Below are 52149 nucleotides of genomic sequence, written 5' to 3' on the forward strand. Positions count from 1 at the left end.
GGCCGTGTCCTCGCGGAGCCGCAGGAGCTCGATGCCGATGGCGGCCACCACGGAGACGACCAGGGCCGACCAGATCGGCTCGGTGCCCAGGAGGACGCCGATCGCCACCCCGGCCAGGGCCACGTGGCCGATCGCGTCACCGATGAGGCTCAGCCCGCGCTGGACGACGAAGATGCCGACCATCGGGGCGATGGTCCCGACCAGGAGGGCAGCGAGCAGCGCCCGGCGCATGAAGTCGTAGTCGAGCATCTGCTGGAGCTCAGCCATGTCGGAGCCCTTCCTCGTCGTGGGCGATCCGCCCGGCCTCCAGGGTGACGACCCGGTCGAGGGCGGGACGCAGGGGGCCGAGCTCGTGCGTGATGGTGACCAGCGTGTAGCCCCGGTCCACCAGTCCGCGCAGGACGTCGGCCAGCAGGGCCTGGTTGGAGACGTCCACCCCGGCGGTCGGTTCGTCGAGGATCACCAGGTCGGGCTCGTTGACGAAGGCGCGGGCGATGAGTGCGCGGCGTCGCTGCCCGCCGGAGAGCTGGGCGATGTTGTGGCCGATGCGGTCGCCCAGGCCCACGGCCTCCACCGCCTCGCGCACCCGCTCCCGGTCGGCCCGCCCGGGGTGCCGCCACCAGGGCAGGGCGGCGACCCGGCCGGCCAGCACGACCTCGCCGACGGTGGCGTGGATCCGGTCGGCCACGGTGTGGTGCTGCGGGACGTAGCCGATGCGGCTGCGATCGGTGAGCTCGTGCAGGGGGCGACCACGGAAGAGCAGCTGGCCGCCGAGGTGGTCGCTCAGGCCGAGGAGCCCCGTGACCAGGGTGGTCTTGCCGGAGCCGTTGGGTCCGGTGATGGCCAGGCTCTGGCCGCGGGGGACGACGAGGTCGACCGGGCCGACCACGCGGTGGCCGCCGTGGCCGAAGCTGGCGCCCACGAGCTCCAGGGTCGGGCTCTCCGGGAGGGTGCTCACGAGCACTCCTGGCCGGCCACGAGGACCTCCCGGTTGTGCTCCATGATCCCGAGGTAGTCCTGGGCGGGGGAGTCCTCGGTGATCCCCGCGGCGGGGTCGAGCACCTCCACCCCGGTGCCGGTCTCGGCGGCGAGGGTCTGGGCGTTGTCCTGTGGGGTGAGCGGCTCGGCGTAGATCGTGCTCACGCCGGCGTCCTCGATGAGGCGGGTCAGCTCGGCCAGGCGCTGCGGGGAGACCTCGGCCTCGTTGTTCAGCCCACTCGCGGCCAGCTGGTCCAGGCCGTAGCGGGCGGTGAACCAGCCGTAGGCCTCGTGGGCCACCACCAGGGTGTCCTGCCGGCAGGAGGAGAGGCTCTTCTCGAGCTCTTCGTCGAGTGCGGTGAGCTCCTGCACGTAGGCCCGGGCGTTCTCCCGGTAGTCCGCGGCGTGGTCGGGGTCCAGCTCGGCGAGCTCCTCGGCCAGGGCCGTCGCCGACTCGCCGTAGGTGACCGGGTCCAGCCAGTAGTGGGGGTCGACGGGCCCGTGGTCGTGCCCCTCGCCCTCGTGCCCCTCGCCCTCGTGCCCCTCGCCCTCGTGCCCCTCGCCTTCGTGCCCCTCGCCGACGCCGAGCTCGTGGGCCTTCGCCTCGAGCTCGGTGGCCTCGGCGGCGTCCCACGCGCTGTCTTGGGCCACCGCCTTGACGGCGGCGTCCACGGCGGGCTGCATCGAGCCGAGGTGGACGACCAGGTCGGCCTCCTGGACGGCCCCCGTCTGCTTCGGGCTCAGCTCGAAGTGGTGGGGGTCGGCGCCGTCCGGGGTGAGCTGCGAGACCTGGACGTGGTCCCCGCCGACCTCGCGGGCCAGGTTGGTCATCGGGTAGAAGCTCGTGGTGACCTGCAGGGCGTCCTCGCCGCCGCGGCCACCCTGCTGCGACGGGCCCCCGGCGGCCCCGCCCTCACCGTCGGTGGCCCCGCCGCAGGCGCTGAGGGTCAGGAGGAGGGCGCCGGCCAGGGCCGTGCCGCGCGGGAGGAGGGGGGCGGATGGCATGAGAGCGATTCTCACTCGCTTGCGGTCCCGCTGTCAACGTGGGCACCTGTGGGCTGCCCCACGTGGCTGCGTACCCTGTGCCCATGGCCAAGAAGACCTCCACCGTCGACACCGTCGTCTCCCTCTGCAAGCGCCGGGGCTTCGTCTTTCCCACCGGCGAGATCTACGGCGGTACCCGCTCGGCGTGGGACTACGGTCCCCTCGGCGTGGCGCTCAAGGAGAACATCAAGCGCCAGTGGTGGCGCACGATGGTCCAGAAGCGTGACGACGTCGTCGGCCTCGACTCGGCGATCATCCTGCCGCCGGCCGTGTGGGAGGCCTCTGGCCACGTGAAGACCTTCACCGACCCGCTCACCGAGTGCCTCTCCTGCCACAAGCGCTTCCGGGCCGACCACCTCCAGGAGGGCGTGGCCGAGAAGGCGCAGGCGAAGGGCAAGGAGCTGGAGCCCGACGACGTCTCCTTCGCGGACATCGGGTGCCCCGACTGCGGCACCAAGGGGGCCTGGACCGAGCCGCGTCAGTTCTCCGGCCTGCTGAAGACCTACCTGGGTGTCACCGAGGACGAGTCCGGCAAGCACTACCTGCGTCCGGAGACGGCCCAGGGCATCTTCACGCAGTTCACGAACGTCATGCAGACCAGCCGCAAGAAGCCGCCCTTCGGCATCGCCCAGATCGGCAAGTCCTTCCGCAACGAGATCACGCCGGGCAACTTCATCTTCCGCACCCGTGAGTTCGAGCAGATGGAGCTGGAGTACTTCGTGGCCCCCGAGGAGGCCCCGCAGCACTTCGATCAGTGGATCGAGACCTGCGAGCAGTGGTTCCTCGACCTGGGGATCGACCCGGAGAACATCCGCCGCTACGAGCACCCGGAGGAGAAGCTCTCCCACTACTCCGAGCGGACGATCGACCTGGAGTACCGCTTCGGCTTCTCCGGCTCGGAGTTCGGCGAGCTCATGGGTGTGGCCAATCGCACCGACTACGACCTCTCGGTGCACGCCGAGCACTCCGGCCAGGACCTCTCCTACTTCGACCAGGCCTCCGGGGAGCGCTACGTCCCCTATGTCATCGAGCCGGCCTTCGGCCTGACCCGCGCGCTCATGGCCTTCCTCATCGACGCCTACACCGAGGACGAGGCCCCCAACGCCAAGGGCGGCATGGACAAGCGTGTGGTGCTCAAGCTCGACCCGCGCCTCGCCCCGGTGAAGGTCGCCGTGCTGCCGCTGAGTCGCAACGAGCAGCTCACTCCGAAGGCCAAGGAGCTGGCCGCCGCCCTGCGCGAGCACTGGGACGTCGACTTCGACGACTCGCAGGCCATCGGCAAGCGCTACCGTCGCCAGGACGAGATCGGGACCCCCTTCTGCGTGACCGTCGACTTCGACACCCTCGAGGACCAGGCGGTGACCATCCGCGAGCGCGACACCATGCAGCAGGAGCGGGTGCCGCTGGCCGAGGTGGAGGGGTGGCTGGCGCAGCGCCTCGTCGGCTGCTGACGGATCGCCACCCAGCGACGCGAGAGGGGCCGGTCGACCACGTGGTCGACCGGCCCCTCTCGCGTGGGCACCCCCGGGGTCAGTGCAGGACGAGGCCCGCGCCCAGGCCGAGCATGATCACGCCGACGACGGTGTCCAGCACCTGCCAGGCGCGGGGGTTGGTGAAGAAGCCCGACATCTTGGCCGAGCCGAAGCCGACCGCGGAGAACCACACGATCGAGGCGCCGCAGAGCCCGACGTAGTACCACCACTTGCCCTCGGGGCCGTGGGCGTTCGCCAGGGTGCCCAGGAGGATCGTGTCGAGCCACAGGTGGGGGTTCAGCCAGGTGAGGGCCGCCATCGTGGTGAGCGCGCGGGTGAGGCCGATGCCGGACTCCCCGGCGATGCTCGTGGTCTGCGGGCGCAGGGCGCGCCGGAAGGAGCCGATGCCGAAGGTCACGAGGAAGGCCGCGCCCACCCAGCGCACCACCTCCAGCGCCGCGGGGAACTGCTCGATGACCGCGCCGATGCCCAGCACCGCCCCGCCGATGATGAGGATGTCGGAGATCGTGCAGAAGGCCACGAGGGCCGGGACGTGCTCCCGGTTCAGCCCGCGGCGCAGCAGATAGGCACCCTGCGCCCCCACGGCGGCGATGAGGCCGATGCCCGTGATGAGACCTGAGGCGATGAGGGTGAGCTGCTCCATGCCTCACACCGTAGGAACGCACCGCGCGCGAGGTCGCATCAGAATGATGAGGATTCAGCAAGCAAATGAAGCTGTGCTTCATGTCATGATCGGGCCATGGACGTCCTGGACCCGATCGGCCTGACCACCCTGCGCGCGGCCGTCCGGGAGGGGACCTTCGAGCGGGCGGCCAAGGCCCTGTCCATCACCCCGTCGGCGGTCTCGCAGCGCATGCGCGCGCTGGAGCGTGCGGTCGGATCGGTGCTCGTCACCCGCACCAAGCCGGTCCAGGCCACCCCGGACGGGGAGGTCCTCCTGGCCCTGGCCGTGCAGTGGTCCCTGCTGCGGGACGAGGCGGTGGCCCGGCTCACGGCCAGTCAGTCCGAGGAGTCCGAGGAGCACCCCCGGGTGCGCGTCTCGGTGCCGGTGGCCTGCGGGGCGGACACCCTCGGCCTGCTGCTCCTGCCGGCGATGGCGTCGGTGGAGGAACAGGTGCCGGTGAGCTTCGAGATCTTCCGCGAGGACGAGGCGCACTCGGTCGACCTGCTCCGGCAGGGACGCGTGGTCTGCGCGCTGAGCTCGGACCCCACGCCGATCCACGGTCACACCGCCGAGCCCCTGGGGACCCTCCGCTACCTGCCCCTGGCCACGCCCCGCTATCTCGAGCGTCACCTGCCCGAGGGCCCCACGCCCGAGGCGCTGGCCACCGCCCCCGTCATCGCCTTCGACCGCAAGGACGACCACCAGTACGCCTATCTCGACCGGGTGCTCCGGCACGACCTGCGGCCACCCACCACCTACGTCCCGGGCAACCGCGAGTTCGAGGAGGCCGTGCTGCTCGGGCTGGGCTGGGGGCTGGTTCCCGAGGGGCGCATGCACGCCGAGCTGGAGTCGGGCGAGCTGACCCGGATCGGGCCGGGCTACCGGGAGGTGCCGGTGGTCTGGCACCGACCGCGGCTGGCCTCCACCGTGCTGGACCTCATCGGGGAGGAGCTGGGGGAGCGCGCCCGGGAGGTGCTCCGCCCGCCCGCGGCATGGGGCGATCTGCCCCGCCGCTGAGCGGGCTGGGCCGCATCAGGCGACCAGGGCCACCCCCAGCGCGATCATGACCAGCCCGATGAGCAGGTCGAAGACCTGCCAGGCGCGCGGGCGGGCGAAGAGCGGTGCGAGTCGGGCCGAGCCGAAGCCCAGGGCGCTGAACCAGGTGACGCTGGCCGCCAGCAGGCCGGCGTAGTACCACCACCGGTCGGTCGGGCCGTGGGCGTTCGCCAGCCCGCCGAGGATGGTGATGTCGAGGTAGAGGTGCGGGTTGAGCCAGGTGAAGCCCGCCATCGTGAGCAGCGCCCGCCGCAGGCTGACCGGCTTCTCGCCCTGCCCTGCGGTCAGGGACTGGCTGGAGCGGGCCGACCGCCAGAGGCAGCTCGCCCCGTACCCGACGAGGAAGAGCGCCCCACCCCAGCGCACGAGGTCCAGCAGCGGGGGCCACCGGTGGAGCACCGCCCCGACGCCCAGGACCCCGGCCCCGATGAGCAGGATGTCGCTGAGGGAGCACAGGAGCACGAGGGGCAGGACGTGCTCGCGGCGCAACCCGCGCCGCAGGAGGTACGCGTTCTGTGCGCCGACGGCGGCGATGAGGCCGATGCCGGTGAGCCATCCGGCCAGGACGATGGGCAGGACCATCGGCGCAGCCTACGGCTCGACCCCCGTGGGAGAATCGGCGGATCATGAGTGTCACCGCCCCCGTCCTCCCGCCGCTCCGGATCGGCAACCTGACGATCGACTCACCCGTGGTCCTGGCCCCGATGGCCGGGATCACCAACCGTGCCTTCCGCCGGCTCTGCCGCGAGTACGGCTCCGAAGGGCTGGCTGCCGGGGGAGCCAGCGGGGCGAGCAGCCTGTACGTCTCGGAGATGATCACCACCCGGGCGCTGGTGGAGCGCACCCCGGTGACCATGAAGCTCGTGGAGTTCGACGCCGCGGAGAACCCCCGCTCCATCCAGCTCTACGGCGTCGACCCGGCCACCGTGCGGGCCGCCGCCCGCGACATCGTGGAGCACGACCGGGCCGACCACATCGACATGAACTTCGGGTGCCCAGTGCCCAAGGTGACCCGCAAGGGCGGGGGAGCGGCCATCCCGTGGAAGTCCACCCTCTTCCGGGACATCGTGCGCTCGGCCGTCGAGGAGGCCAGCAAGGGTGACATCCCGGTGACGGTGAAGATGCGCATCGGTATCGACGAGGAGCACCACACCCACCTGGAGGCCGGGCGCATCGCCGAGGACATGGGGGCCGCCGCGGTGGCGCTCCACGCCCGCACGGCCTCCCAAGCCTACTCCGGGCAGGCGCGCTGGGAGGAGATCGCTCGGCTCAAGGAGACGGTCACGAGCATCCCCGTGCTCGGCAACGGGGACATCTGGTCGGCCGAGGACGCGCTGCGGATGGTCGAGCAGACCGGGTGCGACGGGGTGGTCGTGGGGCGCGGCTGCCTGGGGCGGCCGTGGCTCTTCACCGACCTGGCCGCGGCCTTCGCCGGGTCCGACGAGCGGGTCACCCCGAACCTGCGGGAGGTGGCCGCGACCCTCCGCCGGCACGCGGAGTACCTCACGGAGTTCCACGAGGACGAGAACCACGCCTGCCGGGACATCCGGAAGCACATCACCTGGTACCTCAAGGGCTTCCGGGTCGGGGGCGAGATGCGTTCCCAGCTGGGGCTGGTGAACTCGCTGGCCGACCTGGACCGGCTCATCGGCACCCTCGACCTGGACCAGGAGTGGCCCGCCGAGGCCGCCGACGGCCCGCGGGGGCGCAAGGGCTCCGAGCGCCAGGTCGCCCTGCCGGAGAACTGGCTGGCCAGCCGGGAGCTCGACGAGACCTGGGCCGCCCGGATGCGGGCCGCCGAGCTCTCCGTCGACGGCGGCTGAGCGGACTCAGCGCCCCGGGGCTGAGCGGACTCAGCGCCCCGGCATCTCACCCGGCTCGGGGCCCTGCGCCCGCGGCCGCGCGGGGTCGCTGATCCAGTCGCTGAAGGACCCGGCGTAGAGGGTCGGCTCCGGGGCCTCCGGGAAGGCCTGCTGATGGGCCAGGACGAGTTGGGTGGCCGTGATGCCCGAGCCGCAGGAGGCCACCACCGGGGTGGCGGGCCCCACGCCCGCGTCGGCGAAGCGCTGCCGGAGCTCCTCGAGCGCTCGCAGGCGCCCCCGCTCGTAGAGGCTTCCGGCGGGGAGGTTGACCGCGCCGGGGACGTGCCCACCCACCGGGTCGGGGCCGAGCTCCTCGCCGCGGTAGCGCGGTGCGGGGCGGGCGTCGAGCAGCACCACACCCGGCGGGAGGCCGGCCAGGAGGTCCTCGGCGTCGACGAGGGGCAGGGTGTGCCCACCGTCCGGGTCCGTCCCGCTGTCGTCCGGGCCGGGCGGCTCCGGGGGAGGGGTGCTCGCCGCGCTCCCTGGCTCGACCGGGAGGCCCGCCTCCTGCCAGGCGTCCAGGCCACCCTCGAGCACGGAGACGTCCTGCTGGCCGGCGTCGCGCAGGACCCACCACGCGCGGGCGGCCCCGGCGCCGTGCCCGGCGTCCAGCACCACCACCGGCTGCTCACCGGGGATGCCCCGGGCGTCCAGCCAGGTGCGCACGCTGGAGGCCGCGGGGAGCGGGTGCCGCCCACCGGCTCCGTCCGGGCCCACCGGGCCGGTGAGCACCTCCTCGAGGTCCAGGAAGAGGGCCCCCGGCACGTGACCGGTCGCGAAGGCCCCGGGGTCGGCACCGCCGCCCAGGCTCCACCGGACGTCGAGCACGACCGGGCGTCCGCCGGAGTGCTGCGCGGGGGTCTCCAGCCGGGCGGCGAGCTCCTGCGGGGTGATGAACGGCGTGCTGTCCACGGGGTCCTCCACGGTCAGCCGAACTCGGCGATGCGCTGCGGGGAGCGGGTGAGCGAGGGGTCGCGCTTGACGGAGTCGCCGAGCACCTCGTCCACGCGGGCCAGGAGGTCCTCGTCCAGCTCCACCTCCAGCGCCCGCACGTTGTCGGTCACCTGCTCGGGGCGGGAGGCGCCGACGATGGCCGAGGTGATCGTCGGTTGCTGGACCACCCACTGCAGGGCGAGGTGGTGCAGGGGCATCCCGGCCTCCTCGGCCAGCTCGCGCAGGCGGGCCACCTTCTCCAGCAGCTCGTCCTTGAGCAGGTGCTGCATCATCGACTGCCCGCCGTGGGTGTCCGTCGCGCGGCTGCCCTCCGGGGCAGGACGGCCGGGGCGGTACTTGCCGGTGAGCACGCCCTGGGCCAGCGGCGACCAGACGATCTGCCCCAGCCCGAGCTCCGCGCAGGCCGGGACCACCTCCGGCTCGATGACGCGCCACAGCAGGTTGTACTGCGGTTGGTTGGAGACGAAGGGGATGCGCAGCTCGCGGGCCAGGGCGTGGCCGCGGCGGAGCTGGTCGGCCGTCCACTCGCTGACGCCCACGTAGTGGACCTTGCCGGCGTGGACGAGGTCGGCCAGCGCCTCCATCGTCTCCTCCAGCGGGGTGTCGTGGTCGTACCGGTGGAGCTGGAAGAGGTCCACGTAGTCGGTGCCCAGCCGGCGCAGGGAGCCGTGGAGGGCCTCGGTGACGTGCTTCCGGGAGAGCCCGTGGTCGTTCGGCCCGGCCTGGTCCTGCGGCGCCCCGTCGGGGCGGATCGGCCAGTAGCACTTGGTGGCGATGACCAGCCCCTCGCGCCGCTCCCCGGCCAGGGCGCGCCCGAGGACCTTCTCGGCCTCGGTGTTGGCGTAGGTGTCCGCGGTGTCGAAGGTCGTGATGCCGGCCTCGAGGGCGGCGCGCACGCACGCCTCGGCGGCGTCGGCCTCCACCTGCGAGGCATGGGTCAGCCAGTTCCCGTAGATGAGGCGCGAGACGCGCAGGCCGCTTCGTCCGAGTCGGGGGTACTCCATGCCCCCACGCTACTGCGCCCCCGAGCCGGGGCCCGAGGGCGATGACGGCGATGGCCAGCACGTAGACGAGGCTGATGACCTTCGGGGTGACGTACTTGGTGAATCCCCAGTCCGTCATCGACTCGACGAAGCCGGGGTCGACGGCGCCGCGCAGGCCGCCCCCGAAGGTCGGGCCGGCGCCCTGCGGACCGTGGTCCTGCGGGCCGGTGGGGTGGTACGGGTCGGGCTGGGGGTGCGACATGTGGGCCCCTGCGGGTCCCGCGTCGGATGCGGTCCTGGGCGGGGGTGGGTCCCCCGCCTGCATGGTGGCAGACCGGTGGAGAGCCCGGCCGGCCTCCGGGGCGGTGCGGGGTACCGTTCGTCGGGTGGACGAGAACCAGTGGCAGGAGCGCGGAACCGGGCCGGTCAGGTCGCTGGCGGGCGGAGTCGACTGGGTGCCGCCGAGCACCGACGCGCCCACCGGCGGGGCCGGGGTGGACTCCTACGCGGTGGCCGACCGTGAGCGCTGGGAGCCCGAGGACCCGGCCCAGAAGCGGGCCGACCGTGACGACTTCGCCCGCGACCGTGGCCGCGTGATCCACTCCGCCGCCCTGCGTCGGCTCTCGGCCAAGACGCAGGTGATGCAGTCCGGCATGAACGACGTGGTGCGCAACCGGCTCACCCACAGCCTCGAGGTGGCCCAGATCGGCCGGGAGATGGCCGTCTCGCTGGGGTGCAGCCCGGACGTCGTCGACACGGCCTGCCTCTCCCACGACCTGGGGCACCCGCCCTTCGGGCACAACGGTGAGGACGCCCTGGCCGATCTCGCCCACGACATCGGCGGCTTCGAGGGCAACGCCCAGTCCCTGCGGCTGCTCACCCGGCTGGAGGCCAAGCGCTTCCGGGCCGACGGGCGCAGCGTGGGTCTCAACCTGACGCGCGCCACCCTGGACGCGGTCATCAAGTACCCGTGGGTCGCCGACGACGGGCCGGAGGGCACGGCCAAGTACAACGCCTACGCCGACGATGCCGAGGTCTTCGCCTGGGTGCGCCGGGACGCCCCCGAGGCCCGCCGCCGCTGCCTGGAGGCGCAGGTGATGGACCTCGCCGACGACGTCGCCTACTCGGTGCACGACGTGGAGGACTCCATCACCTCCGGGCACCTCGACGTGCGGGCTCTCCACGACCCGGCCGAGGTCGCGGGCATCGCCGCCAACGCGGCCCGCACCTACGCCCCGGACCTGCCGGCCTCGGTCCTCGTGGGGGCCATGGAGGGACTCACCGCGCACGGGGTGATCCCGGCCCGCTACGACGGCACCCGGCGGGACCAGGCTGCCCTGAAGGACATGACCAGCCGACTCATCGGTCATCTCGTGCAGACGGCCACCGACGCCACCCGGGCGCAGCACGAGGCCGGGCACCTCACCCGCTTCGACGCCGACCTGGTGATCCCGCTGCAGGTGCAGGCCGAGATCGCCATGCTCAAGGCGGTGGCCTACACCTACATGATGAACACCGAGCACCGGCTGGAGCTCATGGCCCGCCAGCGGGAGGCGCTGCAGGAGCTGGTGGCCATGTGGACCGCCCACCCCGACCGGCTTGACCCGCAGTACCGGGAGGACCACGACGCCGCGGCCGCCGCCGGGGACACGGCCCGGGCCCGGCGTGCCGTCATCGACCAGGTGGCCTCCCTCTCCGACGGTCGGGCCTGGATGGAGCACCACCGCTGGTGCCGGCACGGTGCGGGGCACTGATGGCCGGGCTCATCCGCAGCGAGGACATCCAGCTCGTCAAGGAGAAGGCCTCCCTGGAGGAGGTGGTGCGGGAGCACGTCACCCTGCGCACCGCCGGCGTGGGCTCCCTCAAGGGGCTGTGCCCCTTCCACGACGAGAAGACCCCCAGCTTCCACGTGCGCCCTGCCGTGGGGCACTGGCACTGCTTCGGCTGCGGCGAGGGCGGGGACGTCATCGAGTTCGTCCAGCGCGTCGACCACCTGAGCTTCACCGAGGCGGTGGAGCGGCTGGCCGCCTCGGTGGGGCACGAGCTGCGCTACGAGGAGGGATCCGGGCCGCGCCGTGAGGGTGGCCTGGGCAAGCGGGCCCGCCTCGTGGAGGCCCACCGTGCGGCCGAGGAGTTCTACCACCAGGCCCTCCTCCGGGACCGGGACGCCCGTCCCGGGCGGGACTTCCTGCGCTCGAAGGGCTTCACCGGCAAGGACTCGGCCCACTTCATGGTGGGTTTCGCGCCCCGCACCGGCACCGCCCTCTACGAGCACCTGCGGGCCGGGGGGTTCACCGACGAGGAGCTCCTCACCGCCGGTCTGGCCGGGCGCAGCGGGCGCGGCATGTACGACCGCTTCCGGGGCCGCGTCATGTGGCCGATCCGGGACATCACGGGGGACACGATCGGCTTCGGGGCCCGGCGGATCTTCGAGGACGACCGGATCGCCGCCAAGTACCTCAACACCTCCGAGACCCCGATCTACACGAAGAACCAGGTGCTCTACGGCCTGGACCTGGCCAAGCGGTCGATGGCACGGGGCCGCCGGGCCGTCGTCGTGGAGGGGTACACCGACGTCATGGCGGCGCACCTCGCCGGCGTGGACGTCGCGGTGGCCACCTGCGGCACGGCCTTCGGTGCCGAGCACATCAAGGTGCTGCGGCGCATCCTGCGGGACGAGGCCGACCGTGCCCCGGCCCGGGTGGTCTTCACCTTCGACGGGGACGCCGCCGGCCAGAAGGCGGCCATGAAGGCCTTCGCCGCCGACCAGGCCTGGGCCAGCCAGTCCTACGTGGCCGTCGCCCCGGAGGGCATGGACCCCAACGACCTGCGGCTGCGCCACGGGGACCTGGCGGTCCGGCAGCTCGTCGAGGACGCCATCCCGATGTTCGAGTTCGCCGTGCGCACGTCGATCGAGCGCTACGAGCTCGGCACGCCGGAGGGGCGGGTCGGGGCGATGCGGGCGGCGGCGCCCATCATCGCCGGCATCCGGGACCGGTCACTGCAGCCGGAGTACCAGCGCACCGTGGCCGGCTGGATCGGGGTGGACGTCGACGCCCTGGCCCGGGAGGTGCGCAACGCGCCCCGGGGCGGCACGGCCGCGCAGGTCGAGCACGAGCGGGAGGCCCAGCGGCGCCGCGCCGGGGAGTCGCCGGCCGCGGAGCCCGCAGCGTCCCAGGGCCCCCCGCCGCTCCCGCCGGTGAACCCGCGGAACCCGGACCACACGGCCGAGCGGCAGCTGCTGCAGGTGGCCCTCCAGTACCCGCGGGCCGTGGTGGAGGCCGACTTCGGCAATCTCACCGCCTCGGCCTACTCGGCGCCGGCGCTCGCGCTGGTGCACGAGGCGATCCTGGCCGCGGGGGGGATCGAGCGGGCGGTGACCCTCTCCCACGGTGCCTGGGTCCAGCAGGTCCGGGACCACGCGGATCCCCGCGTGGGGGAGCTCGTCGGCGAGCTGGCCGTGGCTGACCTCCCGGTGCGGATGGTCAACGGTCTGCCGGTCGAGGGGTACGTGCGCGGCCTGGTGGCCCGGCTGCGGATCGTGGAGCTCAACAGCCGCATCGCCGGGGCGATGGGGGAGCTCACCCGCCTGGGCGACGAGGACCCCGCGCAGGCGCGTGAGCTGGCCCTGCGCCTGCAGGGCTGGCAGCGGGAGCTGCAGCTGCTCCGGGCGGCCCGCTGACCGCCAGCAGCCGCCGAGTTGGACCGATCGTCCATCGCAGTGCTATGGTTCACGCCGCTGTTCAAGCGATCCCCTGTAGCTCAATTGGCAGAGCATTCGGCTGTTAACCGGAGGGTTGTTGGTTCGAGTCCAACCGGGGGAGCCAGCAGGAAGAACGCAGAAGGCCGGTCCATGTGGACCGGCCTTCTGCGTTCCGTGGGGCGGACCCTGCCGGGAGCGGCCCCTCCCGCCGCGGGGCGTCCCTCAGTCGATCGGGCCGAGCTCCGCGTGGATGGCGAGCATCTGGGCCGTGGAGTCCTCCCAGTTGAAGCGTTCGGCCTGCTCGCGGGCCACCTCCGTGAGATCGCCGCGGGCCAGGACCTCCAGGACGGCGTCGGCGAACTGGGGCCCGGTGGAGGGCGCCACGGCACCGGCCGCTCCCACGACCTCGGCCAGGGCACCCTCGTCGGGGCAGACCACGGGCACGCCGCAGGCGAGGGCCTCCAGCGCCGCCAGCCCGAAGGTCTCCACCGGCCCGGGGGAGATGGCCAGGTCCGCCCGGCCCAGGACCTCGGCGAGCTCCTTCCGGCCGGAGATGTACTCGTGGAAGAGGGCCGGCAGGTCGGCCGCCTCGGCGCGCAGGTCGTCGCGCATCGGGCCGTGGCCGAGCACGGTGAGGTGCACGTCGTGCCCGCGCGCGATGAGCTCCCGGACGGCTGCGATGGACAGGCCGGGGTTCTTCTCCGGGGAGAGCCGACCGCAGTGCACGAGCTGGACCTGCCCCGCGGGCCGGGGACGGCCGTCCGGGGTGAGCTCGCTCGGGCCGGTGGGGGGCTGGAAGGACTCGAGGTCCACACCGAGGGTCACCACCCGGGCGTCGGCCCCGAAGCGCCGCCACTCGGCCGCGGCGTAGTGGCTGGGGCAGGCGATCCGGTCGAAGTCGGCGGCCGACTTGCCGTTGATGAAGTCCGCGGTGATCTCCGCCAGCCGCTCCGGGGTGTGCAGGCGGCGGATGAGGATGCCGGTCATGTTCTCGTGGCTCAGCATCATCGTCGGGATGCCGTGACGGCGCGCCCACGGGCCCACCCAGCGCAGCGTGGAGCGGTCGTGCACCTCGAGCCGGTCGGGCTGGAGGCCGCGCAGCAGCCGAGCCACGGGGGTGCGGGCCCACATGAGGCGGTACCCGGCGCCGGCGGGCGTGGCGGGCACGTGGTGCACCCAGCCCTGCGGCTCCAGCACCGGGGGAGTGCGCTCGGAGGTGCCCTCCTCCGGGTCCGGGATGACCAGGTGCACCTCGTGGCCCAGCTCGCGATAGCGCTCCCCCCAGTGGCGCAGGGCGGTGCGGATCCCGCCGGAGGACGGGCTCACGAAGTTGGCGACACGAACGATGCGCACGACAGGCAGTCCTCAGGTCGGGGGCGAGGCCCGCACAGACTATCCTCGCGCCCACGCCCTCGCCGAGGGTGCGGGGCCAGTAGCTCAGCCGGTCAGAGCAGCGGACTCATAATCCGTCGGTCGTGGGTTCAAGCCCCACCTGGCCCACGCGTGGCGCCCCCTCCGGCGCCGCCCGTTATCCGGGGCTCAGTGCTCGTCCCGCCCGAGCATGCCGTAGGCGACCCAGGCCACGGTGACGACGCCGGCTCCGACCGAGGCGTAGGCGCTCCAGTCGATCGCGGTGAAGCCGACCCCGTACATGATCGTGACGGCGATGGCGAGGAAGAGCAGCACACGGTTGTCCATGCCCTCATCATCGCCGGAGCGGGGCGCGGGTGCCCATGACCGGAGTCATGTCCGGCGGACCGGCCCCGGGGCGCCTTCGGCTTGGCAACCCTTGACCGATGGTGCAGACTGAGCCCACAACCGCACAGCAGCACCGGGAACAGACCGCGGATCGACGCGTAGGGGAAGACGTCGCCGATCACAGGAGGATCTGATGTCCGGGACGACTGCGCGTTCGCAGACCCGCGGCGTGGTGTTCGTGCACTCCACGCCCACTGCCCTGTGCCCCCACATCGAGTGGGCGCTGCAGGGGGTGTTCGGGCCCCATGCCCGTCCGCCGGCCACCGCCTCGCGACTGCAGTGGATCCCGCAGCCGGCCCAGCCCGGGACCGTGCGGGGGGAGCTGAGCTGGCACGGCCTGGCCGGGACGGGTGCAGCCGTGGCGACGCGGCTGCGCACCTTCGATGGCATCCGCTACGAGGTCACCGAGGACGCCACCCCGGGCCACGACGGCTCCCGCTGGTCGCACACCCCGGCCCTGGGCATCCACCACACCGCCACGAACGCGGTGGGGGACGCGATGATCCACGAGAACCGCCTCCGCGCGCTCGTCGAGGCCAGTCGCGGTGACGCCCGCGCGCTGGCCGACGGGATCGACCGGCTGCTGGGCACCGCGTGGGACGCCGAGCTCGACGTGTACCGCCACGCCGGCGAGGACGCCCCCGTCCGCCATCTCCACGCGGCGGGCTGAGCAGCCCGTCCCTCCCGGCACGGGCTGCGGCGTCCGCGCGTCAGTCGGCAGTCCGGTGCGCGTCAGAGCGGGATGTTCCCGTGCCGTCCCCGCCGCTGCGGTGCTTCCGCCAGGGCGGTGGCGATCGCGGAGCGGGTGACCGACGGCTCGACGACCTCGTCCACCACGCCGATCTCCTTGCCGCGCTCCAGGCCGCCGGAGAGCACGGCGTGCTCGGCGGCCAGCTCCTCCTCGACCTGTGCCCGCTCGGCCTCGTCGACCTCGGCGAGCTTGCGGCGGTGGAGGATCCGGATGGCGGCCACGTGGCCCATCACGGCCATCTCGGCCGCCGGCCAGGCGAACACCTTGGTGGCGCCCAGGGCGCGGGAGTTCATGGCGATGTACGCCCCGCCGTAGGTCTTCCGGGTCACGAGCGTCACCCGGGGGACGACCGCCTCGGCGAAGGCGTGCAGCAGCTTGGCGCCGCGGCGCACCACGCCGTCCCACTCCTGGCCCACGCCCGGCAGGTAGCCGGGCACGTCCACGAGGACCACCAGCGGCACGCCGAAGGCGTCGCAGAGCCGCACGAAGCGCGCGGCCTTCTCCGCGGAGGAGGAGTCCAGGCAGCCCCCCAGGCGCATCGGGTTGTTCGCGATGACGCCGACGGTGCGGCCGCCCACGCGACCCAGCACGGTGAGGATGTTCGGTGCCCACTTCGGGTGGAGCTCCACGGAGTCCTCCGGCAGGACCACGGCCATCGGGTTGACCTCGTCCCCGGCGCCCGGGCCGTCGAGCAGGTCGGCCACGAGCGGGTGCACGTCGTAGGCGCGCTTGGGGGAGCTCGGGAAGGTGGCTACCAGGTCGCGGTCGGTGACCGCTTCCAGGTCGAGCTCGCCCTGGGCGCCGAGGAGGGTGCACAGGGTGCGGGTGCGCTCGAAGGCCTCGTCCTCGGTCTCGGTCACCACGTGGACGACGCCGGAGCGGCGGCCGTGCGGCTCCGGGCCGCCCAGCCGCAGGGCGTCGACCTGCTCACCGGTGACGCTGCGGACCACGTCCGGCCCGGTGACGAAGACCCGCCCCTCGGGGCCGAGGACGACCAGGTCGGTCAGCGCGGGGCCGTAGGCGGCGCCACCGGCCGCGGGGCCGAGCACGAGGGAGATCTGCGGGATGCGCCCGGAGGCGCGGGTCATGATGGCGAAGACCTCGCCCACCGCGTGGAGGGAGACGACGCCCTCGGCGAGCCGGGCGCCCCCGGAGTGCCACAGACCGACGATCGGGCACTCCAGCTCCAGTGCCAGCTCGTAGGCCTCCACGACGATCCGGCAGCCCTCGACGCCCATGGCGCCGCCCTGGACGGTGGGGTCGGCCGCGAAGACGACGACCTCGGTGCCGTCCACCCGTCCGCGGGCGGAGGCCATGCCCTCGTCGCCCCAGGGCTGGAGCAGGGTGCAGGCCCCCTCGTCGAGGAAGCGCTCGAGGCGCTTCACGGGGTTGCGCGGGTCCTGGTCCCGCGGCGGCCGGGCGGCGCTCACTGCACGGTCCCGAAGGCGACGGCGACGTTGTGGCCACCGAAGCCGAAGGAGTTGTTGAGGACGACCAGGTCGCCCTCGGCAGGCAGCTGACGGTGCTCGTCGCGGACCACGTCGAGGTCGATCGCCGGGTCGAGCTCCTCGATGTTGCGGGTCGCCGGCGCCAGCCGGTGGTGGGCCGCCAGCACCGAGAGGACGGACTCCAGCGCACCGGCACCACCGAGGAGGTGACCGGTCTGAGACTTGGTGCCGGAGACGGCCACCTCGTCGGCGGCGGCCCCGAGCGCGCGGCGGATCGCCTTCGCCTCGGCCACGTCGCCGACCGGGGTGCTCGTGGCGTGGGCGTTGACGTGGGCCACGTCGGAGGCCTCGATCCCGGCGTCCTGCAGGGCCAGCGTCATCGCCCCGGCCGCCCCGGTGCCCTCGGGCTCGGGGGCGGCGATGTGGTGGGAGTCGGAGGTCATGCCGGCACCCAGCACGCGGGCGTAGACCCGGGTGCCTCGGGCCGCGGCGTGCTCCGCGCTCTCCAGGACCAGCGAGGCGCCACCCTCGCCGAGGACGAAGCCGTCGCGGCCGAGGTCGTACGGCCGGGAGGCCGTCTTCGGTGAGTCGTTGCGGGTGGAGAGGGCCTGCATCTGCGAGAAGCCGGCCATCGGCATCGGGTGGATGCAGCTCTCCGAGCCGCCCACGACGACGACGTCGGCCTCACCGCGACGGAGGATCTCCAGCCCGGTGGCCACCGCCTCCGCACCGGAGGCGCAGGCGCTCACCGGGGTGCGGGAGGCTCCCCGGGCGCCCAGCGCCAGGGAGATCGCGGCGGCCCCGGCGTTCGGCATGAGCATCGGGACGGTGAGCGGGGAGACCCGGCGGACGCCCTTCTCCTTGAGCACGTCCCACTGGTCCATCACCGTCACCACGCCACCGATGCCGGTGCCCATGACGACGGCGAGGCGGGTCGGGTCGACCTCGGGCTCACCCGCGTCGGCCCACGCCTCCTGGGCGGGGATGAGGCCCATCTGGGCGGTGCGGTCCATCCGCTTGACCTGCACGCGGGAGAGGACCGACTCGACATCGGTCCGCACCTGTGCGGCGAAGGTCACGGGCAGCCCGTACTGGTCAGCCCACTCGGGGGGCAGCGGGGCGGCGCCGGACTCCCCGGCGAGCAGTGCTTCCCAGGTCTGCGGAGCGGTCGCACCCAACGGGGTGATCGCGCCGAGACCGGTGACGACGACGTCGGTCATGGTTCCTCCGGAAGTCAGGGGAGGGGCCGGGCGTTCTGCAGAGGCCGCCCGGCCCCAGGGGGGTGGCCTCAGGCCTGGTGGTTCTTGATGTAGCTGACGGCGTCGGCCACGGTGTTCAGGTTGCCCATCTCCTCGTCGGGGATGGCCACACCGGTCTTCTCCTCGACGTTGACCAGGATGGTCATCATCGAGAGCGAGTCGATGTCGAGGTCGCCGGCGAAGGACTTCTCCGCGGTCACCTCGGCCGGCTCGATGCCGGTCTCCTCGCTGACGACCTCGGCGAGGACCTGCAGGATCTGCTCATCGGTCTGCTGAGCCATGTGTTTCCTCCTGTTCGGGGCCCTGATCGGCCCACTGGTGGTGACGACACGGACGTGTCGCCGCTTCTCCCCGGGAACGACCCGCCGGGGACCGGGTGGTCAGGGGAGGCGCACGACCTGGGCGGCGTACGCCAGACCGGCACCGAAGCCGATCTGCAGGGCCAGCCCGCCGGAGGGGGCGGAGCCCTCGGTGAGCATTCGCTCGGTGGCCAGCGGCACCGAGGCCGCCGAGGTGTTGCCGGAGAAGCGGATGTCGTCCGCCACCGGCAGGTCGGCCGCCAGACCCAGCTGCTTCACCATCTCGGAGGTGATGCGGGCGTTGGCCTGGTGGGGGATGAAGGCGTCGAGCTCGTCGGCCGTGATGCCCGCGAGCTCCAGCGCCCGGCGGGCCACGGGTGCCATGTCCCAGGCCGCCCAGCGGAAGACCTGGCGGCCCTCCATGGCGACCGTCTGGTCCTCGCCGAACCGGATGAGCTCCCACTTGTCACCCCGGGACCCCCAGGCGACCGGAGCGATCCCGGAGATCTCGGAGAGGCTCACCACGGCAGCACCGGCGCCGTCCCCGAAGATGAAGGCGGTGCCGCGGTCGGTGGGGTCCAGGAACTGCGAGAGGTGCTCGGCGCCGACCACCAGCACGTGGTCGGCGGTACCGGCGGTCACCAGGTCGTTGGCCAGCGCGATCCCGTAGCAGTACCCGGCGCAGGCGGCCGAGATGTCGAACGCGGCGCAGGTGGCGCCGAGCGCCTCGGCCACCCGCGGGGCGATCGCCGGCATCCGGTCGGGCGCCGAGACGGTCGCCACGAGGACGGCGCCGATCTGGTCGGCGGTGACCTCGGCCCGGTCCATCGCCCGGCCGGCGGCGGAGACCGACATCGAGAGCAGGGTCTCGTCCGGTCCGACCCAGCGGCGCTCCTCGATCCCGGTCCGCTGGCGGATCCACTCGTCGCTGGAGTCGATCGCGGCGACGAGCTCGTCGTTGGGGACGACCCGGCTGCCCCGGTGGGTGCCGAGGCCGGCGATGCGGGCGGCGCGGCCGGTGCTCGCCGGGCGCAGGTCGGTCGGCATCAGGCGTCCTCGGTGGGGTGGAGCCGGACCAGCGGCTGACCGGGGGCGACCGGGTCGCCGTCCTCCACCAGCCACTCCACCACCTGACCGGCGTGGACGGCCGTGACCGCCAGGTTCTCCCGGAGGGTGCTCACGGCAGCCAGCCGGTCCCCGGTGGCGACGGTGCGACCGGCCCGCGGCGAGTCGGCCAGGGAGACGGTGCCCTTGCCGGGGGAGACGAGCATGCGCCAGGTCGGGTGGTCGGTGCCCTGGGTGGCCGTCTCGCCGTGCTCACGGATGAGGCGACGGGCCTCGGCGAGGTCGTCGGGGGTCTTCAGGGCCAGGGCCTCGACCCCCTTGAGGTGCTTCTTGACCAGGCCGGTCAGGGTGCCGGCCGGCGGGATCTCGATGACGGCGGTGACGCCCATGTCGGCCAGCGTGTCCATGCACGCGTCCCAGCGGACGGGGTTGGACACCTGCGAGACGAGGCGGTCGAGCACCTCCTGGCCGGAGCGGATGACGTCCCCCTCCCGGTTGGACACGAGGTCCAGGCGGGCGTCGCGGGTGGTCATGGCCCGGGAGTACCCGGCCAGGGTGTCCACGGCGGGAGCCATGTGGTGGGTGTGGAAGGCGCCGGCGACCTGGAGCGGGATGACCCGGGCCCGTGCCGGCGGGTTCTCGCCGAGGGCGGCCAGCTGCTCGCTGGTGCCGGCGGCGACGATCTGCTTGGCCCCGTTGCGATTGGCCGGGGTGCAGCCGGCGGCGGCGATGGCAGCGAGGACCTCGCCCTCGTCACCCCCCACGACGGCGCTCATGCCGGTGGGGGTGACGGCGCTGGCGCCTGCCATCAGGCGGCCCCTCTCGCGGACGAAGACCATGGCCTGCTCGGCGCTCAGCACCCCGGCACCCACGGCGGCGGTGATCTCCCCGACGCTGTGGCCGGCCCCGGCACGGATCAGCCCGAAGGCCTCCGCGGGGTGCTCGAAGAGCGCCAGGAAGCTCACGAGCCCGGAGGCCACGATGAGCGGCTGGGCGACCGCGGTGTCGCGGATGGTGTCGGCGTCCGAGGTGGTCCCGTGCGCGACGAGATCCATCCCGGCGCACGCTCCGAGCCACTCCATGCGGTCGGCGAAACCGGGCAGCTCGAGCCACGGGGCGAGGAAACCGGGAACCTGGGAGCCCTGTCCAGGGCAGACGATGGCAAGCACGGACCCACTCTGCGGGCAGAAGGCGTCGGGTGCCGTGGTGGCGCACGACGGAGGACTCGACGGAACTCTGGAGGATTCCTCCAAAGAGGGGGCGGCGCCGGGTCAGTGCGCCCCGTGGACCGCGCTGCGCCAGCCGCTGTCGCGGGGTGTGTCGATGCGGTGGACGGCCAGGGCGGTGCGCAGCACCCACCGGTCCCGGGAGTCCGCGAGGCGCAGTGCCACGAGCTCCTCGATCCGGCCCAGGCGGTAGCGGACGGTGTTGACGTGGACGAAGAGCTCGCGGGCGCTGGCCTCCAGGGCACCGCCGTGGGCGAGGACCGTCTCGGCGGTGGCCAGCAGGTCACGGCCGGCCTCCTGCAGCGGGCGCACGACGAGCCGAACCAGCTCCCGGCGGGCCGCCTCGTCCCCGGCCAGCACCCGTTCGGGCAGCAGCTCGGAGGCCAGCAGCACGGTGGGCGCCCCCGGCCAGGCACGGCTGGCCGCCCAGCCCGACAGGGCAGCCCGCGCGGAACGCCCTCCGGCGAAGAGGTGGGGGACCACGGGGCCGACCACGACCGGACCGGCGTCGAGGACGGTGGCCAGCACCTCACCGGCTGCCCGGGGGTCCTCCACCTCCGCCAGGACGACCACGTAGCGCCCGGAGTTCAGGGTGACCAGGGCCTCCAGACGGGCCTTCTGGCAGGCGCTGCGGACGGCGCGCACGACCTCGGGCTCGGTGAGACCGTCCCGCGGTGCGCCGACCGCCACGGCGACCTGCTCGGCATCGCCCCAGCCCAGGGCGGCGGCCCGGGAGTGGACGTCCTCGGTGGCCTCGCCGCGCAGCACGGCGTCGACGACCAGGGACTCCAGCCGGGCGTCCCAGGAGCCCCGGGCCTCTGCGGCCCGGGCGTACACGTGGGCGGCGGCGAAGGCGGTGTCGCGGGAGAAACGGAGGGTGGCCACCAGCAGGCGGTCCCGCTCCCGCTCCTCGTCGGCCAGCTGGGGGACCGCGTCCTCCACGGCCCGGACCGTCACCCGCACCAGCTCGATCGTCTGCTCCAGGCTGAGCGCCCGGGTGAGCTCCGGCGGGGCGTCGGCGAAGACCGTGGTGGCCCGGTCGCTCTCGCGCTCGTCGGCCAGCCAGTCGCGGAAGCCGCGGATGCCGGCCTCGGCCACGAGGGCCACCGAGGCCCGGTGCTCGGCGGCCAGCTCGCGGTACCACTCGTGCCGCTCCATCGCGGCCAGGGCGGTGTGCGCCAGCACACCCACCTGCTCCCCGAGGCGGGTCAGGGTCCGGTCGCCCACGGCTGCGTCGGTCATGGGAAGACTGTAGGCGCGGGATGTCGGATCACGACTAGAACCCCGGCCCGCCGCCGCGGGGCGGGGAGGGCACCGACCCGGAGCAGTGTTCACCGGATGTTCAGCCGCCGACCACCGCATGCTCCCCGGATGGTTCGCCGCCGTTTCGCCGCGGGTGATCACCTGACCCCCATGAACACCATCACGCGCACTGCCGCCACCTCCCTCCTCGGCCTGGTCTCCGTCGGCCTGGTCGCCCCCTCCGCCGTCGCCGCCCCGGCCCCGGCCCCCTCCGAGTCCGAGCACCCGGTCCTCACCGCCGAGAAGCCCTGGGTCATCGGCCACCGCGGCGCCTCCGGCCACCGCCCCGAGCACACCCTCGAGGCCTACGAGCTCGCCGTCCGCATGGGCGCCGACATCATGGAGCCGGACCTCGTGAGCACCAAGGACGGGGTGCTGGTCGCCCGTCACGAGAACGAGATCTCGGGCACCACCGACGTCGCCGACCGTCCTGAGTTCGCCGACCGGAAGACCACGAAGACCATCGACGGCGCGGAGCTCACCGGATGGTTCACCGAGGACTTCACCCTGGCCGAGCTCAAGACCCTCCGTGCCAAGGAGCGCATCCCGGAGGTGCGCCCGGGCAACACGCAGTACGACGGCCTGTACGAGGTCCCCACCTTCGCCGAGGTCATCGAGCTGCGCGAGCGCCTCTCCGCCGAGACCGGCCGCGAGATCGGCATCATCCCGGAGATCAAGCACCCCAGCTACTTCGACGGCATCGGCCTGTCCATGGAGGAGTCCGTGGTGGCCCAGCTCGAGGAGGCCGATCTCAACCACGCCGACGCCCCGGTGATGATCCAGAGCTTCGAGGTGCAGAACCTGCTGGACCTCAACCGCAACCTGGACGCCGAGGTGCCGCTGGTCTTCCTCGCCTGGTACGAGGGCAAGCCCTGGGACCACGAGGCCGGCGGTGACCCCCGCACCTATGCCGACCTGATGACCGCCGAGGGTCTGCAGGAGCTCTCGAAGGATGTCGACGCGATCGGTCCGGAGGCCACGATGGTCGTCCCGGTCGCCGAGGACGGCACCCTCCAGGAGCCCACCTCGCTGGTGCAGGACGCCCACGCCGCTGGTCTGCTCGTGACCCCCTACACCCTCCGCGCCGAGAACAACTTCCTGCCGGCCTCGCTGCAGAGCTCGGAGGACCCCGCCGAGCACGGTGACATGACGACCCTCGTCCACGCCCACCTGGACGCCGGCGTGGACGGCGTGTTCTCCGACCACCCCGCCGCCGCCGTGGAGGCGCGCACCAGCTGGGCCGGCGAGAACCCCGTCATCGACACCGGTGTGCAGGCCGACTCGCACCGCGGTCAGGCCCTGGCCGCCGGTGCCGCCCTGCTCCTCACGGGCTCCCTGCTGGTGCGTCGGACCGCTCGCCGCGCCTGAGGGCGCAGCGCACCCGGCGCACAACGACGAGGGGCGCCCCCGGCCACGGCCGGGGGCGCCCCTCGTCGTGCGGGCGGCAGGCGCCTCAGGCGTCGCCGCCGGCGTTGCCGGAGGTGCCGGCCGTGGTGTCGAGCAGCTGGTAGTGCTCGGCGGCCTTCCGGGCGGTGCCGGCCTCGACCTCGCCGCGACGCTCCAGGAGCTGCAGCGCGCGGACGACCATGGAGGCGCCGTCGATGTGGAGGAAGCGGCGGGCCGCCGGGCGGGTGTCGGAGAAGCCGAAGCCGTCGGCACCCAGTGAGGCGTAGTCGTCCTTGATCCACGGGGCGATGAGGTCCTGCACGGCCCCCATGTAGTCGCTGGTGGCCACGACCGGACCCTCGCCCTCGGGCAGCAGCTGCTGCACGTAGGGGGTGCGCTGCTCCTCGTCCGGGTGCAGGAAGGCGTGCTCGTCGGCCGCGCGGGCGTCGCGCTCCAGCTCCGACCAGGAGGTGATGGAGAAGACGTCGGCGTCCACACCCCACATCTCACCCAGGTCGCGCTGGGCCTCCAGCGCCCACGGGACGCCCACGCCGGAGGCGAGGAGGCGCACCTTCGGTCCCTCGGTCTCACCCTCGGCCAGCAGGTAGCCGCCCTTGAGGATCCCGTCGACGTCGACGTCCTCGGGCTCCTTCGGCTGGACCATCGGCTCGTTGTAGACCGTGAGGTAGTAGATGACGTCCTCGGCCTCCTCCCCGTACATCCGGCGCATGCCGTCGCGCATGATGTGCGCGATCTCGTAGGCGTAGGCCGGGTCGTAGGAGACGATCGCCGGGTTGGTGTGGGCCAGGAGCGGGCTGTGGCCGTCCATGTGCTGCAGGCCCTCGCCGGCGAGCGTGGTCCTGCCGGCCGTGGCGCCGATGAGGAAGCCGCGCGCCAGCTGGTCGGCGGCGGCCCAGATGCCGTCGCCGGTGCGCTGGAAGCCGAACATCGAGTAGAAGACGTAGATCGGGATCATCGGCTCGTTGTGGGTGTCGTAGGACGATCCCACGGCCGCGAAGGCGGCCACGGAGCCCGCCTCGTTGATGCCCATGTGGAGGATCTGGCCGTCCTTCGCCTCCTTGTAGGAGAGCATGAGGTTGGCGTCGACCGACTCGTAGTTCTGGCCCTTGGGGTTGTAGATCTTCGCCGTCGGGAAGAAGGCGTCGATGCCGAAGGTGCGGGCCTCGTCGGGGATGATCGGCACGATCCGCTTGCCGATCTCCTTGTCGCGCATCATGTCCTTGAGGATGCGGACGAAGGCCATGGTCGTGGCGACCTCCTGGGTGCCCGACCCCTTGCGCCCCATCTCGTAGGTCTTCTCCGGGGGCTGGGGGAGCGGCAGGTGCTCCGAGAGCCGGGCCGGCAGGTCCCCGCCGAGCTTGCGGCGGCGCTCCATCATGTACTGGATGACCTCGTCGTCCTGCCCCGGGTGGTAGTAGGGGGCGGAGAACTGGTCCTCCTCGAAGGCGGAGTCCGGCACCGGGATGTGCAGGCTGTCGCGGAAGCCCTGCAGGTCCTCCACCGTCATCTTCTTCATCTGGTGGGTGGCGTTGCGCCCCGCGAAGTGCGAGCCGAGCGAGTAGCCCTTGATGGTGTGGGCCAGGATCACGGTCGGCTGGCCGGTGTGGTTCATCGCGGCCTGGTAGGCGGCGAACACCTTGCGGTAGTCGTGGCCGCCGCGCTTGAGCTTCCACCAGACGTCGTCGTCGGACCAGTCCTTGACCATCCGCGCGGTGCGGGGGTCCCGCTCGAAGAAGTGCTCGCGGACGAAGGCGCCGTCGTTGGCGCGGAAGGTCTGGTAGTCGCCGTCGGGCGTCTGGTTCATGAGGTTGACCAGCGCGCCGTCACGGTCGGCGGCGAGCAACTCGTCCCAGCCGCGTCCCCACAGGACCTTGATGACATTCCAGCCGGCGCCGCGGAAGAAGGACTCGAGCTCCTGGACAATCTTGCCGTTGCCGCGGACCGGTCCGTCGAGGCGCTGGAGGTTGCAGTTCACCACGAAGGTCAGGTTGTCCAGCTCGTCGTTCGCGGCGGTCTGCAGCGCACCGCGCGACTCGACCTCGTCCATCTCGCCGTCGCCGAGGAAGGCCCAGACGTGCTGCTGGCTGGTGTCCTTGATGCCCCGGTTGTGCAGGTACTTGTTGAACTGCGCCTGGTGGATCGCGCCGAGCGGGCCCAGCCCCATCGACACGGTCGGGAACTGCCAGAAGTCCGGCATCGAGCGGGGGTGCGGGTAGCTCGGCAGGGCCTGCAGCCTCCCGTCCACGTAGTGGGACTTCTCTTGGCGGAAGCCGTCCATCTGGTCGGCCGTCAGGCGACCCTCGAGGAAGGCGCGCGCGTAGATGCCGGGGGAGGCGTGGCCCTGGAAGAAGACCTGGTCCCCACCGCCGGGGTGGTTCCGGCCGCGGAAGAAGTGGTTGAAGCCGACCTCGTAGAGGGTGGCTGCCGAGGCGTAGGTGGAGATGTGGCCACCGACGGCGACACCGGGCTTCTGGGCGCGCTGCACCATCATCGCGGCGTTCCAGCGGATCCAGGCGCGGTACCTGCGCTCGATCTCCTCGTCACCGGGGAACCACGGCTCGTCCTCCGGGCCGATGGTGTTGATGTAGTCGGTGGTGGTGAGGGAGGGCACGCCCACCTGGCGCATGCGTGCGCGGTTCAGCAGGTTGAGCATGACGTAGCGGGCTCGCTCGCGGCCCTGCTCGTCGACCAGCCCGTCGAGGGAGGCGAGCCACTCGGCGGTCTCCTCGGGGTCGATGTCGGGCAGCTGGCTCGGGAGCCCGTTCAGGATGGGTCCGGAATCCTTCTTGGCCACGAAGTCTCTCCTCCTCAGACGTGGTGCTCCCCGGGTGCCGGGTCCGGCGCGGGGCGTGCCTGCCTGGTGGCGTGGCGTCACCGGTCCTCATTGTTCCACCCTCCGGTCCCGGAACCCCAGTCGGAGGGCCCGGCCACCGTGGTCCGCGGAGGCCCGCGGGAGGGGTGCGGGTGCCGGGCGACGCGCCGCGGCCGCCCCCCCGGCGTGGCCCGGGGGCGCCGGACAGGTCATCATGGGGGTCGACAACGCAGCTCGCGCTGTCACCGACCCTTGTCACAGACCCCCAGGAGGACCACGTGGAGGCGACCGCCAGCGCGGGCGCTCGTGCACTTGCCGACCGTCTCGGACTCGTCGACGACCAGATCGTCCAGGAGGTCGGGTGGGACGACGACGTCAACGACGACTTCCGCCTCGCCGTGGAGGAGGCCATCGGCTCCCCCCTGGAGGAGGAGGACTACACCGGCCCGGTCGACGTGTGCATGCTGTGGTTCCGGGAGGGGGACGGCGACCTCACCGACGACTGCGTCGACGCCCTGGTCGGGCTGGAGGACGACGGCTTCGTGCTCCTCCTCACGCCGGCCATGCGCCAGGAGCTGCACGTGGACCAGGCCGAGGTGGAGGAGGCGGCGCGCACGGCGGGCCTCCAGGCGCACAGCTCGGTGGCGCTCGACGAGAACTGGCTGGCCACGCGGCTCGGTCGGACGGGCAGCCGCAAGGGCTGAGCGCCCCGGGGCCTGTAGCTCAGCTGGTAGAGCACTGCGTTTACACCGCAGGTGTCGTCGGTTCGAACCCGGCCGGGCCCACCACCGCACCACCCGACCGGTCCGGAGGTGGTCGGCGCTCTCGTGCACACTGGCCCCGTGACCTACGCGCCTGCTCTTCGCACCGAACCGTACGAATCCCCCCAGGACTTCGGGGCCCTGCTCCTGGAGTCGGTGCTGCACGTCCTGGAGGAGATGTTCCCGCCGGACGGCGCCCTGACCGGGGACGTCGTCGGGCTCACCGTCGGGGACCCCGCCCAGCCCGTGCGCAGCGTGCTCTTCGCCGTGGACCCCACCCTGGCGGTCGTCGACGAGGCCGTCGCCGGCGGCTGGGACCTGCTGGTGACCCACCACCCGCTGCTCATGGCGGGGGTGCACGCGGTGCTGACCAGCGAGCCGAAGGGCGCTGCGGTGACCGAGCTGGTCCGTTCCGGCGTGGCGCTCTGGAACGCGCACACGAACGCGGACGTGGCGGCGCAGGGTGTCAACGACGCGCTGGCCGCCGCACTGGGGCTGCGCGACGTCGAGCCGCTCGCCGAGCCGGAGGGCAAGCCGTTGGGGCGGGTCGGCCAGCTGGCTGCGCCGGTCTCGCTCCGTGAGTTCGCCGAGGGGCTCGGCCGGGTGCTGCCGAGCGCCCCGGTCGGGCTGCGGGTGGCGGGTGACCCGGACGGCCTCGTCGAGCGGGTGGCCGTCCTGGGTGGCTCCGGGGACCGCGAGCTCGACGCGGTGCGGGCCGCGGGGGCGGACGTCTACGTGACCGCCGACCTGCGTCACCACCCGGTGAGCGAGTTCCGGGAGCACGGTCTGCTCGCGGCGCGATCGGGAGGGGCGGACGGCCCCTTCGTCATCGACGCCGGGCACTGGGCGACCGAGTCGCTCTGGCTCGCCTCGGCCGCCGAGCGCCTCGCCGAGCAGGTCGAGCGCGTTCACGGTGTGCGGCTGCGCACCGGCCTGAGCACCCTCGTCACCGACCCGTGGGACTTCGTCGTCGCCACTGAGGAGGACTGATCGTGAGCACCTGGATCATCGAGGCCGACGGCGGGTCCCGGGGGAACCCGGGGGTGGCCGGGTACGGCGCGCTGGTGCGGGACCCGGAGGGCTCCCTGGTCGCCGAGCGGGCCGCGCCGCTGGGGCGGGCCAGCAACAACGTCGCGGAGTACCGCGGGCTCGTCGCGGGGTTGGAGGCGCTGCGCGACGTGGCCCCCCTCGAGGCCGGGGACCGGGTGGTCGTTCGGATGGACTCCAAGCTCGTCATCGAGCAGATGGCGGGGCGCTGGAAGATCAAGCACCCCGACATGCAGGAGCTCGCCCGGCAGGCGCAGGCGATCGTGCGCGAGCTCCGCGAGCTGGGCGTCGAGCCGGAGTGGACCTGGATCCCGCGCGCCAGCAACGGTGAGGCCGACCGGTTGAGCAATGTCGGCATGGACGGGGAGACGGTGCGCCGCGATCTCGCACCGCGGCAGGGGACATCCCCCGAGCAGGACGCCGCGACCGGCGGTGAGGACGCGTCCGACGCGGTGGTGGGAGTGACCGAGGTGGAGGACACCACCCACACCCCGGAGGTGCCGGTCGACACCCCGGAGCACCGGTGGCAGCTGGTCCTCCTGCGGCACGGGGTCACCCGGTTCACCGAGACCTATCGCATCGACGGTCGGGGTGGGACGAACCCGCCCCTGTCCGAGCTGGGGCTCGCCCAGGCGGACCGGGCGGCCCGGGAGCTCGGGGAGCGGCTCGCCGAGCCGGCTGCGGCCGGCAGGGTCGCCGTGGTGACCTCCAGCCTGCAGCGGGCGCAGCAGACCGGCGGTGCGGTGGCCCGGGCGCTGGGGGTGGAGCCCCGCACGGAGGCGGCCTTCGACGAGCAGGCGTTCGGCGACTGGGACGGACTGACCTGGCAGGAGGTCGACGCCCGTGGGCAGGGACTGGCCCGTTCCTTCGCCCGGGAGCGGGACTTCGTGATCCCCGGCGGGGAGTCCCACGACGAGGTGGCCCAGCGGGTGCTGGAGGCGCTGCGGGCGGTGGGTCACCGGGCGGCGCAGGAGGAGCTGCACACCGTCGTCGTGGCCGCCCACCGCATCGCGATCATGACCGTGCTCGAGGCGGTGCTGGGGGTTGACTACCCACGCTCGTGGACCCTCGGCCAGGACCCGGCGGCCTTCCACACCCTGGAGGTCGTCGGTTCCGACCCGGTCGAGGGCTTCGCCGAGCTCAGCGGGCTCAACGTGCGGCACCACCTGCACGACCTGCCGACGCGCTGACCCGTCGCCGCCCCGGACCGGCGGCGTCGGGCGGTGGTTAGGGTGACCGCATGGCGCACCCCCACGTGACGATGCAGCCCGGCCCGGCCGGGATCCCCCCGGCGGCGGGCGAGGAGCTCCGGACGGCCTTCGCCCGGATCCGGGCCGAGCACGAGATCCCCGGGGAGTTCCCCGAGCCAGTGCAGTCCGAGTCCGAGCGCATCGCGACCGGCCTCACCCTGCCCGAGCGTGACGAGCGGGCGGTGGAGTTCGTGACCATCGACCCGGAGGGGTCGATGGATCTCGACCAGGCCCTGTGCATCGAGCCGTCCGAGGACGGCTACCGGGTGCGCTACGCCATCGCCGACGTGCCCGGGATCGTGCCCCACGACGGGGAGATCGCCGCCGAGGCGCTGCGCCGTGGGCTGACCGTCTACTGCCCGGACGAGCGCTCGCCGCTGCACCCGCCGGTCCTCTCCGAGGGGGCCGCCTCCCTGCTGCCGGAGGAGGACCGGCCCGCCCTCGTCTGGGACCTCCTGCTGGACGGTGCGGGGCGGCTGCAGCAGACCGACCTCTACCGGGCCGCCGTCCGGTCGCGGCGCCGCTACACCTACGTGGAGGCACAGGCCGCGATCGACGACGGGACGGCCGAGCAGAACCTCGCCCTGCTGCGGGAGGTGGGGGAGCATCGCATCGCCCTGGAGCGGGAGCGGGGCGGGGCGACCCTGCCCATGCCCGAGCAGGTCGTCGAGCAGGACGGCGAGGGTTTCACCCTCCAGTTCCGCCCCCTGCTGCCCGCCGAGGACTGGAACGCGCAGATCTCCCTGCTGGCCGGGATGGCCGCCGCCGAGCTCATGCTCCGGGGTGGCATCGGCATCCTCCGCACGATGCCCGACCCGGAGCCGCAGGATGTCGACCGGCTGCGGCGGCAGGCTCGTGCGCTCGATGTCCAGTGGGCGGACGACCAGGACTACGGCGACTTCCTGGCCACCCTGGACCCCGCGAACGGGCTGCACCTCTACCTGGTCCACGAGTCGACGATGCTCTTCCGCGGCGCCGGGTACACGGTCTTCGACGGGGCGGCGCCGGAGGTGGACAGCCACTCGGCCATCGCCGCGCCCTACGCCCACGTGACCGCACCGCTGCGGCGCCTGGTGGACCGCTACGGGCTGGAGATCTGCCTGGCGCTGGCCGCCGGCGAGGAGGTGCCGGCCTGGCTGCGCGAGGCCCTGCCCACCGTCCCGGAGGTCATGCAGGAGGCCGACCAGCGGGCCAAGGCCGTGGAGCGCGCCTGCGTCGACGCGGTCGAGGCGGCCGCCCTGGCCCCGCACGCGGGGGAGGAGTTCGAGGCCACGGCCGTGGACGTGCAGCCCGAGAAGCAGCGGGTGGAGGTGCAGCTCCTGAACCCGGCGGTGATCGAGCGGGCGTCCGGGGTGGCCGAGCCGGGCCAGACCGTCCGGGTGCGGCTGGAGGCGGCCTCAGTGGCCGAGGGGACCGTCGAGCTGACGGTGCTCTGAGCACGCCGGGTGGGGTGAGACGAGCCGGCCTGTAAGCCGGGTCCTGTCCCGGCGGTGGATCGCTCCACCGCCGGTGACGGTCATCCATCTAGGGCACGTGTTGCCACGTGCCTCGAGCGGTCTACCCGCACGCTCGGGCGGGACGCCCTCGAACGCGTGCTGTCCGACCTTGCTCCCGGTGGGGTTTACCGAGCCACGCCAGTCACCTGGCGTGCTGGTGGTCTCTTACACCACCGTTTCACCCTGACCCGTGCTGGGCACGGGCGGTCTGTTCTCTGTGGCACTGTCCCGCGGATCGCTCCGGGTGGCTGTTGGCCACCACCGTTCCCTGTGGAGCCCGGACTTTCCTCGGCGGGTGCCCGGGGGCCCCGACGCGACCGTCCGGCCGACTCGTCTCGGCGGGGAAGTGTACGCGGGGCCCGGACGGGCTCAGCGCGCCGCGGCCTGCTGGGCGGCCAGCGCGGCGCCGATGATGCCGGCGTCGTTGAGCAGCTGGGCCGGCACGATGGGGGCTCGCAGGTGCAGCCTGGGCAGGAACTTCTCCGCCTTCTTGCTCACCCCGCCCCCGACGACGATGAGCTCCGGCCAGAGCAGGTTCTCCAGGGTGGAGTAGTAGGTCTGCAGGCGGTCGGCCCACTCGTCCCAGTCGAGATCCTTGGCCTCCCGCACCGAGTTCGCGGCGCGGGTCTCGGCGTCCTTGCCGTCGATCTCGATGTGCCCGAGCTCGGAGTTCGGGATGAGCACGCCGTCGTGGAGCAGGGCGGTGCCGATCCCGGTGCCCAGGGTGGTCATGAGGACCAGGCCCCGGGTGCTGCGGGCGGCGCCGAAGTGGGCCTCGGCCAGGCCGGCGGCGTCGGCGTCGTTCAGGACGTGGACCTCCCGCTCGAGCAGGTCCGAGAAGAGGGCGTCGGCGTCGGTGCCGATCCAGCTGGAGTCGATGTTCGCGGCGGTGCGGACCGTGCCGCGGCTGACCACCGCCGGGACGGTGACGCCCACCGGCTGGCCCTGGGTCTGCTCGGCGAAGGCGTCGGCGATCCCGGCGATGATCTCGCCGACCGCCTGCGGGGTGGAGACCTCGGGTGTCTCCTCGCGGAGGCGCTCGGCGGAGAAGGCCCCGGCGGTCAGGTCGACCGGGGCCCCCTTGATGCCGCTGCCGCCGACGTCGAGGCCGAGGGTGTGCTGGGAGGTGCTCATGGTTCGGTCAGGACCTCCGGCCCGTCGTCGGTGATGAGGATGGTGTGCTCGAACTGGGCGGAGCGCTTCAGGTCCTTGGTGAGGACCGTCCAGTCGTCCTCCCACATGAACCAGTCGGGGGTGCCCAGGTTGAGCATCGGCTCCACGGTGAAGGTCATGCCGGGCTGGATCACGTCGTCGTAGTGGGGGGCCGCGTCGTAGTGCGGGACGATCAGGCCGCTGTGGAAGTGGGTGCCGATGCCGTGGCCGGTGTAGTCGCGGACCACCCCGTAGCCGAAGCGGCTGGCGTACATCTCGATGACCCGGCCGATGACGTTGAGCTCGCGGCCCGGCTTGGCGGCCCGGATGCCCCGCATCGTGGCCTCCTGCGTCCGCTCGACCAGCAGGCGCGACTCCTCGTCGACCTCGCCGCAGAGGAAGGTGGCGTTGGTGTCACCGTGCACCCCGCCGATGTAGGCGGTGATGTCGATGTTGACGATGTCGCCGTCGGCCAGCTCCCGGTCGTCGGGGATGCCGTGGCAGATCACCTCGTTGACCGAGCTGCACAGCGACTTCGGGTAGCCCCGGTAGCCCAGCGTGGAGGGGTAGGCCCCGTGGTCGCAGAGGAACTCGTGGCCGACCCGGTCCAGCTCGTCGGTGGTCACCCCCGGGGCGACGGCGCGGCCGACCTCCTCGCGCGCCTGGGCGGCGAGGCGGCAGGCGATGCGCATCTGCTCGATGGTCTCGGCGTCCTTGACCTCCGACCCCGTGAAGGGTGCCGGGGCGGGCTTGTCGACGTACTCCGGGCGCTCGATGGAGGCCGGCACGGGGCGCCGCGGCGAGACGCGGCCTGGCTTCAGCGGAGGGGCTACGGGCATGCGGCGCAGTCTAGGAGGCCGCCGCCGTGGCGCGGTGCGTCGGTGCCGGGTGTGCTCGGTCACCCCTGCGCTTGTCGAGGCGGCCGGACCCACCGGTCGACCACCAGGGCCACGGCCGACGCTCCGGCGCAGGCGAGAGCGATCGGCAGCCACACGGTCCGGCCGCGGCGGCTGCGCGGGTCGGAGGGGGCGGGGCGTGTGTGCAACCTGTCACGGCACGGAAGGGACGATCGTGCCTAGAGTGGCCCGAAACGCAGACGACGCCCCCGAGGAGGCAGCCGTGCAGTACTTCTACAACATCCGGACCGGCAAGGTGGAGGAGAACAACGACGAGCGCTCGCGCAGCGCCGACCTCATGGGCCCCTACGACTCGCCGGAGGAGGCCCAGCAGGCCCTGGAGACCGCCCGCCGCCGCACCGAGCAGTGGGACGAGCAGGAGCAGGACGAGGTCGACGAGCCCGGGGGCGCGAACTGGGACGCCAACCCCTTCAACGACGCCTGACCAGCCCATCGGCGGAGCCGTTCGCGGCTCACCGGGAACGGAGCACCGCCCCATGACCGAGCAGCACCCGCCCCTTGCCGTCGACGAGACGGCGATGGTCGCCGACCTCACGGCCCTCGTCTCCTTCCCGAGCGCCGGGGGGAGCCTGGCCGAGGAGCGCGTCCAGCGCTGGGGAGCCGAGGCCCTGCGCTGGCTCGGGGGGCGGGTGGAGCAGTGGGAGGACGAGGTCGCGACCCTGGCCCGGGAGCCCGACTGGCCCGGGCAGGAGGTCGACCGGCAGAGGATCCACGGTGTCGTGGCTCGCTTCGGTCCGCAGGAGGGCGAGCCCGCACTGGTCCTGTGCGGGCACACCGACGTGGTGCCGGCCGCGGACCCCTCCCTGTGGGCCGGCCAGGATCCCTGGACCGTCCAGCCGGTCGGTCAGGAGGAGGACTGGACGGGTCTGGGCTCCAGCGACGCCCCCTACCCCGAGGGGCTGCGCTACGTCGGGCGCGGGGTGACCGACATGAAGGGTGGGGTGGCGGCGATCCTCGCGGCGGTCCGTGCCGTCCAGTCCAGCGGGGTGACCCTCCGGCGCCCGCTGGCCGTGCACCTGGTCTCCGGGGAGGAGGACGGCGGTGCCGGCACCTTCGCCACCCTCCGACGGGGCCACACCGGCGAGGCGTGCGTCATCGCCGAGCCGACCGCTGGGCAGCTCATCACCGCCAACGCGGGTTCGCTCACCTTCCGCCTCACCGTGCGCGGGCGCGCGGCCCACGGGGCCATGGCCGGTCAGGGGGTCAACGCCCTCACGGGCCTCCGCGTGGTGCAGGACGCGCTGGAGGACCTCCAGGCCGAGCGGCTCCGGGGCCGCCCCGCGCCCTTCGACACCTTGGACGACCCGTGGCCGCTGAGCATCGGCATCGTCCGCGGTGGTGACTGGGCCTCCACCGTGCTCGACGAGCTCGTGGTCGAGGGCCGCTTCGGGGTGCGTCCGGACGAGACCCCCGCGGAGGCCCGCGCGGCCCTCGAGGAGTGCGTGGCCGCCGCCTGCGCCGCAGACCCCTTCCTCCGGGAGCGCCCGGTGGAGGTCGAGTGGCCCGGTGGGGTCTTCGCCCCCGGGCGCCTCCCGGCCGACCACGAGCTCGGGGAGCAGATGGCCGACGCGGTGGAGGTCGTGAGCGGGACCCGGCCCGGCCAGGTGGGTGCCCCCTACGGGTCCGACCTGCGCCAGTACGCGGCCGCGGGTGTCCCGACCCTGCAGTACGGGCCGGGGGACATCCAGCAGGCCCACTCGGTGGACGAGTGGGTGGAGCACGCCGAGCTGGTGCGTTGTGCCCGCGCCTTCGCGCAGCTCGTCGTCACGCGCTGCTGCTGAGCTGCCCGGGGAGCTGGAGGGCCGCCTCCGTGACCGATCCGTGACGCTCTTGTGACCGTTCCGGTACTGACACGGGGGGTCGTCAGGCGGATGATCGCCCGGTGGTGAGTTCCGCCACGCGATCACACACCCTGGAGGAAACGTGAACCCTCGCAAGCACGTGCGCCTGTCCGGAGCGGTCCTGGTGGCCCTGGCGATGACGGCCACCCCGCTGGCCCACGCCGGCGCGGCGCCGCCCGCGGACGACGCCCGCGGGCAGTCCGCCCGGCAGGACGACCTGCCCCACGAGCGTGGCGAGAAGCAGCGTGAGCTGCGCAAGGCCGCCGTGAACGCCCTCATCAAGGGCGAGGCCGAGGTGGTGACCAAGGGGAAGAAGAAGGGCAAGGTCATCCAGGTCGGCGAGGGGCGCAAGCGTCAGTACGTGCAGTACGACACGAACCGTCAGGAGAAGGTGCTCACCTTCCTGGCCGAGTTCGGCGAGAAGACCGACCCGGCCAAGGGCGGGGCACCCGGCCCGCTCCACAACGAGATCGCCGAGCCGGACCGCACCCAGGACAACTCCACGGTGTGGGCCTCCGACTTCGACGTCGCCTACTACGAGAACCTCATGTTCGGCCCGGACAACTCGATGAGGGACTTCTACGCCGACCAGTCCTCGGGGCGCTTCGACCTCCAGGGCGGTGTCTACGACTGGGTGAAGCTGCCCTACAACGAGGCCCGTTACGGGGCGAACTCCGATGACCCGGCTGTGGAGGCCGAGGGCTACTGGTCGTACGTCAAGGACACCGCCCAGGCCTGGTACGACGACCAGAAGGCGCAGGGCAAGACCACCGCGGAGATCAAGGCGGAGCTCGCGGAGTACGACACCTGGGACCGCTACGACCACGACGGTGACGGTGACTTCCACGAGCCCGACGGCTACGTCGACCACTTCCAGGTGGTCCACGCCGGCGAGGACGAGTCCGCCGGTGGTGGAGCCGAGGGGGAGGACGCGATCTGGGCCCACCGCTGGTACGCCTTCCCGACCCTGGAGGGTGAGGCCGGGCCGGAGGGCAACCTGCTGGGAGGCGTGCCGATCGGTGACACCGGGCTGTGGATCGGTGACTACACCACCGAGCCGGAGAACGGCGGCGTCGGAGTGTTCGTGCACGAGTTCGCCCACGACCTCGGCCTGCCCGACTACTACGACACCAGCGGCGGTGACAACGGCTCGGCCTTCTGGACGCTCATGTCCTCCGGCTCCTGGCTGAACGAGGGCGAGGAGGCCATCGGTGACTCCGCGGGCTTCATGGGTCCCAAGGAGAAGCTGCAGCTCGGCTGGCTGGACTACGAGATCGTGACGCCCGAGGAGAACCGGGCCGTGCGCCTGGGGCCGGCCCACCACGCCACCGGCAACCCGCAGGCCGCCGTCGTGCCGCTGCCCGACCAGATCATCACCGACGAGTACAACACCCCCTACGCCGGGGAGTGGGAGTACTGGAGCGGCACCGGTGACAACACGGACAGCAGCCTGTCGACCACGCTCGACCTGACCTCCGCCTCCTCGGCCTCCGTGTCCGCCCGGGCCCAGATCGAGACCGAGGCCGGGTACGACGTGTACACCGCCGAGGTCTCCACCGACGGTGGTCAGACCTGGACCGAGCTCGACACCCGCGACGGCAGCTCCGGCGGCTGGACCGAGGTCTCCTACGACCTGGCCGACTACCTGGGGCAGGAGGTGGGCTTCCGGTTCCACTACCAGAGCGACGGTGGCGTCAACGAGGACGGTGTCTTCCTCGACGAGCTGACGACCACCGTCGACGGGGCGTCCTCGGTCGACGGCGCGGAGGGCGAGGCCACCTGGACCCTGGACGGCTTCCAGCGCATCGACGGCACCGTCGAGCGCCACGAGCCGCACTACTACCTCATGGAGAACCGCCAGTACGGCGGCTATGACGAGACGCTCGAGGTGGGCCCGTACAACTTCGGCTTCCTCGACACCCGACCCGACTGGGTGGAGCGCTTCCCGTACCAGAACGGGCTCCTGGTCTGGTACTCGAACGACGCCTATGCGGACAACAACGTGGCCCAGCACCCCGGTGGCGGCCAGGCCCTGCCGGTGGACGCCCGCCCCGAGGCCATGGCCTGGGGCGACGGCACCCTGCTGCGCAACCGCATGCAGTCCTTCGACGCCACCTTCGGCCTGGAGCCCACCGACGCGGTGACCCTGCACCGGGACGGCGTGCCCCACGAGTTCGGCGGGGACCCGGCGGTCCCGGTCTTCCACGACAGCGGTGCCAACGCCTACTACGACCCGAGCAACCCGCAGAACTCGGTGCAGCTGCCGGGCTCCGGCGTGCGGGCCGAGGTCCTGGGCACCAAGAAGGAGACGATGGACGTCTGCTTCGGTGCGGAGTGCAGCGGGCACCACAAGGACACCACCAAGCCCACCACCCCGGGGCAGGGGAAGGGTCGTTCCGCCCAGAAGTGACGGACCCGCTCACCGGCCCGGCCGGTGACCCGACCCGACGGGGCCGGAGCGCTGCGGCGCTCCGGCCCCGTCGGCCGTCCCGGCGGGCGGGGCGGTGGTTGGATGGAGCCATGGATCGGCAGCAGGAGCACGTGCTCAGGGTCGTCGAGGAGCGGGGCATCCGCTTCCTCCGGCTGTGGTTCACCGACGTCCAGGGATCGTTGAAGTCGGTGGGTGTGGCGCCCGCGGAGCTCGAGAACGCCTTCACCGAGGGCATCGGCTTCGACGGCAGCGCCATCGAGGGCTTCGCCCGGGTGGTCGAGGCCGACACCCTCGCCATGCCGGACGCCTCGACCTTCCAGGTGCTCCCCTGGCCGAACGGGGCGGAGGCCGGCATCGCCCGCATGTTCTGCGACATCACCCTGCCGGACGGCACGCCCAGCTCGGCCGACCCGCGGCAGGTCCTCCGTCGTGCCCTGGCCGCGACGGAGGACGAGGGCTACACCCTCTACACGCACCCGGAGATCGAGTTCTTCCTCTTCGAGCCGCAGCTGGACGAGTGGGGCCGTCCGGTGCCGATCGACGACGCCGGCTACTTCGACCACCTCGCCCACGGGGACGGTCACGACTTCCGTCGCGCCGCGATCGACATGCTGGAGACGATGGGCATCGCCGTGGAGTTCTCCCACCACGAGGGCGCCCCGGGGCAGAACGAGATCGACCTGCGCTACGCCGACGCGCTGACCACGGCGGACAACATCATGACCTTCCGGACGGTCGTCAAGGAGGTGGCCCTCTCCCAGGGGTGCTTCGCCTCCTTCATGCCCAAGCCGATGCAGGAGCACGCCGGGTCGGGGATGCACACCCACTTCTCCCTCTTCGACGGTGACCACAACGCCTTCCACGAGCCCGGGGCGGAGTACCAGCTGTCCATCACCGGGCGCCGCTTCGTCGCCGGGGTCCTGCGGCACGCCCGGGAGATCAGTGCGGTGACGAACCAGTGGGTGAACTCCTACAAGCGCCTGTGGGGCGGTGGGGAGGCCCCCGCCCACGTGTGCTGGGGGCACAACAACCGCTCGGCCATGGTGCGGATCCCGATGTACAAGCCGACCAAGGGCCAGTCGAGCCGGATCGAGGTCCGCACCCTCGACTCGGCCTGCAACCCCTATCTCGCCTTCGCGCTGGTCCTGGCGGCTGGCATGCGGGGGATCACCGAGGAGTACGAGCTGCCCCCGGAGGCCGAGGACGACGTGTGGGCCCTCACCGACCGGGAACGGCGGATCCTGGGCATCGAGCCCCTGCCCAGCTCGTTGACCGAGGCCCTGCACGTCATGGAGGAGTCCGAGCTGGTCGCCGAGACCCTGGGGGAGCACGTCTTCGACCAGCTCCTGCGCAACAAGCGGGAGGAGTGGCGGGCCTACCGGGGGCAGGTCACGCAGTACGAGCTCCAGAACTACCTGCGCCGGCTGTGAGCAGCGACCAGTCCCGTCTGAGCGGGGTCTCCTGGGCCGTCCGGGAGGGCTTCGCCGACGGTCGTCGCGCGGTCTCCTTCCTGGACTCCCTGGCCGAGCTCCTCGGCACCCCGGTGGACCAGGAGCGGCTCCGGCTGGCCCGGGTGCTGGGGCGCAGCGCCGACCCGGATCGCGCCGTGCTCGCCGCGGTGCGGCTGGCGGAGTCCGAGCCGGAGGCGCTCCGGGGCCTGCTGGGGGCCGCAGCCTCGGGGAGTCCGGGGCAGGCCCGTGGGGCGGACGGCCTCCCCGGCGCCGGGGAGCGCCTGGTGGCGGTGCTGGGGGCCAGCCGGGCGATGGGGGACCACCTGGCCCGGCACACCGAGCAGCTGGAGACCCTCGAACGGGGCACGCTGCCGACGGCCGAGGAGTGCCTCCAGGTCGTCGTGGAAGCCGTGGAGGAGGCGCTGGGGGCCGGGGAGTCCCCGGACGACGCCCTGCGCGTCGCCTACCGCCGGGGCCTGCTGCGCATCGCGGCGGTGGACCTCACGGCCCCGGAGCCCGCCGAGCTCCTCCCGGAGGTGGCCGCTGCCCTGTCGGACCTGGCTGCTGCGGCCCTGGAGGCGGCGGTGACGATCGCGGCCCACGAGGTGGAGGGCGCGGAGGGTGTGCGTCTGGCCGTCATCGGGATGGGCAAGGCCGGTGGGCGCGAGCTCAACTACGTGAGCGATGTCGACGTCATCTTCGTCGCCGAGCCGGTGCGGGGCGTCCCCGAGGCCGAGGCGCTCGAGATCGGTGCGCGAATGGCCACCCGCGTCATGTCCGCCTGCGGCTCCTCCACGGCGGAGGGCACCCTGTGGCCGGTGGACGCGGCCCTGCGCCCCGAGGGCAAGGCCGGCCCCCTGGTGCGGACCCTGGGCTCGTTCCGCTCCTACTACGAGCGGTGGGCGTCCCCCTGGGAGTTCCAGGCCCTCCTCAAGGCCCGCCCGGTCGCCGGGGACTGCTCCCTCGGCGAGCAGTTCGTGGAGATCGTCACCCCGATGGTCTGGGAGGTGGCCGCCCGCGACGGCTTCGTGGAGGGCGTGCAGGCGATGCGGCGCCGGGTGGAGGAGCACATCCCCCCGGCGGAGCGGGGACGCCAGCTCAAGCTGGGTCCCGGTGGCCTGCGGGACATCGAGTTCTCGGTCCAGCTCCTCCAGCTCGTGCACGGGCGGGTCGACGAGTCCCTCCGGCACGCGGCCACGCTGCCGGGCCTGGAGGCGCTCGCCGCCGGTGGCTACGTGGCGCGGACCGACGCGGCGGTGCTCGGGGAGGCCTATCGGCTCCTGCGCTGCCTGGAGCACCGCATCCAGCTGGACCGGTTGCGCCGCAACCACCTCCTGCCCGAGGAGGACGAGGACCTGCGTCGCCTGGGCCGCTCGATGGGGTGGCCGGGGGACGCGGCACAGGCGGTCCGGCAGCGTTGGGCGGAGGTCGGGAAGGAGGTGCGGCGCCTCCACGAGCGGTTGTTCTACCGGCCCCTGCTGGTGGCGCTCTCCGACCTCTCTCCCGGGGAGGCTCGCATGCGGCCGGCCGCCGTGGAGGAACGCCTGGCCGCCCTGGGCTTCAAGGACCCGGCGGGGGCCGTGCGGCACCTGGAGGCCCTCACCCGGGGGGTGACGCGCACCGCGGCCATCCAGCGACAGCTGCTCCCGGGCATGCTCGGCTGGCTGGCCGGGTGGCCGGCGCCCGACGCGGGCCTCCTCGCCTTCCGCCGGATCAGCGAGTCCCTCGGGGGGACGCACTGGTACATGGCCATGCTCCGCGACGAGGGCCACGCCGCGGAGCGCTTCGCGCACGTGCTGTCCGGCAGCCGCTATCTCACCGAGCTGCTGGAGAGCGGTCCGGAGGCGGTGCGCCTGCTGGGGGAGGACCCCCGCTCCCGCCCGGCGGAGCGCGAGGTGCTGGTCCGCCGGATGCGGGCCGCCGTCCAGCGGGGTGCAGACCTGCCGGCCGGGGCCCGCTCGGCACGGGTGCTGCGGCGCACCGAGATCCTGCGGGTGGGGATCGGGCGGCTCACCGGAAACCTGGACCTGGTGGCCTCCGCCGCAGGGCTGACCCGTACCGCCGAGGCGCTCCTGGAGGCCACGCTGGCCCGGGCGCTGGGCGGGGAGAGCACCGGGGTCTGCCTCATCGGCATGGGGCGCCTGGGCGGTGCGGAGCTCGGCTTCGCCTCGGATGCCGACCTCTTCGTCGTGCACGACGACGCCCCGGGCCGTGCCGAGGCGGCCGCGGCAGCCCTCAAGGCACTGCGTCAGGCGCTCGTCGGGGGCGCGGAGCCCGGGCTCGAGGTCGACGTGGACCTGCGGCCGGAGGGGCGGAACGGGCCGACGGTCCGCGGCATCGGCTCCCTCGAGGCCTACTACGAGCGGTGGAGCTCCCCGTGGGAGGCGCAGGCGCTCGTGCGGGCGCGTCCGGTGGCCGGTGACCCTGCGCTCGGCGCCCGGGTCATGGCGCTGGTGGACCCGCTCCGGTGGCCCGAGGGTGGCCTCACCCCGGCAGCGCTGCGGGAGATGCGGATGCTCAAGGCCCGGATGGAGACCGAGCGCATCCCCCGGGGTGCCGATCCGCGGCTCCACCTCAAGCTCGGGCGGGGTGGGCTGTCGGACGTGGAGTGGACCGTCCAGCTGTGGCAGATGCAGCACGCCCACCGGTGCCCGGACCTGCGGACGACCAGCACGCTGGGGGCGCTCGCGGTGCTGGAGGACGAGGGCCTCGTGGCAGCCGGGGAGGTGGAGAGCCTGCGTGCGGCCTGGCTGCTGGCCAGCGAGCTCCGGGACGCCGCGATGCTGTGGCGCGGGCGCCCGGTGGACGCCGTCCCGGCCGACCCCCTGGACCGCGAGGGGGTGGCCCGTGCGCTGGGACGCCCGGAGGGTTCCGGGCACGCCCTGGTGGAGGAGTACCTGCGGACCTCTCGCCTGGCCCGGCTCGTGGTGGAACGTCTCTTCTACGGTGAGTGAGCCGGGGCGTGGGTGAGCTCCCCGGCCGGTGCGCCGGCCGGGCCGGTGAGCTCCCGCTCGTAGGATGGCCCGCATGGTTGACCCTGACGCCTCGCGCCCTGCCCACGGGGTCCTGTGGTTCTCCGGCGACCCGGAGGGCGTGGCGGCCTGGCTGGTCGGGGGCGTGGTGAGCGCCGAGGTGGTCGCTCTGGACGGGTGGACGCTGGTGCGTCCCCTGGAGCTGCCGGCCGGGCTGGGGCCGTACGGGGACGCGGTCGGCCTGATCCTCTCCCGGGTGGTCCCGGACGAGCACCGACCGGTCGTCGCCCTGACCGAGCGGGAGGGGGTGGTGGTCGTGGCCGCGGCCGACCAGCCGGGGGACGAGGTCCACTGGGTGGCCGTCCAGCCGGGGGTCGGCCCTCGCTCCCTCGGGGAGCTGCCCACCTGCGGGCCGCGGTACATGACCGCGGCTGCCGGCGTGCCCGAGCAGGCGGACGAGCTGGCTGCCCTCATCGCCAGGCGCCGGGCCGTCGGGTCGGGTGCCGGGGAGCTGGGCATGCGTCTGGCAATGGTGCTGGGCCTGCCCGAGCCGGCGGTCGCCCGCCGCCAGGTGGAGTTCTCCCACGGGCTGGTGGTGGAGCCGGACCCCCGGGAGGTGCAGCGCTTCAAGCAGGTGCTCAGCGACCGGCTTGTCGAGCGCGACGAGGAGGCCGGCCGATGAGGGCCCGTGTCCCGCTGCGCCTGTGGGCGGCCGTCGACCTCACGGCCGGTAGGACCGCACAGGCGGACCCCGGGTCCCCGCTGGCCGAGCCCCGGGCCGCGGTGGAGCACTGGGTGGCGCAGGGGGCGCGCCAGATCCACCTCGTGGACCTGGACCGTGCGCACGGCACGGGCCAGAACGACGCCCTGGTGCGGGAGATCGTCGCGAGGGCAGGGGTTCCCGTGGAGCTCTCCGGGGGTGTCCTGGCCCCCGCCGACGTCGAGCGGGCCCTCTCCTGGGGGGCCACGGCCGTCACCGTCTCCTCCGGGGTCTGGGCGGACGCCCCCGCCGCGCTGGAGTGGTTGCGGGAGTGGGACGACCGGGTGCAGATCGGCATCGACCTGCTGGGGGAGCGCGTCGTGGCACGCGGGCGCCGGGGTGACCTCGGGCACCGCGACGAGCTCCTGGGCCGGATCGCCGGGCTGGGGGCGCGGCGCTGGGTCGTGGCCTCGGCTGCGGCCGACGGTCGACGCACCGGCCCGGACCTGAGCGCTCTGCGGCACGCTGCCGAGCGCCTGGAGGGGGTGATCGTCGCCTCCGGTGGGGTCGGGAGCACCGGCGACCTCGTCCAGCTCTCGAGCCTGCGCGGCCCGCACGGTCCCGCTGTCGCCGAGGCGATCCTCGGGGCCTCCCTCTATGCGGGGGCCGTGGAGCTGGGGCGCAGCCAGGACCTGCTGGCGGAGATCGCCGGCCCGACCGCCGGGGCGATTGCGGACTCGGCCGGCGTGCCCTGGGCCGGGCGGGAGGTGCGAGCCGGGGAGTTCGACGACGACACTGGTGAGGTGGACCCGCGGCTGGCCGACCCGGGGCAGGACGATGCCGCGCTGGTCGAGGCGCTGGGTCCGGCCCGGGTGTTCGTCGCCCTGCTGGCGGAGGAGGGGGCCGACGCGGCCGACATGGCGGTTGCGCACGTGACGACGCCCGAGGGGTGGACGGCCCTCCCGGTCTTCACCTCGGCCGACGCCGTCCCCCGGTGGCGGTCCGAGGCCCGCCCGGTCCCGGTGCGCGGTGCGCAGGCGGCGCAGGCTGCCGTCGAGGACGGCGTCGAGGCGCTGGTCCTGGACCCCGGGTCCACCCCCCGCGTGGTGCGTCCGTCCATGGTCAGCGCGGCGGCCCGGGGGATGGTCTGGTGTCGCCCCAGCGAGGACCCGGTGGTGGTGGACGCCCTGCGCCGCCTCAAGGAGCACCCGCGGGTGGAGGGGGTGCTCCTGCGGACCGACGAGCAGGGAGCGCTCGTCGTCGGGATCCGTGGCCCGGTGGGGGAGACGGAGGCCGCCGGTCTGGTGGCGGAGGCCGTGGGCGACCCGGAGGTCCGGTCCCGCCTGGATGCGGTGATGGTGACCCCCGTCCGGTGACGCTGGTGCCGGGACGGGATCCTCTGCTATCCTGATTTGCTGAAGCGAGACCTTGTCTCCACCTACGGACCGCCTGAGGTGCGTGGGTCACGCACCCGCCGGGTCGTGTCGCGTCTCCCCACGTGCCGTGGGGATCGTCCACGGTGTGCAGGTGGTGGGCGCCCGCAGCATCGGCGTCGGTCCAGGGTCTCTCGGTTCGAGAGGCCCTTTTGGTTTCTCGGGCCACCTCTCATCGACGAAGGAGAAGCACATCAGCGAGCCTCGCATCAATGACCGCATCCGGGTTCCGGAGGTGCGGTTGGTCGGCCCCAACGGTGAGCAGGTCGGCATCGTCCGTGTGAAGGACGCACTGCGTCTGGCAGCGGAGGCCGATCTCGATCTGGTGGAGGTCGCACCGATGGCCAAGCCCCCGGTCGCCAAGCTCATGGACTTCGGCAAGTTCAAGTACGAGAACGCCATGAAGGACCGTGAGTCGCGGAAGAAGCAGGTCAACACGGTCATCAAGGAGATCAAGCTCCGGCCGAAGATCGACCAGCACGACTACGAGACCAAGAAGGGTCACGTGGAGCGCTTCCTCACGGCGGGCGACAAGGTGAAGGTCACGATCATGTTCCGTGGTCGTGAGCAGTCCAAGCCCGAGCTGGGGTTCCGCCTCCTGCAGCGGCTGGCCGAGGACGTCCAGGAGCTGGGCGTGGTCGAGGCCCGCCCGAAGCAGGACGGCCGCAACATGACCATGGTCCTCGGCTCCACGCGGAGCAAGGCGCAGGCGCAGGCCGAGCGCCGCAAGAACCGTGAGGACAAGAAGCGGGAGCGTCGCGACGAGGAGACTCCCGCCGCGGGCGGCGAGGCCCCTCAGGAGGCTGCCCCGACTCCCGCGGAGACGACCGAGTCGTCGACCACCGAGGACTGAGGACCCGCTCCTCCCGGACGCGGACCACAGCGGGTCCGCGTCCTCATGAACCTGTCAGCACGACACGAAGGGATCGGCACATGCCGAAGAACAAGACCCACTCGGGCACCAAGAAGCGCTTCCGCGTGACCGGCAGCGGCAAGATCATGCGCCAGCGTGCTCGCCACGTCCACAAGTTCCAGGAGCGCTCGTCCGCGGACGCCCGCCGTCTGGCCAACGACGTCGTGGTCGCCAAGGCCGACGAGAAGAAGATCAAGAAGCTGCTCGGTCTCTGACCAGCGTCTGATCCCCTGAACTTTCCCCCCATCTGAGCAAGGAGTTTCCACGTGGCACGTGTGAAGCGGGCAGTCAACGCCCACAAGAAGCGCCGGGTCGTCCTCGAGCGCGCCTCCGGCTACCGCGGTCAGCGTTCGCGCCTGTACCGCAAGGCCAAGGAGCAGGTCACCCACTCGCTGGTCTACTCGTTCGAGCACCGCAAGGACAAGAAGGGCGACTTCCGTCGCCTCTGGATCCAGCGCATCAACGCGGCGGCCCGTGCGAACGGCATGACCTACAACCGGTTCATCCAGGGTCTGAAGATCGCCGAGGTCGAGGTCGACCGTCGCATGCTGGCCGAGATGGCCGTCCACGACCCGGCGGCCTTCGCCGCCCTGGTCGAGATCTCCCGTGCGAACGTCCCCGCCGTCAAGGGCGACGAGACGGCCACCGCCGGTGCCGCGCCGCAGGGCCAGAAGGCCGCCGAGGCTGCCGCCCAGTCGGGTGACGCCGCCTCCGTCGAGGCCGTCCAGCAGGCCGAGAACGTCGCCGCGCGCAACGACTGATCCTCTCCTCCCAGAGCGCCGACCCGCCCATGCAGCCCACACCCTCCCCGCTGACTCCCACGTCGTCGCGGGTCAGGGCGGCTGCGGGGCTGGGTCGGCGTTCTGCGCGTCGACGCTCGGGGCACTACCTCGTGGAGGGGCCGCAGTGCGTCCGTGAGCTGCTCGTCTGGGAGCCGGAGCGGGCGCAGGACGTCTTCCTCACCGCGGAGTTCCTGGCGGGGGCACCGGAGTTCGGGGACCTGCTCGCCGGCACGCCCGTGCACGCCCACCTGGTGGCTGACGAGGTCGTGCGGACCGTGGCCGACGCGCAGACCCCGGCCGGCATCGTCGCCGTGGCCCGCTGGCAGCCGCCCCCCTTGGTCGAGGCGCTGGGCAGGGTGGGGGAGAAGGGTTTCGGCGTCGTCCTCTCCGAGGTCCGCGACCCGGGGAACCTCGGGACCGTCATCCGCGCCGCGGACGCTGCGGGGGCGGCGTGCGTCGTGGTCACCGACTCCTCGGTGGACGTGACGAACCCGAAGGTGGTCCGTTCCACGGCCGGCTCCCTGCACCACCTGCCGGTGGCCACGGGGGTGCCCTTCGCCGAGCTCCTGGCGGCCGCCCGCGCCGCGGAGCACCCGCAGCGCCTTCTGGCCGCCGACGGGTACGCGGACACGCTCCTGCCGGCAGCAGAGCTCGCGGGACCGCACCTGTGGGTGATGGGCAACGAGGCCCGGGGGCTGGATCCCGTCGAGCGGGACGCCTGTGACCTGCGGGTGGCGGTGCCCCTCTACGGGCGGGCGGAGTCGCTCAACCTGGGGACGGCCGCGGCCGTGTGCCTGTACGCCTCGGCGATGGACCCGGGCAGGCGCTGAGCCGGCTGCGTAGGATGCGGCTCATGTCGAGCCAGGATCCCACCGCCGAGGCGCAGCCGCCCGAGATCACGCAGGAGGCCGTCGACCAGTTGGTCGAGCAGGCCGTCGAGGCCTTCGCGGCCGCGTCCACGCTGGAGGAGCTCAAGCAGGCCCGGCTGGCGCACCTGGGGGACCGGGCGCCGCTCTCGCTGGCGAACCGCAGCATCGGGCAGCTGCCCAAGGAGCAGAAGAAGGACGCCGGCCGCATCGTCGGCCAGGCCAAGGGGCGGGTCGGCCAGGTGCTGGCGCAGCGCGAGGAGGTCCTCCAGGCGGAGCGCGCCGAGCAGATCCTGCGCGAGGAGACGGTCGACGTGACCGCCGTCCCGGCACGGCGCCCGGTGGGTTCCCGGCACCCGGTGGAGCTCATGCTCCAGCGCATGTCGGAGATCTTCGTGGGGCTGGGCTGGGAGATCGCCGAGGGGCCCGAGGTCGAGGCCGAGTGGTTCAACTTCGACGCCCTGAACTTCGACGCCGACCACCCGGCCCGTGCCGAGGCGGACACCTTCTACGTGGAGCCGCCGGAGCGGAATCTCGTCATCCGGACCCACACCTCCCCGGTGCAGGCGCGTGCCCTGCTGGAGCGCGGTGCCCCGCTCTACGTCGCTGTCCCGGGCAAGGTCGGTCGCACCGACGAGATCGACGCCACCCACCTGCCGGTCTTCCACCAGATCGAGGGACTGGCGGTGGACCGGGGCCTCACGATGGCGCACCTGAAGGGGACCCTGGACCGTTTCGCCCGGGAGCTCTTCGGCGAGGGCATCACGACCCGGCTGCGGCCCAACTTCTTCCCGTTCACCGAGCCGAGCGCCGAGATGGACTTCCTGTGCACCGTGTGCCGGGGGGAGGACGCTTCCTGCCGGACCTGCGGCGGGACGGGCTGGATCGAGTGGGGTGGCTGCGGAATGGTCAACCCGAACGTCCTGCGGGCGTGCGGCCTCGACCCGGAGGTCTACTCCGGCTTCGCCTTCGGCATGGGGGTGGAGCGGGCCATGATCTTCCGCAACCAGGTCGGTGACCTGCGCGATCTCGTCGAGGGTGACGCGCGCTTCAACACGAACTTCACGGTGGAGGTCTGATGCTCATCCCGATCAGCTGGCTGGCCGAGTATGTCGACCTCGAGCCGGGCACCACCGGCGCCGAGGTGGCACAGGCCCTGGTGTCCGTGGGCTTCGAGGAGGAGTCCCTGGGAGCGGAGATGATCACCGGCCCGGTGGTCGTGGGGCGTGTGCTCTCGGCGGAGCCGGAGCCGCAGAAGAACGGCAAGACGATCAACTGGTGCCAGGTCGACGTGGGGGAGGCCAATGGCACCGGGGAGCCGCAGGGCATCGTCTGCGGCGCCCACAACTTCGGGCCCGGCGATCTCGTCGTGGTCTCCCTGCCGGGCGCCGTCCTGGCGGGTGGTTTCGCGATCTCCGAGCGCAAGACCTACGGTCACCTCTCGGCCGGCATGATCTGCTCGCCCAGCGAGCTGGGGCTGGGGGACGAGCACGACGGGATCATCGTCCTGCCGGAGTTCCTCGGGGCCGAGGCCGCCCATCTCGAGCCTGGGACGGACGCCCTGCCCCTGCTGGGGTTGGACTCCGAGACGATCGAGGTCAACGTCACCCCGGACCGCGGGTACGCGATGAGTCTGCGCGGGCTGGCCCGGGAGTACGCCCACGTGACGGGTGGCAGCTTCCGGGACCCGGCTGACCTCCCGGTGGACGAGCCCGCCGGTCCCGGTCTGCCCGTGGTGCTCGAGGACGCCTCCCCGATCCGGGGCGTTCCCGGGTGCGACCGGTACATCGTCCGGACGGTGCGGGGCGTGGACCCGCAGGCCCCCACGCCGCGCTGGATGGCCAAGCGGCTCACGGACGCCGGTGTCCGGACCCACGGCCTGGTCGTCGACGTCACCAACTACGTGATGCTCGCCCTGGGGCAGCCGCTGCACGCCTTCGACGCCGCGGCGGTGTCCACGGGCATCACCGTGCGGCGGGCCGAGCCGGGGGAGGAGCTCGTGACCCTGGACGACAAGACGCGCGTCCTCGACGCGGAGGACCTCGTCATCACCTCCGGCGGACGTCCGGTCGCGCTGGCCGGCGTGATGGGTGGCAAGCACTCCGAGGTCGGTGAGGGAACCACCGACGTCGTGCTCGAGTCGGCGCACTTCGACGCGGTGAGCGTGGCCCGCACGGCGCGACGCCACCGCCTGGTCTCCGACGCCTCGAAGCGCTACGAGCGCCGGGTGGACCCGGGGGTCGCGCCCGCTGCTGCCCAGCTGGCCGTCGACCTGCTGGTCGAGCACGGCGGTGGCACGGCTGAGGCGGCCTTCACCGAGGTGGACGACACGGTGGAGCCGGAGGGCTTCGCCTTCGACACCGGTCTTCCCTCCCGTCTCGTCGGGGTGGACTACCCCCGGGAGACGGTGCTGGGACGCCTGGGGCAGATCGGCTGCCGGATCGAGGGGGCGACGGGCACCTCGGAGCACGGCACCGTGACGGTGACGCCCCCGACCTGGCGACCGGACCTCACCGGTCCCGCGCACCTGGTGGAGGAGGTCGCCCGGCTGGAGGGTTACGACCAGATCCCGTCGGTGCTGCCCCAGGCTCCCGGTGGTGGCGGCCTCACCACGGCCCAGCGGCGCCGCCGCATCCTGGCGGACCTGCTGGCCGACGCGGGCCTCCACCAGGCGGTCACCCTGCCGATGACCTCGGCGGACCGGTGGGACGCCCTGGGCTACCCGGAGGACGACCCGCGGCGGGAGGCCCTGCGGCTGCACAACCCGCTGTCGGCCGAGGAGCCCTTCCTCCGCACCGAGCTGTTGCAGACCCTGGTGGCGGTGGTCCGTCGCAACCTGGCCCGGGGGCAGCGCTCGTCGGCGGTCTACGAGCTCGGGCGGGTCTTCGGCACCTCGGGGGACGCCGTCGCCCCGGTGCAGGAGGTGGGCGTCGAGCCCTCTGCGGAGATGTTGGAGCAGCTGGCGGTTGCCGTGCCGCCGCAGCCCCACCACGCGGCGGCGATCATCGCCGGTGAGTGGGAGCGACAGGGCTGGTGGGGTGGTGCCCGCCGGGCGGACTGGTCCGACGCGGTGGAGCAGGTCCTCACCGTGGCTCGACGGCTGCAGGTCCCCGTCGGCCTGGAGCAGGCGCAGCGCGCCCCCTGGCACCCGGGGCGCTGCGCCCGGATCGTGCTGGAGGACGGCACCACGCTGGGCTACGCCGGCGAGCTGCACCCGCAGCTCGTGGCGGGCCTGGAGCTGCCGGAGCGCACCGTGGCCTGGGAGGTCGACGCCGACCTCCTGATCTCCCGGAGCCCGGAGGTCTCCACGCACGTGGACTTCTCGGACCAGCCGCAGTCGTACGTGGACGTCGCCCTGGTGACCGATGTCTCCGTGCCCGCGCGGCGGATCGCCGAGGTGCTCCGCGAGGGAGCGGGCGAGCTGCTGGAGTCGGTCGAGATGTTCGACCGGTACAGCGGCGAGCAGGTCGGCGAGGGCCGGGTGAGCACGGCCTGGCGGCTCACCTTCCGGGCGCCTGATCGCACGTTGACCGGCGACGAGGTGAACACCGCCCGGGACGCCGCGATCGCTCGCGCCGTCGACGAGCTGGGGGCGGAGCACCGTGGCTGAGCGACCCACGGCTCTCGTCGTGGGAGCGACCCGCGGCATCGGCGCCCAGGTCGCGCGGGGGCTCGCCCGGGCGGGCTACGACCTGGCGCTCACCGGCCGTGCCCCCGAGGCGCTGGCACCGGTGGCCGCCGAGTGCGGGGCGTGGGGCGCCCAGGTGTCGACCCACCTCCTGGAGGTCACGGACGTCCAGCGGATCCCCGAGGTCGTGGCGGAGGCCTGGGAGGCGCGGGGCGGTCTCGGCCTGGCGGTGCTCGTGGCCGGGGTCATCGAGGCGGAGCGCCCCCTGTGGGAGGTCGACCCCGCCGAGCTCCGGCGCGTCATCGAGGTGAACACCACCGCCCCGATGCTCCTCGTCCACGCGCTCGCGCCGCGGATGATCGCGGCCGGCGGCGGGCGCATCGTGAACCTCAACTCCGGCTCCGGCACCCGGGCCTCGGAGGTCTATCCGGCCTACTCCGCCAGCAAGGCGGCGCTCTCCCGCATCACCGGGTCCACGACCCTGGCCGGTGCGCCGCACGGACTGCTCGCCTTCGACCTGGCTCCGGGGGTGGTGCGGACGGACATGACCGGCGGCATGCCGATGCACGAGGGCCGGACCGACTGGACCGAGCCGGAGGAGGTCGTCGAGCTGGTCCTCGCCCTGGGCTCCGGGGACCTGGACGCCTGGGCCGGCCGCATGGTCCGGGCCGGTGCGGACGCGGTGGAGACCTTGCAGGAGGCGGCCGACCAGCTCGCACCGGCTGACCGCACCCTCGTCCTGCAGCCCTACGGCCCCGAGGACCCGCTGGCCTGAGGCGGCTTCGGTCGGGACGAAGCAGCCAGGCGAGCGGGCCCCGGCGGGATGGGGGGGGGGCGGGCTCCGAGCGTCCCCGCACCCCTGATCGGTGGCAGCGCGCCGTGTGGCACAGTGTTGCCTGTGACTGCCCCGACTGATGACCGTCAGGCCCCCAGCGCACGTGGTGGCGCTGTTCTGGAGGAGCTGCAGTGGCGTGGACTGCTGTCCCACACCACGGACCTCGAGGAGCTCCACCAGCTCATGGACGAGGGGCCGGTCACCTTCTATCTGGGCTGCGACCCCACGGCGGCGTCGCTGCACGTCGGTCATCTCGTCCAGCTGTGCCTGATGCGCCGACTCCAGGAAGCCGGCCACCACCCGGTGGTCCTGGTCGGTGGCGCCACCGGCCTCATCGGGGATCCGCGCCCCACCTCCGAGCGGACCCTCAACGATCCCGAGGTGGTGGCCGGCTGGGTCCAGAGCATCGCCGACCAGGTGCGTCCCTTCGTGAGCTTCGAGGGGGAGAACGCCGCTCGCCTGGTCAACAACCTCGACTGGTTCTCCGGGCTGGGCGCGCTGGACTTCCTGCGGGACGTCGGCAAGCACTTCCGGGTGAACCAGATGCTCAAGAAGGACTCCGTGAGCGCGCGCCTCGAGTCCGAGCAGGGCATCAGCTACACGGAGTTCAGCTACCAGATCCTCCAGGGCTACGACTACTGGCACCTGCACATCCAGGAGGGGGTGCAGCTGCAGATCGGTGGCCAGGACCAGTGGGGCAATCTCATGGCCGGGGTGGACTTCGTCCACCGCAAGGAGGGGCGCAGCGTCCACGCCATCACGAGCCCGCTCGTCACCGACTCCACGGGCAAGAAGTTCGGCAAGTCGGAGGGCAACGCCATCTGGCTGGACCCGGAGATGACGAGCGCCTGGACCTTCTTCCAGTTCTGGCTCAATGCCGAGGACGTCAAGGTCGTGGAGTACCTCAAGCTCTTTACCTTCCTCACGCGGGAGCAGATCGACGAGCTGGCGGCACAGGTGGAGGCGGAGCCCTTCAAGCGCGCCGCGCAGCGGGCTCTGGCCCGGGAGATGACAGCCATGGTGCACGGTGAGCAGGCCACGGCTGACGTGGAGGTCGCTGCCGCTGCCCTCTTCGGGAAGGGCTCGCTGCGCGAGGTCCCGGTCAACGCGATCCTCGACGCCACCCGGGAGCTCGAGGGAGCCGAGGTCCGGCTGGGGGACACGTGGGTGGACGTCGTGGTGGCGACCGGACTGGCTGACTCGCGCAAGAGTGCCAAGCGCTTCCTGGCCGAGGGGGCCATCTCCGTGAACGGGGAGACCGTGAGCGCCGACGGTGCCCTCGAGGAGGGCGACCTCCTGGGGGAGCGGGTCGCGGTGGTGAAGCGCGGCCGGAAGAACATGGCGGCCGCGCGCGTGACCTCCGACCCCGCCTGACCCCGTCGTCCACGGGAGGTGGACGACGACGAGTGAGGGCCCCGATCCGCGGATCGGGGCCCTCACTCGTCCCCTCGTCATGCTGCACCGGCTCAGAATTTCCCGGGATCCCAACGATTGAGGGGATCTGAACTGGCGCACTTTGCGTTGGGGCTGGGGTGTGTGTATTGTTCCTCCTCGTTGCCCGGCCGGGTGGCTGCGGGTGAGTGAAGAGCTCAGCGTGGTTGGTGGTTCGG

44 protein-coding genes, 3 tRNA genes and 1 other RNA gene (1 of these 48 cut by a window edge) are annotated in these 52149 nt (G+C 72.8%); 29 read left to right on the top strand and 19 right to left on the bottom strand.

Annotation, left to right across the window (positions count from 1 at the left end; all coding sequences use genetic code 11):
* The 3 genes in view from CFT82_RS09135 to CFT82_RS09145 are tightly spaced (each overlapping or abutting the next) and all read right to left on the bottom strand, a layout consistent with a single transcriptional unit that may run on beyond the window.
* Window positions 1-267, bottom strand: partial view of a metal ABC transporter permease gene (locus CFT82_RS09135; RefSeq protein ID WP_088818754.1) — the beginning only. The gene continues 717 nt to the left of window position 1, outside the view; only the first 267 of its 984 coding nucleotides appear in the window; its start codon is at window positions 265-267; its stop codon lies off the left edge, out of view.
* Window positions 260-958 carry a metal ABC transporter ATP-binding protein gene (locus CFT82_RS09140; RefSeq protein WP_088818756.1) on the bottom strand — a complete coding sequence of 233 codons (699 nt, stop codon included), beginning with the start codon at window positions 956-958 and terminating at the stop codon, window positions 260-262. Before CFT82_RS09140 ends, CFT82_RS09135 begins: the two co-directional genes overlap by 8 nt.
* On the bottom strand, window positions 955-1983 hold the full coding sequence (locus CFT82_RS09145; RefSeq protein WP_088818758.1) for a metal ABC transporter substrate-binding protein: 1029 nt from the start codon (window positions 1981-1983) through the stop codon (window positions 955-957). Before CFT82_RS09145 ends, CFT82_RS09140 begins: the two co-directional genes overlap by 4 nt.
* Before the next feature lie 83 nt (window positions 1984-2066).
* Here CFT82_RS09145 and CFT82_RS09150 point away from each other — a divergent pair, with 83 nt between their 5' ends.
* Window positions 2067-3473, top strand: coding sequence for a glycine--tRNA ligase (locus tag CFT82_RS09150; protein WP_088818760.1), 1407 nt, complete (start codon window positions 2067-2069; stop codon window positions 3471-3473).
* 79 nt (window positions 3474-3552) lie between these two features.
* On the opposite strand, the gene CFT82_RS09155 is transcribed toward CFT82_RS09150, so the two are convergent.
* Window positions 3553-4158, bottom strand: coding sequence for a LysE/ArgO family amino acid transporter (locus CFT82_RS09155; RefSeq protein ID WP_088818761.1), 606 nt, complete (start codon window positions 4156-4158; stop codon window positions 3553-3555).
* A gap of 96 nt (window positions 4159-4254) precedes the next feature.
* On the opposite strand from CFT82_RS09155, the gene CFT82_RS09160 reads away from it, so the two are divergent.
* On the top strand, window positions 4255-5196 hold the full coding sequence (locus CFT82_RS09160) for an ArgP/LysG family DNA-binding transcriptional regulator (protein ID WP_088818762.1): 942 nt from the start codon (window positions 4255-4257) through the stop codon (window positions 5194-5196).
* A 15-nt stretch (window positions 5197-5211) separates the two neighbouring features.
* Here CFT82_RS09160 and CFT82_RS09165 read toward each other — a convergent pair whose 3' ends face one another.
* Window positions 5212-5817: a LysE/ArgO family amino acid transporter gene (locus CFT82_RS09165; RefSeq protein ID WP_088818764.1), complete on the bottom strand. Its 606-nt coding sequence runs from the start codon at window positions 5815-5817 to the stop codon at window positions 5212-5214.
* Window positions 5818-5861: 44 nt separating this feature from the next.
* On the opposite strand from CFT82_RS09165, the gene dusB reads away from it, so the two are divergent.
* On the top strand, window positions 5862-7058 hold the full coding sequence (gene dusB / locus CFT82_RS09170) for a tRNA dihydrouridine synthase DusB (protein WP_088818766.1): 1197 nt from the start codon (window positions 5862-5864) through the stop codon (window positions 7056-7058).
* Between the two features lie 30 nt (window positions 7059-7088).
* Here the strand turns inward: dusB and CFT82_RS09175 are convergent, their stop codons facing one another.
* Both CFT82_RS09175 and CFT82_RS09180 read right to left on the bottom strand, forming a co-directional pair.
* On the bottom strand, window positions 7089-8009 hold the full coding sequence (locus CFT82_RS09175; protein ID WP_088818873.1) for a sulfurtransferase: 921 nt from the start codon (window positions 8007-8009) through the stop codon (window positions 7089-7091).
* Window positions 8010-8023: 14 nt separating this feature from the next.
* The gene (locus tag CFT82_RS09180) at window positions 8024-9055 is read right to left on the bottom strand and encodes an aldo/keto reductase family protein (protein WP_088818767.1); all 1032 of its coding nucleotides are present in this window, start codon (window positions 9053-9055) and stop codon (window positions 8024-8026) included.
* Between the two features lie 365 nt (window positions 9056-9420).
* On the opposite strand from CFT82_RS09180, the gene CFT82_RS09185 reads away from it, so the two are divergent.
* The 3 genes from CFT82_RS09185 to CFT82_RS09195 all read left to right on the top strand — a co-directional run bounded on the left by CFT82_RS09185 (window position 9421) and on the right by CFT82_RS09195 (window position 12861).
* Window positions 9421-10788 (top strand): deoxyguanosinetriphosphate triphosphohydrolase, encoded by a 1368-nt coding sequence (locus tag CFT82_RS09185; protein WP_327078689.1) that lies wholly within the window; start codon window positions 9421-9423, stop codon window positions 10786-10788.
* On the top strand, window positions 10788-12716 hold the full coding sequence (gene dnaG, locus CFT82_RS09190; RefSeq protein WP_088818771.1) for a DNA primase: 1929 nt from the start codon (window positions 10788-10790) through the stop codon (window positions 12714-12716). The genes CFT82_RS09185 and dnaG overlap by 1 nt, the downstream gene beginning before the upstream one ends.
* Before the next feature lie 69 nt (window positions 12717-12785).
* Window positions 12786-12861 (top strand) — tRNA-Asn (locus CFT82_RS09195).
* A 98-nt stretch (window positions 12862-12959) separates the two neighbouring features.
* On the opposite strand, the gene CFT82_RS09200 is transcribed toward CFT82_RS09195, so the two are convergent.
* The gene (locus CFT82_RS09200; RefSeq protein WP_088818772.1) at window positions 12960-14090 is read right to left on the bottom strand and encodes a glycosyltransferase; all 1131 of its coding nucleotides are present in this window, start codon (window positions 14088-14090) and stop codon (window positions 12960-12962) included.
* 73 nt (window positions 14091-14163) lie between these two features.
* On the opposite strand from CFT82_RS09200, the gene CFT82_RS09205 reads away from it, so the two are divergent.
* A tRNA-Ile gene (locus tag CFT82_RS09205) sits at window positions 14164-14237 on the top strand.
* Between the two features lie 39 nt (window positions 14238-14276).
* Here CFT82_RS09205 and CFT82_RS11905 read toward each other — a convergent pair.
* Window positions 14277-14435, bottom strand: a complete 159-nt coding sequence (locus CFT82_RS11905; protein WP_200815109.1) for a hypothetical protein — start codon at window positions 14433-14435, stop codon at window positions 14277-14279.
* Window positions 14436-14628: 193 nt separating this feature from the next.
* On the opposite strand from CFT82_RS11905, the gene CFT82_RS09210 reads away from it, so the two are divergent.
* Window positions 14629-15165, top strand: a complete 537-nt coding sequence (locus CFT82_RS09210; protein ID WP_088818774.1) for a DUF3145 family protein — start codon at window positions 14629-14631, stop codon at window positions 15163-15165.
* 62 nt (window positions 15166-15227) lie between these two features.
* Here CFT82_RS09210 and CFT82_RS09215 read toward each other — a convergent pair whose 3' ends face one another.
* The 6 genes from CFT82_RS09215 to CFT82_RS09240 all read right to left on the bottom strand — a co-directional run bounded on the left by CFT82_RS09215 (window position 15228) and on the right by CFT82_RS09240 (window position 21785).
* The gene (locus CFT82_RS09215; RefSeq protein WP_088818776.1) at window positions 15228-16676 is read right to left on the bottom strand and encodes an acyl-CoA carboxylase subunit beta; all 1449 of its coding nucleotides are present in this window, start codon (window positions 16674-16676) and stop codon (window positions 15228-15230) included.
* Entirely contained in the window at window positions 16673-17914 is a 1242-nt protein-coding gene (locus tag CFT82_RS09220) for a beta-ketoacyl-[acyl-carrier-protein] synthase family protein (protein WP_088818778.1), read from the bottom strand. Before CFT82_RS09220 ends, CFT82_RS09215 begins: the two co-directional genes overlap by 4 nt.
* A gap of 68 nt (window positions 17915-17982) precedes the next feature.
* Complete coding sequence (locus tag CFT82_RS09225; RefSeq protein WP_088818779.1) at window positions 17983-18234, bottom strand: acyl carrier protein; 252 nt, start codon at window positions 18232-18234, stop codon at window positions 17983-17985.
* Between the two features lie 99 nt (window positions 18235-18333).
* Window positions 18334-19299, bottom strand: coding sequence for a beta-ketoacyl-ACP synthase III (locus CFT82_RS09230; protein WP_088818781.1), 966 nt, complete (start codon window positions 19297-19299; stop codon window positions 18334-18336).
* Window positions 19299-20486 (bottom strand): acyltransferase domain-containing protein, encoded by a 1188-nt coding sequence (locus CFT82_RS09235; protein WP_088818783.1) that lies wholly within the window; start codon window positions 20484-20486, stop codon window positions 19299-19301. The genes CFT82_RS09230 and CFT82_RS09235 overlap by 1 nt, the downstream gene beginning before the upstream one ends.
* Window positions 20487-20588: 102 nt before the next feature.
* Window positions 20589-21785, bottom strand: coding sequence for a PucR family transcriptional regulator (locus tag CFT82_RS09240; protein WP_088818785.1), 1197 nt, complete (start codon window positions 21783-21785; stop codon window positions 20589-20591).
* 171 nt (window positions 21786-21956) lie between these two features.
* On the opposite strand from CFT82_RS09240, the gene CFT82_RS09245 reads away from it, so the two are divergent.
* Window positions 21957-23213: a glycerophosphodiester phosphodiesterase gene (locus CFT82_RS09245; protein ID WP_088818786.1), complete on the top strand. Its 1257-nt coding sequence runs from the start codon at window positions 21957-21959 to the stop codon at window positions 23211-23213.
* Window positions 23214-23298: 85 nt separating this feature from the next.
* Here CFT82_RS09245 and aceE read toward each other — a convergent pair whose 3' ends face one another.
* Window positions 23299-26046, bottom strand: a complete 2748-nt coding sequence (gene aceE / locus CFT82_RS09250) for a pyruvate dehydrogenase (acetyl-transferring), homodimeric type (RefSeq protein WP_088818788.1) — start codon at window positions 26044-26046, stop codon at window positions 23299-23301.
* A 296-nt stretch (window positions 26047-26342) separates the two neighbouring features.
* Between aceE and CFT82_RS09255 the strand changes: the two genes are divergently transcribed.
* The 5 genes from CFT82_RS09255 to CFT82_RS09275 all read left to right on the top strand — a co-directional run bounded on the left by CFT82_RS09255 (window position 26343) and on the right by CFT82_RS09275 (window position 30558).
* Window positions 26343-26768, top strand: coding sequence for a DUF3052 domain-containing protein (locus tag CFT82_RS09255; protein WP_088818790.1), 426 nt, complete (start codon window positions 26343-26345; stop codon window positions 26766-26768).
* Between the two features lie 8 nt (window positions 26769-26776).
* A tRNA-Val gene (locus CFT82_RS09260) sits at window positions 26777-26852 on the top strand.
* A 54-nt stretch (window positions 26853-26906) separates the two neighbouring features.
* Window positions 26907-27815 (top strand): Nif3-like dinuclear metal center hexameric protein, encoded by a 909-nt coding sequence (locus CFT82_RS09265; protein WP_327078690.1) that lies wholly within the window; start codon window positions 26907-26909, stop codon window positions 27813-27815.
* Between the two features lie 2 nt (window positions 27816-27817).
* Window positions 27818-29062: a histidine phosphatase family protein gene (locus tag CFT82_RS09270; protein ID WP_234994379.1), complete on the top strand. Its 1245-nt coding sequence runs from the start codon at window positions 27818-27820 to the stop codon at window positions 29060-29062.
* Between the two features lie 50 nt (window positions 29063-29112).
* Window positions 29113-30558 carry an RNB domain-containing ribonuclease gene (locus CFT82_RS09275; RefSeq protein WP_088818792.1) on the top strand — a complete coding sequence of 482 codons (1446 nt, stop codon included), beginning with the start codon at window positions 29113-29115 and terminating at the stop codon, window positions 30556-30558.
* Between the two features lie 16 nt (window positions 30559-30574).
* Here the strand turns inward: CFT82_RS09275 and rnpB are convergent.
* From rnpB to map, 3 genes are all read right to left on the bottom strand, one after another.
* An RNA gene (rnpB, locus tag CFT82_RS09280) (RNase P RNA component class A) lies at window positions 30575-30951 on the bottom strand.
* 36 nt (window positions 30952-30987) lie between these two features.
* The gene (ppgK, locus tag CFT82_RS09285) at window positions 30988-31752 is read right to left on the bottom strand and encodes a polyphosphate--glucose phosphotransferase (RefSeq protein ID WP_088818794.1); all 765 of its coding nucleotides are present in this window, start codon (window positions 31750-31752) and stop codon (window positions 30988-30990) included.
* A complete protein-coding gene (gene map / locus CFT82_RS09290) occupies window positions 31749-32609 on the bottom strand; it encodes a type I methionyl aminopeptidase (protein WP_088818795.1) in 861 nt (286 codons plus the stop codon). The genes ppgK and map overlap by 4 nt, the downstream gene beginning before the upstream one ends.
* A gap of 241 nt (window positions 32610-32850) precedes the next feature.
* Here map and CFT82_RS09295 point away from each other — a divergent pair, with 241 nt between their 5' ends.
* From CFT82_RS09295 to tyrS, 15 genes are all read left to right on the top strand, one after another.
* The gene (locus CFT82_RS09295; RefSeq protein ID WP_234994380.1) at window positions 32851-33111 is read left to right on the top strand and encodes a methionine aminopeptidase; all 261 of its coding nucleotides are present in this window, start codon (window positions 32851-32853) and stop codon (window positions 33109-33111) included.
* A gap of 52 nt (window positions 33112-33163) precedes the next feature.
* On the top strand, window positions 33164-34468 hold the full coding sequence (locus tag CFT82_RS09300) for a M20/M25/M40 family metallo-hydrolase (RefSeq protein ID WP_088818798.1): 1305 nt from the start codon (window positions 33164-33166) through the stop codon (window positions 34466-34468).
* A 142-nt stretch (window positions 34469-34610) separates the two neighbouring features.
* On the top strand, window positions 34611-36938 hold the full coding sequence (locus CFT82_RS09305) for an immune inhibitor A domain-containing protein (RefSeq protein WP_234994381.1): 2328 nt from the start codon (window positions 34611-34613) through the stop codon (window positions 36936-36938).
* A 110-nt stretch (window positions 36939-37048) separates the two neighbouring features.
* Window positions 37049-38389 carry a glutamine synthetase family protein gene (locus tag CFT82_RS09310; RefSeq protein WP_088818800.1) on the top strand — a complete coding sequence of 447 codons (1341 nt, stop codon included), beginning with the start codon at window positions 37049-37051 and terminating at the stop codon, window positions 38387-38389.
* Window positions 38386-41364: a bifunctional [glutamine synthetase] adenylyltransferase/[glutamine synthetase]-adenylyl-L-tyrosine phosphorylase gene (locus CFT82_RS09315; RefSeq protein ID WP_088818801.1), complete on the top strand. Its 2979-nt coding sequence runs from the start codon at window positions 38386-38388 to the stop codon at window positions 41362-41364. The genes CFT82_RS09310 and CFT82_RS09315 overlap by 4 nt, the downstream gene beginning before the upstream one ends.
* 73 nt (window positions 41365-41437) lie before the next feature.
* Entirely contained in the window at window positions 41438-42064 is a 627-nt protein-coding gene (locus CFT82_RS09320) for a hypothetical protein (RefSeq protein ID WP_088818803.1), read from the top strand.
* Window positions 42061-43458: a HisA/HisF-related TIM barrel protein gene (locus CFT82_RS09325; RefSeq protein ID WP_088818805.1), complete on the top strand. Its 1398-nt coding sequence runs from the start codon at window positions 42061-42063 to the stop codon at window positions 43456-43458. The genes CFT82_RS09320 and CFT82_RS09325 overlap by 4 nt, the downstream gene beginning before the upstream one ends.
* Before the next feature lie 298 nt (window positions 43459-43756).
* Window positions 43757-44368, top strand: coding sequence for a translation initiation factor IF-3 (gene infC, locus CFT82_RS09330; RefSeq protein WP_234994382.1), 612 nt, complete (start codon window positions 43757-43759; stop codon window positions 44366-44368).
* An 80-nt stretch (window positions 44369-44448) separates the two neighbouring features.
* Window positions 44449-44643, top strand: a complete 195-nt coding sequence (rpmI, locus tag CFT82_RS09335; protein WP_088818807.1) for a 50S ribosomal protein L35 — start codon at window positions 44449-44451, stop codon at window positions 44641-44643.
* 51 nt (window positions 44644-44694) lie between these two features.
* The gene (gene rplT / locus CFT82_RS09340) at window positions 44695-45189 is read left to right on the top strand and encodes a 50S ribosomal protein L20 (protein WP_088818808.1); all 495 of its coding nucleotides are present in this window, start codon (window positions 44695-44697) and stop codon (window positions 45187-45189) included.
* Window positions 45190-45218: 29 nt separating this feature from the next.
* Window positions 45219-46040 (top strand): TrmH family RNA methyltransferase, encoded by an 822-nt coding sequence (locus CFT82_RS09345; protein WP_088818810.1) that lies wholly within the window; start codon window positions 45219-45221, stop codon window positions 46038-46040.
* 23 nt (window positions 46041-46063) lie between these two features.
* Complete coding sequence (gene pheS / locus CFT82_RS09350; protein ID WP_088818811.1) at window positions 46064-47155, top strand: phenylalanine--tRNA ligase subunit alpha; 1092 nt, start codon at window positions 46064-46066, stop codon at window positions 47153-47155.
* On the top strand, window positions 47155-49686 hold the full coding sequence (gene pheT, locus CFT82_RS09355) for a phenylalanine--tRNA ligase subunit beta (protein WP_088818812.1): 2532 nt from the start codon (window positions 47155-47157) through the stop codon (window positions 49684-49686). The genes pheS and pheT overlap by 1 nt, the downstream gene beginning before the upstream one ends.
* Window positions 49679-50479 carry an SDR family NAD(P)-dependent oxidoreductase gene (locus CFT82_RS09360; protein ID WP_088818813.1) on the top strand — a complete coding sequence of 267 codons (801 nt, stop codon included), beginning with the start codon at window positions 49679-49681 and terminating at the stop codon, window positions 50477-50479. The genes pheT and CFT82_RS09360 overlap by 8 nt, the downstream gene beginning before the upstream one ends.
* 114 nt (window positions 50480-50593) lie before the next feature.
* Window positions 50594-51913 carry a tyrosine--tRNA ligase gene (gene tyrS / locus CFT82_RS09365; protein WP_407656032.1) on the top strand — a complete coding sequence of 440 codons (1320 nt, stop codon included), beginning with the start codon at window positions 50594-50596 and terminating at the stop codon, window positions 51911-51913.
* The last annotated feature ends 236 nt before the right edge of the window (window positions 51914-52149 follow it).

This window comes from Kytococcus aerolatus, assembly GCF_900187395.1.
Taxonomy (GTDB): domain Bacteria; phylum Actinomycetota; class Actinomycetes; order Actinomycetales; family Dermatophilaceae; genus Kytococcus; species Kytococcus aerolatus.

Coding starts and splice junctions, on each gene's coding strand:
- CFT82_RS09145 (WP_088818758.1), bottom strand. CDS start 1,983: ATGCCATCCGCCCCCCTCCTCCCGCGCGGCACGGCCCTGGCCGGCGCC.
- CFT82_RS09150 (WP_088818760.1), top strand. CDS start 2,067: ATGGCCAAGAAGACCTCCACCGTCGACACCGTCGTCTCCCTCTGCAAG.
- CFT82_RS09155 (WP_088818761.1), bottom strand. CDS start 4,158: ATGGAGCAGCTCACCCTCATCGCCTCAGGTCTCATCACGGGCATCGGC.
- CFT82_RS09160 (WP_088818762.1), top strand. CDS start 4,255: ATGGACGTCCTGGACCCGATCGGCCTGACCACCCTGCGCGCGGCCGTC.
- CFT82_RS09165 (WP_088818764.1), bottom strand. CDS start 5,817: ATGGTCCTGCCCATCGTCCTGGCCGGATGGCTCACCGGCATCGGCCTC.
- dusB (WP_088818766.1), top strand. CDS start 5,862: ATGAGTGTCACCGCCCCCGTCCTCCCGCCGCTCCGGATCGGCAACCTG.
- CFT82_RS09180 (WP_088818767.1), bottom strand. CDS start 9,055: ATGGAGTACCCCCGACTCGGACGAAGCGGCCTGCGCGTCTCGCGCCTC.
- dnaG (WP_088818771.1), top strand. CDS start 10,788: ATGGCCGGGCTCATCCGCAGCGAGGACATCCAGCTCGTCAAGGAGAAG.
- CFT82_RS11905 (WP_200815109.1), bottom strand. CDS start 14,435: ATGGACAACCGTGTGCTGCTCTTCCTCGCCATCGCCGTCACGATCATG.
- CFT82_RS09210 (WP_088818774.1), top strand. CDS start 14,629: ATGTCCGGGACGACTGCGCGTTCGCAGACCCGCGGCGTGGTGTTCGTG.
- CFT82_RS09220 (WP_088818778.1), bottom strand. CDS start 17,914: ATGACCGACGTCGTCGTCACCGGTCTCGGCGCGATCACCCCGTTGGGT.
- CFT82_RS09225 (WP_088818779.1), bottom strand. CDS start 18,234: ATGGCTCAGCAGACCGATGAGCAGATCCTGCAGGTCCTCGCCGAGGTC.
- CFT82_RS09230 (WP_088818781.1), bottom strand. CDS start 19,299: ATGCCGACCGACCTGCGCCCGGCGAGCACCGGCCGCGCCGCCCGCATC.
- CFT82_RS09240 (WP_088818785.1), bottom strand. CDS start 21,785: ATGACCGACGCAGCCGTGGGCGACCGGACCCTGACCCGCCTCGGGGAG.
- CFT82_RS09245 (WP_088818786.1), top strand. CDS start 21,957: ATGAACACCATCACGCGCACTGCCGCCACCTCCCTCCTCGGCCTGGTC.
- CFT82_RS09275 (WP_088818792.1), top strand. CDS start 29,113: ATGGCGCACCCCCACGTGACGATGCAGCCCGGCCCGGCCGGGATCCCC.
- ppgK (WP_088818794.1), bottom strand. CDS start 31,752: ATGAGCACCTCCCAGCACACCCTCGGCCTCGACGTCGGCGGCAGCGGC.
- map (WP_088818795.1), bottom strand. CDS start 32,609: ATGCCCGTAGCCCCTCCGCTGAAGCCAGGCCGCGTCTCGCCGCGGCGC.
- CFT82_RS09300 (WP_088818798.1), top strand. CDS start 33,164: ATGACCGAGCAGCACCCGCCCCTTGCCGTCGACGAGACGGCGATGGTC.
- CFT82_RS09310 (WP_088818800.1), top strand. CDS start 37,049: ATGGATCGGCAGCAGGAGCACGTGCTCAGGGTCGTCGAGGAGCGGGGC.
- CFT82_RS09320 (WP_088818803.1), top strand. CDS start 41,438: ATGGTTGACCCTGACGCCTCGCGCCCTGCCCACGGGGTCCTGTGGTTC.
- CFT82_RS09325 (WP_088818805.1), top strand. CDS start 42,061: ATGAGGGCCCGTGTCCCGCTGCGCCTGTGGGCGGCCGTCGACCTCACG.
- rpmI (WP_088818807.1), top strand. CDS start 44,449: ATGCCGAAGAACAAGACCCACTCGGGCACCAAGAAGCGCTTCCGCGTG.
- CFT82_RS09345 (WP_088818810.1), top strand. CDS start 45,219: ATGCAGCCCACACCCTCCCCGCTGACTCCCACGTCGTCGCGGGTCAGG.
- pheS (WP_088818811.1), top strand. CDS start 46,064: ATGTCGAGCCAGGATCCCACCGCCGAGGCGCAGCCGCCCGAGATCACG.
- pheT (WP_088818812.1), top strand. CDS start 47,155: ATGCTCATCCCGATCAGCTGGCTGGCCGAGTATGTCGACCTCGAGCCG.